58 protein-coding genes, 2 tRNA genes and 1 pseudogene are annotated in these 55,099 nt (G+C 72.8%); 35 read left to right on the top strand and 26 right to left on the bottom strand.

All coding sequences use genetic code 11. The features are described 5' to 3' along the window. Positions 1-155: 155 nt before the first annotated feature. Positions 156-869 carry an alpha/beta hydrolase gene (locus PSD17_RS32555; RefSeq protein WP_339126092.1) on the bottom strand — a complete coding sequence of 238 codons (714 nt, stop codon included), beginning with the start codon at positions 867-869 and terminating at the stop codon, positions 156-158. An 8-nt stretch (positions 870-877) separates the two neighbouring features. Then, positions 878-1,828, bottom strand: coding sequence for a LysR family transcriptional regulator (locus PSD17_RS32550; protein ID WP_339126091.1), 951 nt, complete (start codon positions 1,826-1,828; stop codon positions 878-880). A 97-nt stretch (positions 1,829-1,925) separates the two neighbouring features. Here PSD17_RS32550 and PSD17_RS32545 point away from each other — a divergent pair, with 97 nt between their 5' ends. Then, positions 1,926-3,128 (top strand): MFS transporter, encoded by a 1,203-nt coding sequence (locus tag PSD17_RS32545; RefSeq protein ID WP_339126173.1) that lies wholly within the window; start codon positions 1,926-1,928, stop codon positions 3,126-3,128. Between the two features lie 64 nt (positions 3,129-3,192). Beyond that, the gene (locus tag PSD17_RS32540) at positions 3,193-3,807 is read left to right on the top strand and encodes a hypothetical protein (protein WP_339126090.1); all 615 of its coding nucleotides are present in this window, start codon (positions 3,193-3,195) and stop codon (positions 3,805-3,807) included. Here PSD17_RS32540 and PSD17_RS32535 read toward each other — a convergent pair. Then, entirely contained in the window at positions 3,774-4,130 is a 357-nt protein-coding gene (locus PSD17_RS32535) for a nuclear transport factor 2 family protein (protein WP_013674089.1), read from the bottom strand. The two genes, PSD17_RS32540 and PSD17_RS32535, sit on opposite strands and share 34 nt — an antisense overlap. Before the next feature lie 544 nt (positions 4,131-4,674). On the opposite strand from PSD17_RS32535, the gene PSD17_RS32530 reads away from it, so the two are divergent. Further along, entirely contained in the window at positions 4,675-5,955 is a 1,281-nt protein-coding gene (locus tag PSD17_RS32530; protein WP_339126089.1) for a hypothetical protein, read from the top strand. A gap of 836 nt (positions 5,956-6,791) precedes the next feature. On the opposite strand, the gene PSD17_RS32525 is transcribed toward PSD17_RS32530, so the two are convergent. After that, the gene (locus PSD17_RS32525) at positions 6,792-7,397 is read right to left on the bottom strand and encodes a hypothetical protein (protein ID WP_339126088.1); all 606 of its coding nucleotides are present in this window, start codon (positions 7,395-7,397) and stop codon (positions 6,792-6,794) included. Positions 7,398-7,413: 16 nt separating this feature from the next. Here PSD17_RS32525 and PSD17_RS32520 point away from each other — a divergent pair, with 16 nt between their 5' ends. After that, positions 7,414-7,578 (top strand): hypothetical protein, encoded by a 165-nt coding sequence (locus PSD17_RS32520; protein ID WP_339126086.1) that lies wholly within the window; start codon positions 7,414-7,416, stop codon positions 7,576-7,578. Positions 7,579-7,641: 63 nt separating this feature from the next. On the opposite strand, the gene PSD17_RS32515 is transcribed toward PSD17_RS32520, so the two are convergent. Further along, positions 7,642-7,718: transfer RNA gene (locus PSD17_RS32515), tRNA-Pro, on the bottom strand. A 115-nt stretch (positions 7,719-7,833) separates the two neighbouring features. Between PSD17_RS32515 and PSD17_RS32510 the strand changes: the two genes are divergently transcribed. The 4 genes from PSD17_RS32510 (at position 7,834) to PSD17_RS32495 (ending at position 9,953) form a co-directional block, all read left to right on the top strand. Next, complete coding sequence (locus PSD17_RS32510) at positions 7,834-8,283, top strand: hypothetical protein (RefSeq protein WP_339126085.1); 450 nt, start codon at positions 7,834-7,836, stop codon at positions 8,281-8,283. Positions 8,284-8,626: 343 nt separating this feature from the next. Beyond that, positions 8,627-8,977, top strand: a complete 351-nt coding sequence (locus PSD17_RS32505; RefSeq protein WP_339126084.1) for a hypothetical protein — start codon at positions 8,627-8,629, stop codon at positions 8,975-8,977. A gap of 52 nt (positions 8,978-9,029) precedes the next feature. Then, positions 9,030-9,103, top strand: a tRNA-Gly gene (locus PSD17_RS32500). Positions 9,104-9,374: 271 nt separating this feature from the next. Further along, a complete protein-coding gene (locus PSD17_RS32495) occupies positions 9,375-9,953 on the top strand; it encodes a dihydrofolate reductase family protein (RefSeq protein WP_013674092.1) in 579 nt (192 codons plus the stop codon). A 14-nt stretch (positions 9,954-9,967) separates the two neighbouring features. Here the strand turns inward: PSD17_RS32495 and PSD17_RS32490 are convergent, their stop codons facing one another. The 4 genes from PSD17_RS32490 to PSD17_RS32475 are packed head-to-tail and all read right to left on the bottom strand — an operon-like array spanning position 9,968 to position 13,154. Further along, positions 9,968-10,675: a helix-turn-helix domain-containing protein gene (locus PSD17_RS32490; RefSeq protein ID WP_041760860.1), complete on the bottom strand. Its 708-nt coding sequence runs from the start codon at positions 10,673-10,675 to the stop codon at positions 9,968-9,970. 53 nt (positions 10,676-10,728) lie between these two features. Then, entirely contained in the window at positions 10,729-11,319 is a 591-nt protein-coding gene (locus tag PSD17_RS32485) for a TetR/AcrR family transcriptional regulator (protein ID WP_103382318.1), read from the bottom strand. Positions 11,320-11,349: 30 nt separating this feature from the next. Next, complete coding sequence (locus PSD17_RS32480) at positions 11,350-12,030, bottom strand: ABC transporter ATP-binding protein (protein ID WP_339126083.1); 681 nt, start codon at positions 12,028-12,030, stop codon at positions 11,350-11,352. After that, positions 12,027-13,154, bottom strand: coding sequence for an ABC transporter permease (locus PSD17_RS32475; protein WP_339126082.1), 1,128 nt, complete (start codon positions 13,152-13,154; stop codon positions 12,027-12,029). The genes PSD17_RS32480 and PSD17_RS32475 overlap by 4 nt, the downstream gene beginning before the upstream one ends. A gap of 213 nt (positions 13,155-13,367) precedes the next feature. On the opposite strand from PSD17_RS32475, the gene PSD17_RS32470 reads away from it, so the two are divergent. Further along, positions 13,368-13,733, top strand: a complete 366-nt coding sequence (locus PSD17_RS32470) for a hypothetical protein (RefSeq protein ID WP_233899373.1) — start codon at positions 13,368-13,370, stop codon at positions 13,731-13,733. A 6-nt stretch (positions 13,734-13,739) separates the two neighbouring features. Here the strand turns inward: PSD17_RS32470 and PSD17_RS32465 are convergent, their stop codons facing one another. Next, positions 13,740-14,663 (bottom strand): NADP-dependent oxidoreductase, encoded by a 924-nt coding sequence (locus PSD17_RS32465; protein WP_339126081.1) that lies wholly within the window; start codon positions 14,661-14,663, stop codon positions 13,740-13,742. A 29-nt stretch (positions 14,664-14,692) separates the two neighbouring features. After that, the gene (locus tag PSD17_RS32460; protein WP_013674099.1) at positions 14,693-15,331 is read right to left on the bottom strand and encodes an HD domain-containing protein; all 639 of its coding nucleotides are present in this window, start codon (positions 15,329-15,331) and stop codon (positions 14,693-14,695) included. Positions 15,332-15,527: 196 nt separating this feature from the next. On the opposite strand from PSD17_RS32460, the gene PSD17_RS32455 reads away from it, so the two are divergent. Then, positions 15,528-16,505 carry a GlxA family transcriptional regulator gene (locus PSD17_RS32455; RefSeq protein ID WP_103382322.1) on the top strand — a complete coding sequence of 326 codons (978 nt, stop codon included), beginning with the start codon at positions 15,528-15,530 and terminating at the stop codon, positions 16,503-16,505. Positions 16,506-16,531: 26 nt separating this feature from the next. On the opposite strand, the gene PSD17_RS32450 is transcribed toward PSD17_RS32455, so the two are convergent. After that, positions 16,532-17,248 carry an antibiotic biosynthesis monooxygenase family protein gene (locus PSD17_RS32450; protein ID WP_339126080.1) on the bottom strand — a complete coding sequence of 239 codons (717 nt, stop codon included), beginning with the start codon at positions 17,246-17,248 and terminating at the stop codon, positions 16,532-16,534. 174 nt (positions 17,249-17,422) lie between these two features. Between PSD17_RS32450 and PSD17_RS32445 the strand changes: the two genes are divergently transcribed. Together PSD17_RS32445 and PSD17_RS32440 are read left to right on the top strand one after the other, a co-directional pair. Continuing rightward, positions 17,423-18,553 (top strand): App1 family protein, encoded by a 1,131-nt coding sequence (locus PSD17_RS32445; protein WP_013674102.1) that lies wholly within the window; start codon positions 17,423-17,425, stop codon positions 18,551-18,553. A 131-nt stretch (positions 18,554-18,684) separates the two neighbouring features. Continuing rightward, positions 18,685-19,242 (top strand): HdeD family acid-resistance protein, encoded by a 558-nt coding sequence (locus PSD17_RS32440; RefSeq protein WP_013674103.1) that lies wholly within the window; start codon positions 18,685-18,687, stop codon positions 19,240-19,242. 22 nt (positions 19,243-19,264) lie between these two features. On the opposite strand, the gene PSD17_RS32435 is transcribed toward PSD17_RS32440, so the two are convergent. Both PSD17_RS32435 and PSD17_RS32430 read right to left on the bottom strand, forming a co-directional pair. Continuing rightward, complete coding sequence (locus PSD17_RS32435) at positions 19,265-19,825, bottom strand: signal peptidase II (RefSeq protein ID WP_013674104.1); 561 nt, start codon at positions 19,823-19,825, stop codon at positions 19,265-19,267. 7 nt (positions 19,826-19,832) lie between these two features. Next, entirely contained in the window at positions 19,833-21,089 is a 1,257-nt protein-coding gene (locus PSD17_RS32430; protein WP_339126079.1) for a glycosyltransferase, read from the bottom strand. Positions 21,090-21,199: 110 nt separating this feature from the next. Here PSD17_RS32430 and PSD17_RS32425 point away from each other — a divergent pair, with 110 nt between their 5' ends. After that, complete coding sequence (locus PSD17_RS32425) at positions 21,200-21,595, top strand: hypothetical protein (RefSeq protein ID WP_013674106.1); 396 nt, start codon at positions 21,200-21,202, stop codon at positions 21,593-21,595. Between the two features lie 120 nt (positions 21,596-21,715). Here PSD17_RS32425 and PSD17_RS32420 read toward each other — a convergent pair whose 3' ends face one another. Then, on the bottom strand, positions 21,716-22,087 hold the full coding sequence (locus PSD17_RS32420) for a DoxX family protein (protein WP_339126078.1): 372 nt from the start codon (positions 22,085-22,087) through the stop codon (positions 21,716-21,718). A 130-nt stretch (positions 22,088-22,217) separates the two neighbouring features. Here PSD17_RS32420 and PSD17_RS32415 point away from each other — a divergent pair, with 130 nt between their 5' ends. Then, positions 22,218-22,865, top strand: coding sequence for a LysE family translocator (locus PSD17_RS32415; RefSeq protein WP_339126077.1), 648 nt, complete (start codon positions 22,218-22,220; stop codon positions 22,863-22,865). A gap of 76 nt (positions 22,866-22,941) precedes the next feature. Here the strand turns inward: PSD17_RS32415 and PSD17_RS32410 are convergent, their stop codons facing one another. The 3 genes from PSD17_RS32410 to PSD17_RS32400 form a co-directional block, all read right to left on the bottom strand. Then, positions 22,942-24,273 (bottom strand): ABC1 kinase family protein, encoded by a 1,332-nt coding sequence (locus PSD17_RS32410; protein ID WP_339126076.1) that lies wholly within the window; start codon positions 24,271-24,273, stop codon positions 22,942-22,944. 115 nt (positions 24,274-24,388) lie between these two features. Continuing rightward, positions 24,389-24,928 carry a DUF1697 domain-containing protein gene (locus PSD17_RS32405; protein ID WP_339126075.1) on the bottom strand — a complete coding sequence of 180 codons (540 nt, stop codon included), beginning with the start codon at positions 24,926-24,928 and terminating at the stop codon, positions 24,389-24,391. A 23-nt stretch (positions 24,929-24,951) separates the two neighbouring features. Beyond that, positions 24,952-26,151 (bottom strand): CoA transferase, encoded by a 1,200-nt coding sequence (locus tag PSD17_RS32400; RefSeq protein ID WP_013674110.1) that lies wholly within the window; start codon positions 26,149-26,151, stop codon positions 24,952-24,954. A gap of 196 nt (positions 26,152-26,347) precedes the next feature. Between PSD17_RS32400 and PSD17_RS32395 the strand changes: the two genes are divergently transcribed. The 4 genes from PSD17_RS32395 to PSD17_RS32380 all read left to right on the top strand — a co-directional run bounded on the left by PSD17_RS32395 (position 26,348) and on the right by PSD17_RS32380 (position 29,221). After that, positions 26,348-26,989, top strand: a complete 642-nt coding sequence (locus PSD17_RS32395) for a DedA family protein (protein ID WP_013674111.1) — start codon at positions 26,348-26,350, stop codon at positions 26,987-26,989. 58 nt (positions 26,990-27,047) lie between these two features. Further along, complete coding sequence (locus PSD17_RS32390; RefSeq protein WP_013674112.1) at positions 27,048-27,305, top strand: hypothetical protein; 258 nt, start codon at positions 27,048-27,050, stop codon at positions 27,303-27,305. Positions 27,306-27,431: 126 nt separating this feature from the next. Continuing rightward, positions 27,432-27,872, top strand: coding sequence for a nitroreductase/quinone reductase family protein (locus tag PSD17_RS32385; protein WP_013674113.1), 441 nt, complete (start codon positions 27,432-27,434; stop codon positions 27,870-27,872). Positions 27,873-28,213: 341 nt separating this feature from the next. After that, positions 28,214-29,221 (top strand): cation diffusion facilitator family transporter, encoded by a 1,008-nt coding sequence (locus PSD17_RS32380; RefSeq protein ID WP_013674114.1) that lies wholly within the window; start codon positions 28,214-28,216, stop codon positions 29,219-29,221. Between the two features lie 81 nt (positions 29,222-29,302). Here PSD17_RS32380 and PSD17_RS32375 read toward each other — a convergent pair whose 3' ends face one another. Both PSD17_RS32375 and gltB read right to left on the bottom strand, forming a co-directional pair. Next, a complete protein-coding gene (locus PSD17_RS32375) occupies positions 29,303-30,757 on the bottom strand; it encodes a glutamate synthase subunit beta (protein WP_013674115.1) in 1,455 nt (484 codons plus the stop codon). Beyond that, entirely contained in the window at positions 30,750-35,318 is a 4,569-nt protein-coding gene (gene gltB / locus PSD17_RS32370) for a glutamate synthase large subunit (protein ID WP_339126074.1), read from the bottom strand. The genes PSD17_RS32375 and gltB overlap by 8 nt, the downstream gene beginning before the upstream one ends. Positions 35,319-35,809: 491 nt before the next feature. Between gltB and PSD17_RS32365 the strand changes: the two genes are divergently transcribed. After that, complete coding sequence (locus PSD17_RS32365) at positions 35,810-36,574, top strand: (2Fe-2S)-binding protein (RefSeq protein WP_041759471.1); 765 nt, start codon at positions 35,810-35,812, stop codon at positions 36,572-36,574. On the opposite strand, the gene PSD17_RS32360 is transcribed toward PSD17_RS32365, so the two are convergent. From PSD17_RS32360 to PSD17_RS32350, 3 genes are read right to left on the bottom strand one after another with little or no spacing between them, the layout of a single operon-like run. Continuing rightward, a complete protein-coding gene (locus PSD17_RS32360; protein WP_158703359.1) occupies positions 36,520-36,927 on the bottom strand; it encodes an Asp23/Gls24 family envelope stress response protein in 408 nt (135 codons plus the stop codon). The genes PSD17_RS32365 and PSD17_RS32360 overlap by 55 nt on opposite strands. Further along, positions 36,924-37,580 (bottom strand): Asp23/Gls24 family envelope stress response protein, encoded by a 657-nt coding sequence (locus PSD17_RS32355; protein ID WP_339126073.1) that lies wholly within the window; start codon positions 37,578-37,580, stop codon positions 36,924-36,926. The genes PSD17_RS32360 and PSD17_RS32355 overlap by 4 nt, the downstream gene beginning before the upstream one ends. Continuing rightward, positions 37,571-38,188: an RNA polymerase sigma factor gene (locus PSD17_RS32350; protein WP_339126072.1), complete on the bottom strand. Its 618-nt coding sequence runs from the start codon at positions 38,186-38,188 to the stop codon at positions 37,571-37,573. Before PSD17_RS32350 ends, PSD17_RS32355 begins: the two co-directional genes overlap by 10 nt. A gap of 284 nt (positions 38,189-38,472) precedes the next feature. On the opposite strand from PSD17_RS32350, the gene PSD17_RS32345 reads away from it, so the two are divergent. The 6 genes from PSD17_RS32345 (at position 38,473) to clpX (ending at position 43,948) form a co-directional block, all read left to right on the top strand. After that, on the top strand, positions 38,473-38,646 hold the full coding sequence (locus PSD17_RS32345; RefSeq protein WP_013674121.1) for a CsbD family protein: 174 nt from the start codon (positions 38,473-38,475) through the stop codon (positions 38,644-38,646). 168 nt (positions 38,647-38,814) lie between these two features. Beyond that, a complete protein-coding gene (locus PSD17_RS32340; protein ID WP_049803357.1) occupies positions 38,815-39,159 on the top strand; it encodes a hypothetical protein in 345 nt (114 codons plus the stop codon). A 283-nt stretch (positions 39,160-39,442) separates the two neighbouring features. Then, positions 39,443-40,921 carry a trigger factor gene (gene tig, locus PSD17_RS32335; RefSeq protein ID WP_103383785.1) on the top strand — a complete coding sequence of 493 codons (1,479 nt, stop codon included), beginning with the start codon at positions 39,443-39,445 and terminating at the stop codon, positions 40,919-40,921. 337 nt (positions 40,922-41,258) lie between these two features. Continuing rightward, positions 41,259-41,870, top strand: coding sequence for an ATP-dependent Clp protease proteolytic subunit (locus PSD17_RS32330; RefSeq protein WP_049803358.1), 612 nt, complete (start codon positions 41,259-41,261; stop codon positions 41,868-41,870). Between the two features lie 8 nt (positions 41,871-41,878). Further along, positions 41,879-42,493, top strand: a complete 615-nt coding sequence (locus PSD17_RS32325) for an ATP-dependent Clp protease proteolytic subunit (protein ID WP_041760874.1) — start codon at positions 41,879-41,881, stop codon at positions 42,491-42,493. A 174-nt stretch (positions 42,494-42,667) separates the two neighbouring features. Next, positions 42,668-43,948 (top strand): ATP-dependent Clp protease ATP-binding subunit ClpX, encoded by a 1,281-nt coding sequence (clpX, locus tag PSD17_RS32320; protein ID WP_013674126.1) that lies wholly within the window; start codon positions 42,668-42,670, stop codon positions 43,946-43,948. A 273-nt stretch (positions 43,949-44,221) separates the two neighbouring features. Here clpX and PSD17_RS32315 read toward each other — a convergent pair whose 3' ends face one another. Continuing rightward, positions 44,222-45,427 (bottom strand): CaiB/BaiF CoA transferase family protein, encoded by a 1,206-nt coding sequence (locus PSD17_RS32315; protein ID WP_339126071.1) that lies wholly within the window; start codon positions 45,425-45,427, stop codon positions 44,222-44,224. Between the two features lie 155 nt (positions 45,428-45,582). Here PSD17_RS32315 and PSD17_RS32310 point away from each other — a divergent pair, with 155 nt between their 5' ends. From PSD17_RS32310 to PSD17_RS32285, 6 genes and pseudogenes are all read left to right on the top strand, one after another. Continuing rightward, positions 45,583-46,992 carry an OFA family MFS transporter gene (locus tag PSD17_RS32310; RefSeq protein WP_013674128.1) on the top strand — a complete coding sequence of 470 codons (1,410 nt, stop codon included), beginning with the start codon at positions 45,583-45,585 and terminating at the stop codon, positions 46,990-46,992. Further along, positions 46,989-47,123 (top strand): MFS transporter small subunit, encoded by a 135-nt coding sequence (locus tag PSD17_RS32305; RefSeq protein ID WP_013674129.1) that lies wholly within the window; start codon positions 46,989-46,991, stop codon positions 47,121-47,123. The genes PSD17_RS32310 and PSD17_RS32305 overlap by 4 nt, the downstream gene beginning before the upstream one ends. A gap of 81 nt (positions 47,124-47,204) precedes the next feature. Further along, a complete protein-coding gene (locus tag PSD17_RS32300; RefSeq protein ID WP_234027785.1) occupies positions 47,205-47,456 on the top strand; it encodes a hypothetical protein in 252 nt (83 codons plus the stop codon). Then, a pseudogene (locus PSD17_RS32295) lies at positions 47,396-47,557 on the top strand (MFS transporter); the annotation flags it as partial. The gene PSD17_RS32300 and the pseudogene PSD17_RS32295, both read left to right, overlap by 61 nt. A gap of 79 nt (positions 47,558-47,636) precedes the next feature. Continuing rightward, positions 47,637-47,816: a hypothetical protein gene (locus tag PSD17_RS32290; protein WP_234027786.1), complete on the top strand. Its 180-nt coding sequence runs from the start codon at positions 47,637-47,639 to the stop codon at positions 47,814-47,816. Between the two features lie 28 nt (positions 47,817-47,844). Further along, positions 47,845-48,153 (top strand): DUF6457 domain-containing protein, encoded by a 309-nt coding sequence (locus PSD17_RS32285; protein ID WP_339126070.1) that lies wholly within the window; start codon positions 47,845-47,847, stop codon positions 48,151-48,153. Between the two features lie 17 nt (positions 48,154-48,170). On the opposite strand, the gene PSD17_RS32280 is transcribed toward PSD17_RS32285, so the two are convergent. Beyond that, positions 48,171-48,641, bottom strand: coding sequence for a PPOX class F420-dependent oxidoreductase (locus PSD17_RS32280; RefSeq protein ID WP_339126069.1), 471 nt, complete (start codon positions 48,639-48,641; stop codon positions 48,171-48,173). A 39-nt stretch (positions 48,642-48,680) separates the two neighbouring features. Here PSD17_RS32280 and PSD17_RS32275 point away from each other — a divergent pair, with 39 nt between their 5' ends. From PSD17_RS32275 to PSD17_RS32260, 4 genes are read left to right on the top strand one after another with little or no spacing between them, the layout of a single operon-like run. After that, positions 48,681-49,397: a hypothetical protein gene (locus tag PSD17_RS32275; protein ID WP_013674131.1), complete on the top strand. Its 717-nt coding sequence runs from the start codon at positions 48,681-48,683 to the stop codon at positions 49,395-49,397. A gap of 42 nt (positions 49,398-49,439) precedes the next feature. Beyond that, the gene (locus PSD17_RS32270; protein ID WP_339126068.1) at positions 49,440-52,064 is read left to right on the top strand and encodes a valine--tRNA ligase; all 2,625 of its coding nucleotides are present in this window, start codon (positions 49,440-49,442) and stop codon (positions 52,062-52,064) included. Further along, positions 52,061-53,566 carry a bifunctional folylpolyglutamate synthase/dihydrofolate synthase gene (locus PSD17_RS32265; protein ID WP_013674133.1) on the top strand — a complete coding sequence of 502 codons (1,506 nt, stop codon included), beginning with the start codon at positions 52,061-52,063 and terminating at the stop codon, positions 53,564-53,566. Before PSD17_RS32270 ends, PSD17_RS32265 begins: the two co-directional genes overlap by 4 nt. Further along, on the top strand, positions 53,563-53,973 hold the full coding sequence (locus PSD17_RS32260; protein ID WP_013674134.1) for a DUF4233 domain-containing protein: 411 nt from the start codon (positions 53,563-53,565) through the stop codon (positions 53,971-53,973). Before PSD17_RS32265 ends, PSD17_RS32260 begins: the two co-directional genes overlap by 4 nt. Before the next feature lie 13 nt (positions 53,974-53,986). Here the strand turns inward: PSD17_RS32260 and PSD17_RS32255 are convergent, their stop codons facing one another. Beyond that, positions 53,987-54,940 (bottom strand): lysyl oxidase family protein, encoded by a 954-nt coding sequence (locus tag PSD17_RS32255; RefSeq protein ID WP_013674135.1) that lies wholly within the window; start codon positions 54,938-54,940, stop codon positions 53,987-53,989. Positions 54,941-55,099: the final 159 nt, after the last annotated feature.

Here is a 55,099-nt window from a genome sequence, read left to right as displayed (position 1 = left end):
CTCGGGTTCGGTGGCCGCACGGCAGCCGACCGGTCCCCGGGAGGGACGAGGCGCGGGCTGCTCGTGCAGCCCGCGGACGTGCGTCTATCCGGCTGCGACGAGCAGCCGCCACCAGGTGAGTCGGGTGGAACGCACGGCCCGAGCATAGCCGGTCGTCAGAGCGCGGCCAGGACGTCCGCGGTCTCGACGGGATGGGTGATCATGCAGTCGTGCGGGCCCGCGAGCGCGACGTGGTCCCACGCGGGATCGGCCTTCGTCCGCTCCGCGATCGCGGTGAAGAGGTCCACCCGTGGCTTGACCGTGCAGTACACGTAGGTCACCGGGACGCCGGAGGCCTCGACGGCGCGGCTCATCGCGGCCGCGTCGGTGAACGTCGCGAGCGGCTGCGGGCTCGCCCGCCTGCGGACCCAGTCGCGGTCGGCCGGGCGGACCAGGCCCCAGCGGTCGAGCGACTCCTCGTCGAGCGGGATGCCCCCGGCCTCCTCGTCGGCCCGGTCCAGGAAGTAGCCGCCGGCGGGCCCCAGCAGGTCGATCACCGAGCGGCCGTCCTCGGGGACCAGGGCGTCGAGATAGACGACGCGGCGGAACGGCTCGGGACGCCTGTCGACGACGCTGCCCACCACGACACCGGCGTAGCTGTGGCCGACCAGCACCACGTCCGTGAGCTCCTCGGCGTCGACCACGGCGAGGACGTCGTCGACGTGCGTGGCGAGCCCGATCCCGTCCGGCGTCGTGAGGTGCGCCCGCTCGCCCATCCCGGTCAGCGACGGCGCGTACACCTCGTGGCCCCGCGCCCGCAGCAGCCGGGCCGTCCGCCGCCACGACCACCCGCCGTGGAACGAACCCGCGACCAGGATGAACGTCGACACGACCGTGATCATAGATCCGGCCGTCGGGCCCACCGCGGCAGCCATTCGTCGCCGCGGGCCCGGGACCCGTGGCGGTCGCGCAGGAACGCGAGCAGCGACGCGAGCACCGGATGCGCGTTGTCGCGCCGCCACACGACCGACAGCGGGAACACCGGGACCGGGTCGACGACGGGGATGCGCCGCAGGTCGTAGCTCGCGGGCCAGAGGTAGCGCGAGCCGGGGCCGACCAGTGTCGCCAGCGTCGGCGACGCGGCGATCTCCGTCAGCTGCACCTCGGCGCTGAACAGCGGGCCGCCGAGATCGATCGTCAGCCCGAACGTCTCCGCGAGCTCGGCGTAGTACGTGCTCGCCTCCCCGCCGGGCGCGAGCCCCGGCATCCAGACCGGATGGGCGGCGAGCTCGGCGAGCGTCACCGCCCGCGCGTCGGCCAGTGCGTGCGCCGGACCGACGAGGAGCTCGTGCGGCTCGAGCACGACGCGTGCCGCCTCCAGCGGAGTGCCCGCGAGCCGGTCGGGGCCGTCGACCAGCGCCCGGAACGTGGCGTCGACGGTCCCAGTGGTCACCGCGTCGAGGGCCGGCCCTACGGCGACGTCGGGCAGGGTCACGACGTCGAGCACCACGCTCGGATCCTGCTGGTAGAACGCGTGCAGCAGGGTCGCCGGCGCCGTCCGCCGGTTGAGGACGTCGACGCGCAGCGCCCGCCGTCCGGGCGCCACCGACGCGAGCGCGCGCTGCTGCGCGGCCAGCAGCTCGCGGGCGTGCGGGAGGAACGCCCGGCCGTCGACGCTGAGCCGGGCGCCGCGCGGGGTCCGGGTGAACAACCGGACGCCGAGGGCGCGCTCCAGGGCGGCGACGCGCTTGGAGACGGCCTGCTGGGTCACGCGCAGCTCGTCGCCCGCGCTCTGGAACTGCCCGGTGTCGGCCACCGCGACGAACGTCCGCACGGCCTCGAGATCCACGCCCCGACGGTAGGAGACAACCAGCGGTTGTGGCGCACGGGCGGGCCCGTTGTTCGACGCCGGGCGCCACGTCCTGGTTGCATCCGCCGCCGTGGGGCTGGGACGTCGGTTCGGGTGGCTGTGGGCGGCCTACGCCGTGAGCACCTACGGGACGGCGCTGGGGTTCGGCGCGTTCGCGTTCGTCGCGATCACCGTGCTCGGGGCGAGCGCGGCGCAGGTCTCGCTGCTGTCCGCGTGCGGGCTCGCGGTCGGCGCGGTGCTCGCCGTGCCGCTCGGACCATGGGTGGAGTTCCGCCGCAAGCGTCCGGTGATGATCGTGACCGACCTCGTCCGCTGCGCCGCGATGGCATCGGTCCCGGTGGCGTACTGGCTCGGCGTCCTCGGCTTCGGTCAGCTCGTCGTCGTCGCGGTCGTCGTGGCGACGGCGAAGATCGCGTTCACCGCAGCGAGCGGCGCCTTCCTCCCGACGGTCGTCGCGCCTGCTCGCCTGCTCGCCGCCCACAGCCGGTTCGAGTCGACGCAGTGGTCCGCGACGGTCGTCGGCCCCATGGTCGGCGGCGCCGCGATGGGCCTGCTCGGGCCCGTCACGACGATCGTCGCCGACGCCGCCGGCTATCTGCTCTCGGCGGTGGGTGTCGCGGCGATCGGCGGGACCGAGGAGCGGCCGCCGCGCCCGGACCGGCTACGGGCCGGAGACCTCGTCGAGGGGTGGCGGTACCTCTGGCGGCACCCGACGTTGCGGCCGCTGTTCCTCGACGTGCTGGCCGTCAACGGGCTGATCATGGCGTGCGAACCGCTGCTGACGTTCCTGATGCTCGGCCCGCTGGGCTTCCCGACGTGGCAGTACGGACTGGCCTTCGCGCTGCCCTGCCTCGGCGGAATCGTGGGCTCGCGGCTGGCCCCGCGGATCGTCGCCCGCTGGGGCCGGCAGCGGGTGCTGCGCGTGTTCGGCGTCGCGCGGGTGTGCTGGCCCGTCGGGCTGGTGGCCGTCGGACCGGGTCTCCCGGGCCTGCTGACGGTGATGGTCGTCGAGTTCGGGCTGATCCTGTGCATCGGCGTGTTCAACCCCGCGATGGCCACCGAGCGGCTGCAGGCCACCGACCCCGGCAGCCGGGCGCGGATGCTGGCGGCCTGGTCGACGACGAGCAGCGCGACCATCGCGCTCCTGACGACGCTCTGGGGCCTGCTCGCCGGGCTGACCGGTCCCCGCCTCGCGATCGGCGCCGCGGGGGTACTGCTGCTGGCGACGCCGTGGCTGACGTCGGCCGGCCGCCCGGCAGCCACGCCCGAGCCGGCCTGACGCGGCGGCCCGCTCGTCAGGTCACCGTCAGCGGATCGTCAGCGGCCGGCCCGACGCTTCCCGCATGACACAGAACCGTCCCCCCGACGCCCCGCCCGCGGCGTTCCCCTGGCGGCGTCTCGGCATCTGGACCCTCGGCTTCCTCGCCTTCCCGCTCGCCGGGATCCTCGGCGGGGTCGTCGGGCCCGTCGACGACCCCGCCTCCGCCCTGGTCGGCGGCGCAGTGACCGGCCTCGTCCTCGGCGCCGGGCAGAGCGCGGCGAGCCTCGGCCTGCTCCGGCCGGTGCGCTGGATCCCGGCGACGACCGTCGGCATGGCCGCGGGGCTCGTGCTGGGCGCCGCGGCCGTCGGCTACCGGACCACCCTCGCCGACCTGGCGCTGATGGGCCTGCTCACCGGGATCCCCCTCGGCGTGGCCCAGGCGGCGGCGCTGCCCGCCGACCTGCGGCACCGGATCGGCTGGGCGATCCTCGTGCCGCTGCTGTGGGCGCTGGGCTGGACCGTGACGACGCTCGTCGGTGTCGACGTCGAGTCCGGCTACACGATCTTCGGCTCCACCGGCGCCGTCACCGTGACCGTCCTCGCGGGGCTCGCCCTGCTTCCGCTGCTGCGCCGCGGGACCCGTCCGACCGGCGCCGCCGCAGCTCAGCCGACCGCCACCGTGCCCTGGTGGAAGTAGACCCGCCACGGACCGCCGTCGCGGCGCCGCCACAGCGAGCTGCGCAGCGCCGTCCGGCCGGGCCGACGCGTCCGGTAGGTCAGCAGGACGACGTCCGCCGCCAGCCGGGTGGCGACCATCGTGTCGGTGAGCGGCCGGCGACCACCGCCCCCGGCCATCACCTGCAGGGCCGCCGCCCGGTCCCACACCCGGCCCGACGCACCGAACTCGTGGAACTGCGGGTCGAGCAGCTCCGCGGCGCGCCGCGGGTCGGTGCGGACGGCCGGGTCCAGCAGGCGCAGCTCGCACTCGATGACGTCGCGCAGATCGGTGTCCTCGGCCATGCCTCGATGGTGGGCCGCGGCCCGCGGACCGGCAACGGAGTTACGCCCCGCGACGGTGCCACGAAGTCGGGGTGGCGGGATTTGAACCCACGGCCCCTCGCTCCCAAACCGAGGGCACATGGTCCGGCACCGTCCGTGACCAGCCGGTCCGAGTCCAGCAAGATCGCTCCGGGACCGCCGATGTCCACCGCTGTTGCTGTCACCGATCGCTGTCAGTCGGCTGGGCTGTTTGGCAGGGCTCTGTCGTCGACGCCACCGCCTCGTACGTCGTCCTCGTCTCGCGTGGGCAGGACGCATGAGCACCCCTCGCCGGGCCGCCGTCGTCGACCGCAACGGGCCGCGCCGGGCGGCGCCGGCCGCCCGCCGCGGGCCGGAGGCAGGAGCGGCGGGCAGGCCGGGCGCCGCCCGAGGCGCGGCCGGTGCCAGGCCGCACCCGGCGGCCCGGCCTGGGCTTGTCCCATGTGCCATATCTGTCCGCAGTGAGGACGAGAACGACCTCACGGTTGCGTCGCTGTGGCAGCCGTCGTTCCCGAGCCCGGAGCTGGTGCAGCACGCGGCCGACCTGATCCCGCACATCACGGCCGGCGCGGTGGGGGAGGCCGGCGTCCTCACCGAAGGACCGCGCTGGGAGATCGTCGTCAGCCCGGGCGTCTTCCGGGTCCGGACGCGCGACTACGCCCGTGCCGAGCGCCGACACGAGCGGGAGGTCGAGCGGCACCGCAAGCACGTCGACGTGGCTGCGACCTGGGAGGGTGACATGCCGAACCCGCTGACCCGGGGCGCCATCACCGCCTGGACGCGACGCTCGCGCGCCCGGCTCGTTGAGCGCCTGTCTGATCTCGACTACACGCGCCTTTACGGCCGGTTCCACATCTGCGCCGACTGCCGCGAGGAGTTCGTCGACGACCTCGACCACTGCCCGCGCTGCCGCTCGGGGCGCTACGACACCGAGGATCGTCGGGGTCGGCTCCCGGCCATGCTGACGCTGACCTACCCCGGCGACTGGCTGACGGTCGCCCCGACGTCCGACGCCGCGATGGGCCACTTCCAGGCGCTCTGCAAGCGCTACGCGCGGGCCTGGGGTGAGCCACTGCGCGGGCCGTGGAAGAAGGAGTTCCAGGGCCGAGGGGCGGTCCACTTCCACATCTCGACGACCCCGCCGATGGGCACGACGCCCGTCACCGACCCGGAGACCGGCCAACCGGTCCGAGTCGACTTCAAGCGCTGGCTGTCGATCGTGTGGGCCGAGATCGTCGGCCACCCCGACCCGGAGGAGCATCGCAAGCACCTGCTCGCCGGGACCGGGGTCGACTACGGCCAGGGGCTCAAGCTCACCGACCCACGCCGCATGGCCGTCTACTTCGCCAAGTACGGCGCCGCCGCGACCGGCAAGGAGTACCAGCATCGGGTGCCGCGGGAGTGGGTCGACACTGTGCTCGTGTGCAGCTCGTGCGGCGTCGAGCACGACCAGGCCCTCGACGAGTGCCCCGGCTGCGGCTGCCCGGACGCGGACGTCGTCGAGCGGGGGAGTGCCGGACGGTTCTGGGGCTACCGCGGCCTCAACCGTGCGCTGGCGATACGGCAGGTGACGCCGGACGTCGGCATCGCGGCCGGCCGGATCGCACGGCGCTGGTACCGGGCTAAGGGCCTGACGAAGCAAGTCACCGTGCAGCGGGTCGAGCAGGCGACGGGCCGCGTCACCTACCGGCGCTCGACGGTCCGGAAGCGGCTATTCGCCCACGGTCGGGGGTTCGTGTGCGTGAATGACGGAGCCGCCTTCGCATCCCAACTCGCTCGGTACTTGGGCGGTCCTTCTCCCCACTGATTCTTCGCCCAACCTGAGCTTGCCGACGTCGCGGCGCCCGTGCGCAAGATCAGGGGTGGGGGTGGGGGCCTCGGTGGAGCGCCCTACTGGACGAACGACCGAGGCCCCCACCCCCACCCCTGATACGGTTCGACTACGTCGCAAGGCAGTTCCTCGGCAGACGTATTAAGCCGATACCTGCATTCCGGTCATATAGTGGACGATGTCTTGCATAAGTTCCACTTGTGAATGTCCGCTGACGCCGGCTGCAACTGAGTTCAGGGGCATGCTAAATGCGCATCCGAGCCGTGGGTTGTATATCGTCATCTTGTCAACTGTGGTTCCAGACGCGTAGTACATGGCGGAGTAGGTCAATACTTGGCGAATATCCGAGCCACGGAATGGTCGATTCACTGTCTTGACTTCGATTAGGTGTGATCCAGAAATAATGTCGGCGACTGCTGCGCCTACTACGCCACAGCCAGGAACGCTTGGCGAGAATTGTGCTGGCGAGAAGGCATCCGCAAAGTGGCGGATTGCCTTACTCAGGGCGGCAGCTTGGTGCCATTCGAACGCCTGCAGTGATTCGGATGCGGCGGATCCTCTAGGCAGGCCCGTAATCATCCTGCGAGCCTCTGCCTCAAGCTGCGGTGGCGGCACTGGCGTGGGTTGGAATCCAGCGGCCGCGAGTCGAAATCCGACCTCGGCGATCAGTGGGTTTCGATCGGCTGGGCCGAAAATGTTTACGGCCTCACCCGCGGGATGCAGATTCGTGTTAGCCCAGCGAACAAACTGTTCGAGGGTCGGCGCCACCTGCCGCCAGATTGACGCTTGTCGGGAGAATGTTGATACTGTGATCATACGGGTATCCGCCACCCGTTGTTCTGTGCCTTGCTCCCCGCCCACTCATGAACGATCTTCTCGTAGTCGCCTAGACTAGATTTGACGGAGTTTCTCCAGTGCCTTCCTTCGTCGTCGAGCGAGTAGGAAGACATCAGGAAGGCTCTCTTTAGCCACGGATGCATCGTGCTAAACGTGTGCTTGATATCACTCAACCAGTATCGCCGCTGCCAATTGGCAAGGATCATCATGATGTCGCGCTGAATCGGAATGGACTGAGAGTTGGTGAACCCGTGCGTCGACTGGAAGAGCTCAATCAATAGGTGCTCATTCTCCAGGGAGTAGCGCGAGGCCAATGCTCGCACCATGTAGGAGAGATTGAGGTCGATCTTTGCGATGTAGCTCTTGTCCTGAATCAGGGCACGAATGCGGGCGTGAACTGATGTGGTGAAGTCGATGTCATCGATGTCGTCTAGAGCGCTACGGGTCGCTAACATGACCTGCGGCATTACTGGGGCTAGTGTCTCAAGATTGTCGAGCAGGGAGTAGATCGCCTGCTGCCTCGGGACTGGGTCCATGAAGCGAAGAGCGCCGATGAGGCGACGCGTGAGCGCGGTGTGCACTCTCCGCCACTCGTGCGTGAGCCTGCTCCTGGCGCTCGGCGTCAGCCCGCGCGTGGTGATGGAGATCGTCGGTCACTCGGCCATCGAGATGACCATGAACGTCTACGCCCACGTCTCGCTGGACAACCAGCGGACCGCACTCGACCTGCTCAGCAACCAGCTCGTGGAGGCCGGCAAATGAGCCCTACTGCTGTCATCAACCGCTGTCAGCCCGACGGCAAGATCACGAGCACCTGGCCTGACCTGGTCGGGGTGGCGGGATTTGAACCCACGGCCCCTCGCTCCCAAAGCGAGTGCGCTACCAAGCTGCGCCACACCCCGTGTCTGACCTGGGAAAACACCCCTATCGGACACGTAACGCTAGCACGGACGGCAGTCGTCTCCCGGCGCCCCCACGGGTGGGGCCGGGTGGTGGCGTCGAGGGCCGGTTTCGTCGGTGGGGGTCGCTACGTTCCGCGGCGTGCTCCCGCATCTCGACGAGGACGGCCTGACCGACTCCGGTCGGTGGCGCGAGCTCGGCGTCACGCACTGGCACCTCACCGTCGGCGAGGTCACCACGGGGGACCCGGCGCGGTACCGGATCGAGCGCTGGCGCGAGCTCGTCGGAGCCCGGTACGAGGGGACGACCGACGACCCCCGTGCGGCGCTGCGGTGGATCACGGACCAGCGGATCGACGCCGTGAAGCGGGCCACGCACCCGGATGCGTGTCTCGCCCGCGCGGGCTGGGACAGCGAGGCGCGCTGGCTCGCTGCGCTGGAGGTCACGTGGATGATGCTGACCCGCACCCTCGGGCCCGCGGGCGGAGGCATCTCGGTGAGCGACGGGCGGTCGATCGAGATATACGCAGATGCGATGACCCCGCGGTCGTGCGGGAAGGATCACTAGCGCCGCGTCGGCTCGGTCGTGCCACGCGGCTACGCGGCGTACGCCCGCGTCCTGCATCCCGTCCCGGCGCCCGGTCCGTCGTTCGACGGTGCGCCGCTGCGCTGGGCCGACGTCTGCCGCGCGACCGGGCGCCGGCTGCACGCACTGGCCCAGTGGAGCGCGATCGCCGTGCCGCGGGCGTCCCGATCACCTACGACGCACGCTGGCGCGACATCGCGCCGGACGCCGGCAACCTCGGCCGGGCGGCCCTCGACACCCTGCTCGGGCTGCTCGGCGCCCCGGGACGCCGAGCTTCTTCGCGCTCTGGGAGGGGTTCGGCTGGATCCACGGCAGCCCGGCGGTCGTGGTCGTCGGCAGTGACGAGGAGGTTCCGCCGGAGCTGCCCCGCGAGGTCCTCGACGGTCCGCGGCTGCGGCTGCCGCACCGGGACCACATCGTCTTCTCCGGGCCGCTGCGGGACGCCGTGCGGATCGGGCACACCTACTCGTGGGGCGAGTTCGCGACGCAGTCGCCGACCCTGTTCTGGGCCGCCGACCGCTCCTGGTGCGTGGCGTCGGAGATCGACTTCGACTCGACGCTGGTCGGCGGATCCGCCGAGCTCGTGGCCGCGGTCCCTGGGCTGCCGGGACCTCGAGGCCCTGCCGGTGGGACCCACGACTCGCTGCGCCTCGACGGCGACGCAGTGAACCTCTGACTGTGGCGCGGACGGGGTCCGCTAGGCTGAAGGGGGCCGGGCGACCGGCCACGCGGGCGTAGCTCAATGGTAGAGCCCCAGTCTTCCAAACTGGCTACGCGGGTTCGATTCCCGTCGCCCGCTCCAGGCCTGCCGGCGCACGCGCCGCAGGCGCGGCCGCTCGGGAAATATCGCTCGCCACGAGTGCCCGTCCGGTGACCCGGTCCGACAGGAGTCCGCGGTCGCGCCCCCGAAGACCGGTCACGTCGCGCCCGCGGGTGGCCGGACTCCCTGGCCGGACGGGCGCGCTCGTCGGCTTGTCGGTTCTGTCCAAGACCGGCGGACAGCGGCGACATAACGTACGCGGACCGAGGACGTCGACGGCCGCACGCCGTCGGACCGGAAGGAGACCCCCAGGATGCGCGACCTCGTCTACACCGCGTTCATGTCGCTCGACGGCGTCGTGGACTCGCCGGGCGGTGGACCGGGGGAGGAGCACCGCAGCGGAGGCTGGGTGTTCAAGGACGTCGAGTTCCTGCCCGAGGCGTTCGCGCTCAAGGGCGAGGAGCTCGCGGAGACCACGGCCCTGATGTTCGGCCGGCGCAGCTACGAGGCCTTCGCCCCGACGTGGCGCGACTCGCAGGACCACGCGGCCTACAAGGACCTGCCGAAGTACGTGGTCTCCTCGACGATCTCGCAGGACTCTCTCGTCGACGGCTGGGGCGAGACCACGATCCTGCGCTCGACCACCGACGTCGCAGAGCTGAAGAAGGGCGAGGGCGGGGCGATCTTCATCCACGGCAGCGCCGAGCTGGCCCGCGGGCTCTCGGACGCGGGGCTGATCGACCGCTACAACCTGCTGGTGTTCCCGGTGCTGCTCGGCGCCGGCAAGAGTCTGTTCAGCGACGCCGACCGCGAGCGGCAGAGGCTGCGGCTGCGCGACTCGCAGGGTTATCCCAACGGCGTCGTGAAGCTGCTCTACGACGTGGCCGGCTGAAGGCCGGCCGCCGCTCACGAGAACGAGCCGAGGTCCAGCGCGAGGGCCCCGGCGCCGCCGTCCTGCAGCTGGGTGGCCGTCCGCCCGACGTAGCGGCGCAGCGCACGCGCCAGGTGCGGCTGGTCGAAGTAGCCGAGCGAGGCGACGACGTCGGTGGCCGCCTTCCCCGCGGCCAGCAGGTGGGCCGCCTCGCGTGCGCGCTCCATCTGACGCACCGCACCCCGGGTGAGCCCGGTCGCCGCCCGGAACCGCCGTTCCAGCGTGCGGTCCGACACGGCGGGGCGGCCGCCGCGCAGCACCTCGCCGACGATCGGGTCGCGAACCACCGCGCCGTCCCTGACGAGGCGCGCGACCAGGGCCTCCGCGTCGTCCGGGGCCGGCCGTTCCCAGCGGCGTGACCCGCAGAGCCGGAACGACGTCCGCGTCGCGTCGGCGAGCTCCACCCCGCCGTCGACGAGCGATGCGACCGGGAGGTCCCGCAGCGACGTGCCGATCGCGAACTCGATGCCCACGAAGCTCGCGCCCTCGGGGACCGGCGCGCTGCCGGTCGCGGTCTCCGGACCGGTCACCCCGGCATGGGCCCGGCCGTCGCACTCCCAGAAGACCAGCCCCCATCGGGGCGCCGCGACCGAGGTCATCTCGCCGACCTGATCGCTGGTGCACGTCCACACCGCGTCGACCCACGGCGAGTCCGACGTGCGCGTGGTGAACCGCAGCCCCATGCCCGCATTCTCGCGGCCTCGCCGGTCGGCGGGGAGCCCGTGGCCCGGCGCGGTCACGACCGCGTGGCGACCTCGCGGGCCCGGAGGTAGGGGCGCAGCAGACGACCGAGGAGCGCCAGCGCCGCGGCGGCGTCGTGCGGGGCGAGGTCCTGGGAAGCGCGCAGGACCGCGGCGTTGATCAGCTCGGCCATCCGCTCGGGGTCCGCCTCGTCGAGCCCGCGCAGCGCGTCGATGAGGGGCTCGCGGAGCTGGGTGTGGAGCTGCGCGCTGTGGGCGTGCAGCACGGCCGGGTCGATCAGGGTGCGCAGGGCCTTCGCGATCGCCTGCTCGGGCCCGGTGAAGAGCTCGACGTTCGCCTCGACGTAGGCCCAGACCCGCTCCGCGGGGGTGCCGGCGGCGGCCACGCGATCGAGCACGTGCCGGGTCCACGCGGGAAAGACCTCGGCGACGACGGCCTCGAGCAGCGCCTCGCGAGAGGGGAAGTACTGGTAGACGCTGGGCCTGGCGAGACCGATCCGCGCGCCGACGGCGGCCAGCGACGGCGCCTGCCCGGTCTCGGCCAGCAGCGCACGTGCCGCATCGAGGATCGCCCGCCGCTGCCGCTCGCGGTGCTCGGCAACGGTGGGAGCCTGGATGCGGGGCACGTCATCCTCCTCCCGGGTGGAACCACTCGGTCACGCCATGGCAGGCCGCTCCTCGGTCAGCCTGCCGTCGATCATCTCGAACACCCGGTCGCAGTGCCGCAGCACGTCGTGATCGTGCGTGACGACAACAGTAGCCATGTGGTGCTCGTGGGTCTCCTGGGCGAGCAGGGCGAGTACCTCGTGGCTGCGCCGGCGGTCCAGTGCCGACGTCGGCTCGTCCACGAGCAGCACACCGGGCCGGGTGACGAGCGCCCGGGCCACCCCGACGCGCTGGCGTTCCCCGCCGGAGAGCTGATGCGGCCTGCGGCCGCTCTTGTGGTCCATGCCGACCTCGGCGAGCAGCTCGACCGGGTCCCGCGGGTTCTCGATCCGGCCGAACGTCAGTGGCAGCCGCACCTGGTCGACGGCGGTCAGCGCGGGCAGCAGGTTGTTGCTCTGGAAGACGTAGCCGATGCGGGTGCGGCGGATTCGCGCCCGCATTCGTTCCGGCCCGGCGAGGTCGACGCCGTCGACGACGACCCGGCCCGCGTCGGGCACCGTGAGCCCGCCCGCGACCGCGAGCAGGCTCGACTTGCCCGCCCCGGACGGTCCGACGACCGCGACGATCTCGCCCGGCTCGACGTGCAACGACACGTCGTCGAGCGCGACGGTCTCGTCCTCGCCGTCGCCGTGGCGCAGGGTGACACGTTCCAGCAGAAGTCCGGTGGTCATCGGTTGCCTCCCAGGGCGGTGAGCGGGTCGACCCTGGTGACGCGCAGCACCGCGACGGCCGCTCCGACCATGCCGAGCGCCACCAGGAGGAGTGCTGCGACACCGACGGCGCCGAGGTCGAGCGCGAAGGGCATGGGGGTCGCCGAGAGCCCGGCCCCCGCCGCGACGCCGGCGGCGACACCGACGACGGTCGAGACCACGAGCAGGACCGCCGACTGCAGCAGGCTGTCGCGCAGCACGTAGCCCGTCGCGGCGCCCATCGCGCGCAGGACCGCGATCTCGGGCTTGCGCTGGATGACCAGGACGGTGAAGAAGGCGCCCACGACCAGTGCCGAGATCGCGTACAGGAACACCTGGATCATCCCGCGGGTCGCCGTCTCGGCGGTGTAGCCGGGCGAGGCGCCGAAGGACTCCTCCAGGGTCATCGACGCCGTCCCGGCCGCCTCGTCGCCCGCGGCGAGGTCCGTGCCCGGCGCGGTGCGCAGGGCCACGGCGGTGATCTCGTCGTAGGCGTGCGCGGGAACCGGGTCGCCGGGGCCGGCCCCGGCCCGGATCTCCTGCCACGTGCGCAGCGGCACGTAGCCGACGTCGACGTGGCCGAAGGTGTGCTGGCCGTCCAGGACGCCGACGACGGTCAGCTCGGTCCCGATGCGGTCGAGGGTGACGGTGTCACCGAGCCGCAGGCCCGCGTCGATCGCGGTCGCGCTCACCACGATCTCGTGCGGAGCCGAGCCGAGCCGGGCGCCCTGAGCCGGGTCAGGATCGACGAACGAGCCCGGCTGCACCCCGAACAGCGCGAGATCGATCTCCGTGCCCCGGTCGGACTTGGCGTTGACCAGTGTGTTCCCCAGCGGTGCAGCGTCCGTGACGCCGTCGCGCTCCGCCCACCGGGCGACGGCCGCGGAGTCGACGACGCTGCGTGAGAACGCCGAGTCGGTCGGGACACCGCGTTCGAAGGCCAGGGACGTGACCGGCAGCTTCTGCAGGCCGGAGACGCCGTCGTTCACCAGCCCCACCGACAGGCCGGACAGCAGCACCATCAGCACCGCTATCAGCGCGACGACCGCGCCCATCAGGGCGAAACGGCCGCGGGCGAAGGCGAGCTCTCGCAGGGTCAGGAACATCGGTCACGTCGCAGCACTCTTGTCGACACCATGTCGGCAACGTTACCGACATGGTGTCGGCATCTTCTCGGGAGGGGTCCGTGGGGGCCGTCGCGTAAGTTCCCGACAGGGCGTTGGTATCCTACCGGACGAGTCCGAAAAGTCCGATCTCGGGCGCAGGGGGCGCCGGCTCGGCGCACCGGCGGGCCCTGGTTACATCGACCGTGAGAGTGAGTGAGTGCCGTGGAGTTCCTCAGGCTCGTGTTGCTGTTCCTGCACTTCATCGGTCTGGCGGTGCTGCTCGGTGCCTTCGTCGCGCAGCTGCGGGAGCCGGCGGTGGAGGGCCGCCGCCGTCCCGCGACCGGGATGCTGCACGGCGCGCTCACCCAGCTCGTCACGGGCGTCGCGCTCGTCGGACTGCGGGAGGGTGCGCTCGACCTCCCCGTCGACAACACCAAGATCGCCGTCAAGCTCGGCGTGGTGGTGGTGCTGCTGGCCCTCGTCATCGTCGGGCGCCGCAAGACCCTCGGCCCGGCGGCATTCTGGGCGATCGGCGGGTTGGCCGTGCTCAACGTCGGCATCGCGGTCTTCTGGGTCTGACGACCCTCACGAGCTGTCGCCGGCGACCTCGATGATCGTCTTGCCGCGGCGCCGACGGCGGGCGAAGGCGTCGGGTGCCTCCGCGAGCGGGCGGACGTCGCCGACGACGGGTCGCAGCCGCCCGTCACGGACCCGCAGGGCCAGGTCCGCGAGCTGCGCCCGGTCGGGTTCGACCACGAAGAAGACCGCACGGCCGCCCTCGGGGTGCGCCGTGGGCGGTTCCGCGATCGTCACGAGCGTGCCACCGGGGCGCACGAGCGCGGTCGACCGCGCGAGGATCTCGCCACCGATCACGTCGAGCACGACGTCGACCTGACCGGCGTCCTCCAGCGCGTCGGCGTCCAGGTCGAGGAACGCGTGGGCGCCGAGCTCGCGCGCCGGCTCGCGGTCGGCGGCCCGGCCGGTCCCGATCACCCGGGCGCCGGCCTCCCGCGCGAGCTGGACGGCGATGGACCCGACGCCGCCGGCCGCGCCGTGGATCAGCACGGTCTGCCCGGCGGTGAGTCCGCCGTGGACGAAGAGTGCCTGCCACGCGGTCAGGCCCGAGATCGGCAGCGCGGCCGCCACCGTGTGGTCGATGTCGGCGGGGAGCGGGGCGAGGTTGCGGGCCTCCACGGCGGTGTACTCGGCCAGGGTGCCGTTGCGCGCCCAGTCGGTCAGCCCGAACACCCGTTGCCCGACGGTGAGGCCGGTGGTGCCGTAGCCGAGCTCGACGACGACGCCGGACAGTTCGTGTCCCGGGACGCTGGGCGTGCGGTCGCGACCGGCGCGGTCGGTCCAGGTGGCGGGCCAGTCGAGCTCGCCGGGGGTGAAGCCGGCGGCGTGGACCCGCACGACGACGTCGTTCTCGGCGGCGTGCGGGTGCGGCAGCTCGGCGAGGGTGAGGCCGTCGACACCGGCGGTCCGGTCGCGAACCGTGATGGCGTGCATGTCGATCTTCCTTTCGGGGACGGGCCGGATCAGCTCGGCCAGGGCGAGCCGAGGATGCGCTCGACGGTGGTGGTCCGGGTGAAGCCCGGGACGAAGTGCTCGAGGACGTCGGAGTTCACGGTGCCGTTCGTGGTCTCCGGACGGTGCTCGAGCCCCTCGGCGTAGGCGCGGAGGAACTCGTTCTTGAAGTCCCCCCGGGGGTGGACGGCGAGGATCTCCGCCACGTCGTCGGAGGGGAGCTCGTCGAGGCCGACGCCGAGAACGTCGGTGAGGACGCCCAGGTAGGTGGTGGCGACCTCCGGCCCCATGCGCGGGGGGATTCCCGGCGTCGTGTGCAGTGCGATCGCGGTCCACACGGTCTCGGCAGCCGCGGGGGAGAAGCCGTGGGCGCGCAGGAACGCGCGGGCGTGGTCGGCGCCGTCGACCTCGAACCGCTGCTCCACGTCGGAGAACGGCCTGGTGAGACCCGTGTCGTGGAACAGGGCGGCGACATACAGCAGCTCGGGGTCGGGTTCGACGCCGAGCCGCCTGGCGTGCAGTCCGCCGAAGAGGAACACGCGACGGGAATGGTGGTAGACGAGCGGGCTGGTGGTCTCCCGCACGAGGCGGGTCGCCTCGTCGGCCGCTTCCGTCCCGGGCACGGCCACGCCCGCGATGACCTCCGACATGACGTGCTTCCTCCGCTGATGGTCGTCGACAGCTCCTGCGCACTCGATGCTGCCGATCGACCCGCCCCCGGCGCCGCTCTCGTCGGGCCAGGAACCCCTCGGATCCGGACAGCGGGCGGCGGCGGGACCCGCCGCGGCGGACGTCGCGTGCCGGGATCATTTGCCTCGCGGGGGTCGGCCGCTGTGAGATCCGGCCGTGCACCCCTCGGCCCCACGACGCATCGCGTTCCTCGTGTACGAGGGGGTGACGCTGCTGGACGTCGCGGGGCCGGCCGAGGTGTTCACGGAGGCGAACCGGTTCGGCGCGGACTACCGGATCGTGCTGGTGTCACCGACCGGCGAGGACGTCAGGTCGAACCTCGGTGTCACGGTCGCGGTCGACGGGGCCGTCGCCGACGAGCCGGCCCCGGACACGTACCTCGTCGCCGGGTCGGGGCTGCACGTCCGGACGTCCGTGCCTCCGGAGCTCGCCGACGCCGCCCGGGTGCCCGCGGCCGGTGCCCGCCGCGTCGGGTCGATCTGCACGGGCGCGTTCATCCTCGCCGCCGCGGGCCTGCTCGACGGCAAGCGCGCGACCACCCACTGGAAGGTGACGCACGAGCTCGCCACCCGGTACCCGACGTGCCGCGTCGAACCCGACGCGATCCATGTCCGCGACGGCTCCACCTACACCTCGGCGGGGGTGACGGCCGGGATCGACCTGGCGCTGGCGCTCGTCGAGGAGGACCACGGCGCCGACCTCGCCCGTGACGTCGCCCGCGCCCTGGTGGTCTACATGCAGCGGTCGGGCGGGCAGTCGCAGTTCTCCGCCCCGCTGCAGGGACCGCCGCCGCGGTCGCCCGACCTGCGCACGGTCACCGACCTGGTCACGGCGAACCCGCAGGGCCGGCACTCCCTCGGTGACCTCGCGGGGCACCTCAACGTCAGCACCCGGCAGCTGTCGAGGCTCTTCCACGACGAGCTGGCCACGACGCCGGCCCGGTACGTGGAGAGCATCCGGTTCGACATGGCGAGGGCGCTCCTCGACCAGGGGCACACCGCGACCCAGGCCGCGGCCCGCGCAGGTTTCCCCAGCTACGAGAGCATGCGGCGGGCCTTCGCCAGGAAGCTCTCGATCAGCCCGGCGGCCTACCAGCGCCGGTTCGGCACGGCTCGTGGCGTCGACGCGGAGTAGCGTGCCGGGCCGGCCCGCGCCCCGCCTCAGAGCGTGGCGCCCTCGCGCAGCCAGCCCCGCGCGGAACCGTCGGCGTTGAGTGCCCGGCGCTCGCCCGGCTCGTGGTGAATCTGGACGCCGACCTCGTTGGTCACGGTGCCCAGCGTGGCCAGCTCGGCCATCTCGGGCCCGGCCAGCCACTTCTCCAGCTGCGCCGGCGTGGCCCAGTGGGTGTTGAGCTGGTAGCGCACCGGCGCCTGCTGCGGGAACTCCTCGACGGGGCCGATGAACTGGAACGGCTGCGCCTCGAACGTGCCGGGCAGGGTCTCGTAGGGCATCGTCCCGTAGCCGGGCAGTGCGGCCGTGAGCGTCGTGACGAGCGCGTCGACGCGCTCCTGCGGCAGTGCGTCGGCCGGCACCAGGCTGGTCTCGAGGAACAGCGGGCCGGTCAGCTCCTCGCCCTCGGCGGGACGCCGCCACTTGCGGATGTAGAAGGCGTCGAACCAGGTGTCGTAGGCGCCCTTCATGACGGGCCCGTGGTCGGGGCTGCGGTACCAGGCGTCCATGAGGTCCGGCGTCTCCCACTTGCCCGAGAAGTACATCCACGGGGAACGGGCGATCGGGCCGCCGATGACGGCCAGGAAGCCGGGCTGCGACGCGACGACGGGCCCCATGCGCTCCTGCGTCGCCCAGAAGTCGGCCTCGTTGCCCGCGCGCAGGGTCATGCAGGCTTCCATGGTGGTCACGGTCTGCGGGATCGGCATGTCGGTTCCTCCGGCATGTGGTGCGACGTGTGCGCAACCTGACTGTGGTCCGGGGCACGCTATTGCGTATTTTCCACTGTCGTCAAGTATTCGTCAGGGTTACCGGTGGAGCGGGTCGCCGCCCGTCGGCGGGTCGGAGTGGCGGTCCGACCGTCCTCGCGACACGCTTGGCGCGTGACGCGCACCCGGGTGAGGGCCGCCCTCGTCGGCCTGGCCGCCGCGGCGGACGGCGTGGTGGGCCGGGTCGTCCTGGTCGTCGTGCGGGTCCGCGGGCGGCGCCGGCCGCTGGTCCTGCCGTTCATCGGCCACGGGTCGGTCGAGCGGGTGCGGTTCGGCGCGCGCGTGGTGATGGGGCATCCCGACGCCGGCATCGTCGACGAGGCCGTGCCCGGTCCGCGGTCGCGCCGGCAGGTGCTGCGCGCGAGCCTGAGCCGGTTCTTCACCGTGGAGATCCCGCGCGCGCAGGTGGCGATCCGCACGCCCGGCGGGGTCGCCCGGGTCCGGGCGGACGACGAGGGCTACGTCGACGCCGTCGTCGACCGTCCCGGGCTGGAGCCCGGCTGGCAGGAGGCCGACCTGACCCTGGCGGACGGCGCGACCGCGACCGCGCAGGTCCTGGTCGTCGACCCGCGTGCCGACGTCGGGCTGGTCAGCGACGTCGACGACACGATCCTCGAGACGGGCCTGACGCGCGGGCTGGAGTTCCTCCGGGCGACGCTGCTGACCGAGACCGCGGACCGCGCCCCGCTGCCCGGGGCGGCCGCGCTCTACCGGGCGCTCGTGTCGTCACCGGAGGTGTGCAGGCCGGTCTTCTACGTCTCGACCAGCCCGTGGAACCTGCACGGCACGCTGCTGGAGTTCATCGGGCTGCGCGCGTTCCCGCTCGGCCCGCTGCTGCTCACCGACTGGGGTCCGGGGCGCGGCACGCTGTTCCGGATCGGTGCCCGTGAGCACAAGACCTCGCTGATCACCCGGATCCTCGACGAGCACCCGGCGCTCGCGCTGGTCCTCGTCGGCGACACCGGCCAGCTCGACCCCGAAATCTACGCGGACCTGGCCCAGGCGCACCCGGACCGGATCCGGGCGGTCTACGTGCGCCGCCCGCCGGGGCGCAACCCGCGGCGCGACGCACAGGTCCGCGCGCTGGCGCGGGAGGTCAGCGCACGCGGTGTGCCGATGCTGGCGGTGGACGACAGCACGCAGATCGCCGAGCACGCCGCGTCGATCGGGCTGCTCGATCCGGCCGCGGTCCCGGCGATCCGGAGCGCGACGACGCAGGGCCGGCTCCCCGCCGCGACCCGCTGATGCCATGACGCCGGCGCGGCCGGAGCCCGTCTGCCGGGTGCGGTGTCCTCGTGGGAGCTCCGACGGGCCTTCCCTTGTGGACGAGTCCCGGGCATGCTCGGGACTCGGCCCGAGCGGAGGTGCGTGCGCACATGGACGACCCCTCTACCCGCCACCGCGGCTGGGAGATCGCGCTCGCCGTGGTGCTCGTCGTGGGTGGGGCGTTCCTGCTGAGCAACGCCGTCGCCGCCACCCTGCTGTCGATCGTCCTCATCGGATGGACGATCCTCGCCGCCGGCGTGCTGCTGATCGTGCGGGGCGTGCTGCGCCGGGAGTCGTCGGCGGTGTTCTGGTCGGCCCTGCTCGGCGGCGCCGTCCTCGCCGTGCTCGGCATCGTCGTGCTGCGCAACCCCGTTGTCGGGGCGGCGACGTTCACCCTGCTCGCCGGGGCGATGTTCCTCGTCGTGGGCGCGGTGCGGATCGTGCTCGCCGTCCAGCTGAAGGAACACCGGATCGTGCTCGGCCTCGTCGGGGTCGTGTCGCTGGTCATGGGGCTGGTCGTGCTGCTGAACTTCGCGGTCGCGACGCTCACCCTGCTCGGCATCCTGCTGGGCATCCAGATGATCGGCGAGGGCGTCGTCCTGCTCGTCGCGGGCCGCCGGGGGCTGCGGCCCGGGCGCGCCGCAGCCACGCCCACAGCCAGGTCCTGACCCTGGGACCCGCTCGACGCGCTCAGCCCTCGCCGCGACTGCGGTGCTCGGCGTCGTCGCCGTCGGGCGCCGTGGCGTCCTGCGAGACCGCCGCGGCGGACGGCTCCGGGCGGGCGGGGCCGGGGAAGATCACCGAGATCGCGATGCAGACGACACCGAGGGTGATGTAGGTGTCCGGGAGGTTGAACGTCGCGAACCAGCCGGTGTGGAAGTAGTCGGCCACGGCGCCCTCGACGGCGCGGTTGACCAGGTTCGTCGCCGCGCCCGCGACCACGGCCGCGAGCCCGATCAGCCCGAGCAGGCTGACGTCGGCCGCCGCGACCCAGGCATAGCCGGCGATGGCCAGCGTGATCGCGCCGGTCACGAGGATCACGACCCAGGTCGGCAGCGACGAGCCGAGGCTGAACGAGACCCCGGTGTTGTAGAACAGCCGCAGCTGCAGGACCCCGAGGTCGATGATGCTGCCGTCGCCGAGCGCGGCCTCGATCGCGATCTTCACCAGCCACGCGACGCCCGCGAGGGCGACGGCGAGGATGACGAGAAGGGTTCGTCGCCGCGCGGCCGACCGCGCTCGTTGCGCCACGTGCCCATCATGCCCGGCCGCCGATCCGCTCCAGCACGGCGACCGCGCACGCGGGCCCGTCCTCGTCGGCGATGCGCGCGCCGACGGCGGCGGCCGCGGCGGCGGGCCCGGGCTGCAGTGCGGCCCGCAGGGCCTCGGTCAGCGCCGCGGCGGTCAGCTTCTCGCGGGCGATCGGCGGCGGTCCGGCGCCCAGCGCCGCGACGCGACGGCCCCAGAAGAACTGGTCGGAGAAGAAGGGGACGACGACGCTCGGGCGCCCCGCCCGCAGCCCGGCCGCGGTGGTGCCGGCGCCACCGTGGTGCACGACGGCCGCGACCCGCTCGAACAGCCAGCGGTGCGGGACGTCCCCCACGACGAGCACGTCGTCGGACGGGTGACCCGGGGCGAGCCCGGCCCAGCCGGCGGCCAGCACCATCCGGGTGCGGGCCCGGCGGGCCGCGGCGAGGGCGATGTCCACGAGCTGCCCGGCGTCGCGGTCGGGCATGCTGCCGAACCCGATGTACACGGGCGCCGGGCCGGCGTCGAGGAACGCGGCGAGCTCACGCGGCGGGACGTGATGCGGATCGGGCGGCGCTATCCAGTAGCCGGTGACGTGCACGTCCGGCGGCCAGTCCGGCGGCACGGGGACGACGACCCGCGAGAAGCCGTACAGCGTCGGCGGTCGGGTACCCGGAGGCCAGTGCGACGGCGGGCCCGGCGGCAGCGGGGGCGAGCCCTGTGCCCGGCGCTGCGCGGCGATCGTCGGGAGGAAGGCCTTCCACAGCAGCCGGTCGGCCAGCGCCCACGTGGCGTGCCTCAGCGCCGCGGGGACGTCGCGCACGCCGGGGGAGCCCGTCGGGCCGAAGGCGCGCGTCGGGGTCTGCGGCTGCAGGTGCGCGGCGACGGCCGGGACGCCGTAGAGGTCGGCGACGTTCGGCCCGATCGCGGCGAGCGTCGCGTACACGACGAGGTCGGCGTCGCGACAGGCGTCGACGGCGGCGGGGTAGGCCTCGTCGAGCGCGGGGCCGACGATGGCGGCCATCCGCCGGGTGAGGGCGACGGGGTTGCGTGTGGCGAGCATCCGCTTCCCCTCGGGGCTCGCGAGGACGGCGCGCGGGTTGCCGGGCAACGTCGCGAACTCGAGGCCCGCGGCTCCGACGGTGCTGGCGAACTCGTCGTGCGTGGCGAACCGGACACCGTGCCCCGCGCGCCGAAGCCGGACCCCGAGCACGACGAACGGCTCCACGTCCCCGCGCGAGCCCACCGCCAGCAGTGTGATCCGCATGACATGATCCTCCCGGATCCCCTGCCGCCGCCGGGATCACGGTCCTGGTCCGGTTGCGCCGCAGCGCGTCTCCGGGCAAGCATGACCGAAATTCCGGGAAGGCGGTCGGTGTGGGGCGGGCGAGGGCACGGACGCTGTGCGCGACGCTCGCCGTCGCGCTCCTGACGCTCACCGGCTGCACGTACACCGTGTCGGGGCAGGCCGTCGCCGAGCGGGCCGACGCGCCCCTCACCCCGCCGCTGGAGGGCACCACGTGGTCGGGCACCGACTCCGACGGCCGCTTCTACGTCTTCCGGTTCAAGGCCGGGTCGCGGCTGGCGTACACGAGCCCGACCGGCACCTTCGACAAGGCGGGGGACACCTGGCGCCAGTCGGGCGCCTCGGTCACGTTGACGTTCAACAGCGGCTACGCCGTCTACAAGGGATCGATCGTGGGCGAGGACATGGGCGGTCGGGCGTCGAACGTCGTCGGCAAGAAATGGGAGTGGTCGGTCCGCAGGCAGTGACGGCGCACCGGCGTACCGGCGGACCGTACGGGTGTCGTCGCGCTCAACGGCGCAGACCACGCACGAAGGCCGCGAGCCGGTGCCGCCGCGCGACGGCGACGACGACCATCAGCGCGCCGATCAGGATCGGCGTGACGACGTCGTCGCGCCGATCAGGATCGGCGTGACGACGTCGGCCGGGTTGTGCAGCACGAAGACCTGCGTGATCATCGCCCCGATCATGAGGGCGACGAGCCCGGTGGCGGCCGCCGCCGCGATCGGTGCGAGCAGGAGCCCGACGCCGCCGGCGAGTTCCAGGACGCCGACGACGTAGCGCAGCCACTGGCCGCTGCCCATGGCCTCGAACATCGCGACGGCGTACTCCTGGCCGAACAGCTTCGGCGCCGCGGAGCCGACGACGAGGAAGAGTCCGACGACGATCTGCACCGTCCACGGTGCACGGTTGGCGACGCGGCCGGTGGTGGCGGCGGGGGCGATGGCGGTGGCGGTCATGAGGTCCTCCCGGGGATGCGGTGGCGGTCGCCGGTGTTGACGACGCGGCGGTCCGGATCTCATCGCCGGACGGCCACTTTCTCCGGATCGGCCATCGGCGACCGGAACGGGCCGGGGTCGACTGGGGCTCATGGTGATCGGTGCGGCGGCGGCCGCGGGCATCGCGACGGTGGCACTCGGACTCGTCCTCACCCCTGGCCCGAACATGCTCTACCTGGTCTCGCGCAGCATCACGCAGGGCAGGCGCGCGGGGCTGGTGTCGCTGCTCGGGGTCGCGGCGGGTTTCGGCGTCTATCTGGCCGCGGCGTCGGCGGGGATCGCCTCGGTGTTCGCGGCGGTCCCCGCGGCCTACCTCGCGCTCAAGATCGCCGGCGCCGGCTACCTGCTGTACCTGGCCGTGCGGACGCTGCGGGCGGGTGGGCGCGGCGTGTTCGAGGCCCGCGACCTGCCCGTCGACCCGCCGTGGCGGCTGTTCACGGCGGGTCTGACGACGAACCTGCTCAACCCCAAGATCGCCGTGCTCTACGTCGCGCTGCTGCCGCAGTTCGTCGACCCGGCCGGCGCGCCGGTCTGGGAGCAGAGCCTGGCACTGGGCGCGGTGCAGATCGTCGTCGCACTGACGGTGAACGCGCTGATCGTGTGCTCGGCGGCGACGCTCGCCCGGGTTCTCGGGCGGCGCCCGTCCTGGGTCCGGGTGCAGCGCTGGGTCATGGGCGGGGTGCTCGGTGCCCTGGCGGTGCGCCTGCTCGCCGAGCGGGCGCCCGCCCCGGCCCAATGACCTCCACGCGCGGAACGGCGACGCACGGTCCCGGCACCCCGGCCGGGCTCGGAACTCCGGGCTCGGAACTCCGGGCTCAGAACTCCGGGAGCCACGCCTCGGCCAGCGCCCGGGCCGCGACGGTGCAGTCGAGCTGGGCGAGGATGTTGGTCCAGCCGGAGAGCACCCGGACGATCAGCATGTGCTGCGGGGGCAGGGCCAGCGAGCGACCGGTCTCCCAGAACGCGCGTCCGCGCACGTCCATCACGCGTGAGCCCTGCTGGGCCATCCAGTCGCGGTGGAACCGGAAGGTCCGCGAGCGCAGCGGGTCGGCGAGCGCACCGATGTAGCGCAGCACGTCCTCGGCGGGCACGTCCCCGCCGACGAAGCCCTCCGCCAGCATCAGCCGCATCATCTTGGCGGGTTCGGCGTCGGCGACGTGGCGCAGGATGCGGGCCAGCACGGGCGGGAACCCGTCGGGAAGCTCCGCGACCGCACCGAAGTCGATCATCGCGAGCCGGCCGTCGGCGAGCACCATGAAGTTGCCCGGGTGCGGGTCGGCGTGCAGCAGCCCGACGCGCAGCGGGGAGGAGAACATCGTCTCGATGATCGTGTGCGCCCAGCTGTCGCGCAGGGCCTGCTCGGCGGCGTCGCCGGCGGGCCGTGCGGTCATCGCGCCCAGCGACACCCCGTCGAGCCATTCCGAGACGATCACCTTCGGGGCCGAGGCGACGACGGCCGGCACGTGCAGGCGCGGGTCGCCGGCGTAGGCGGCGGCGAAGCGGCGCTGGTGGTCGGCCTCGGCCCGGTAGTCGAGCTCGTCGAGCATGCGCCTGCGCAGCTCCCGGACGAGCGCCTTGGCGTCGAGCGCGGGGACGATCAGCGCGAACAGCGACGAGAACCGCTCGAGCGTGCGCAGGTCGGCGTCGAGTGCCTGGTCGGCGCCCGGGTACTGGATCTTGACGGCGACCTCGCGGCCGTCGGCCCACACGGCGTGGTGGACCTGGCCGACGCTCGCGGCGGCGGCGGGCTCGTCGTCGAACGAGCGGAAGCGGCGCCGCCAGTCCCGACCCAGCTGCTCGGCGAGCACGCGGTGCACGGTCCGCGCCGGCATCGTCGGGCCGCAGGACTGCAGCTTGGCCAGCGCCTGCCGGTAGGGCTCGGCGATCTCGGCGGGGATCATCGAGTCGTAGACGGACAGCGCCTGGCCGACCTTCATCGCGCCCCCCTTGAGCTGGCCGAGCACGGCGAAGAGCTGCTCGGCGTTGCGCTCCATGGCACTGGCCGACACCTGCTCCGCGTCGGCGCCGGCGAGGCGCCTGCCCCAGCCCGCGACGGCCCGGCCGCCGAAGGCCAGGGGGAGCGCGGCGATCCTGGCCGAGCGGGCCACGCTGCCGCGGGGGATCTCGGAGTACGCCGTGTTGGTCATGAGGAGAATCGTGCCGACGAGCGGGCGCCGAGTCGTGGGGGATGACCCCGAAGTCGTGGTGTGGTTACCCTCCCCCTCGCGGGGGAGCCCACCATCGGGCCAACCCCCCGCCGGGTCAGTCGGCGAGCATCACGGCCAGTTTGGTGACGGTGTTCCAGTTGCGCCCGGTGACCGTCACACCCCATCTCCTGGCCATCGGCGTCGCGATGTCCGGCGCCTTGAGCACGCCGTCGGGACACCACTGGTAGACGACCCGGTCGCCGATGCGCACCCGGTCGGGGTCGAGCTCGACGGGGTCGAACGCCGCCAGCGCGGCCGGGTCCGGGTCGGCGGAGAGGAAGAGCGCCATCATCCGCGAGCCGTTGTCCGCGACGTCGGCGAGCGGGTGCGCGGCGATCACGGCGTCGAGCTCCGGGCCGGTGCGCACGACGACCCCGATGCGCATCCCGAACTCCGCCTCGAGCGCCTGCTCGATCGCCTCGGCGAGCGCCGCGGGCGTCGTCGCGGAGGCGCGCAGGACGGCGTTGCCGCTCTGCAGCAGGGTGCGCACGTCGTCGAAACCCATGCCCGACAACAGCTCCCGGAGCCGAGCCATCGGCACCTTGCGCTTCGGGCCCAGGTTGACCCCGCGCAGCAGCACCGCGTAGCTCGGCATCCGCGCAGCCTAGTCGGGCGGGCTCAGACGACGCCGCGGTCGTGCAGCGCCCCGATCTCCCCCGACGCCAGGCCCAGCCGCTCGGCCAGCACCTCGTCGGTGTCGCGGCCGAGAACGGGAGAGGCCCCCGCCGGGCCGTGGGAGCCGTTCCAGCGCAACGGGGTGCGCGCCGCGATCACCGCGCCCGCGCCGGGGACCACCTCGTCGGACAGCACGGGGTAGGTGCCCTTGCGGTGCGCGGCGACGACGTCGGTCATCCCGCGGTAGGCACTCCAGAGCACGCGTGCCTCGTCGAGCTCGCGGCTGGCCTGCTCGAGGCTGCGGGCGGCGAACCACGGACGCAGGATCGCCGCGATCGTCTCCCGGAGACGGTAGCGGTCGGTCTCCTGGGTGAGGTCGGCGTCGAGCGCGGCCTCGAGCGCGGAGAACACCGCGCCGGTCCCCGTCACGGTGCAGAGTGCCTTCCACTGGCCCTCGGTCAGCGCGACGACCATGACGCGCTCGCCGTCCTTGCACAGGAAGTCGACGCCGAAGCTGCCGTACACGTGGTTGCCGTGGCGCGGGCGGTCCCGTCCGTTGGTCGCGACCTCCGACAGCCAGCCCATGTCGGCGACGCCGGTGAGCGCGACGTCGGCGAGCGCGATCTCGATGTAGGCCCCGCGACCGGTCCGGTCACGGTCGCGCAGCGCGGCCAGCACGCCGGTCGCGACGGTCATGCCGGTGATCAGGTCCCACGCGGGCAGCACGTGGTTGACCGGCGCGCCGCCCTCCTCGGGGCCGGTGATCTCCGGCAGCCCGACCTCGGCGTTGACGGTGTAGTCGACGGCGGGCCTCCCGTCGGGATGCCCCTGCACGCGGACGTGGATCAGGTCGGACCGGCGTGCGGTGAGCACCTCGTTGGACATCCACCGCCTGCCGACGACGTTGTCGACGAGGACGCCGCGGTCCGGCCCCGGCGCGGTGATCAGCGCGACGACGAGCTCACGGCCCTCGTCGGAACGCTGGTCGATGGCGACGCTGCGCTTGCCGCGGTTGAGCGCGGCCCAGTAGTAGCTGTCGCCGCTGGGGGCGACGGGCCAGCGCTTGTGGTCGTTCGCCCCGCCCAGGGGGTCGATCCGCACGACGTCGGCTCCCAGACGCGAGAGGGCCAATCCCGCCGTGGGGCCCGCGACGAAGCTCGCGCACTCCACGACCTGCAGCCCCTCGAGCGGACGGACGGTCATCGCACCTCCACGTGTGGGCCCGGCCGGGCGACCGGCACCCCTGCGAGCCTTCCACGCCGGAGCCCGAAGGGGGGATTGCCCCACCCCCGGATCGGGTGGGTCGCCCCACTGTCCCGGCGCCCGTGCTGCAGAAGAGTCATGCTGGAGGCCGTGCAGCAGCGGCACGGACGATCCGGACGCCGGGAGGGCCCGCGGGATGACCGTCGCGACGATGTGCGCCGTCGTGCTGCACAGCCCGTGGCTGCCGCTGGCGCTCGTCGTCCTGGTCGCCCTCGACGGGCCCTTCCCACCCCTGCCGAGCGAGACCGTGCTGATGACGGCCTACGCCACCGCGTTCGCGTCCGGGAACCTGCTGATGGTCGGTGAGCTCGCGGTCTCCGCGCTGCTCGGCTGCCTGCTCGGCGACCTCCTCGTGCACACGCTCGGCCGGTCGAGCACCCGGCTGGTCCGCCGGGTCGACCGCGCCGGTCCCGTCGCGTCCTGGGTGTCGGCGACGATGCTGGCCCGCCCGGTGGTCGCGCTCGTGGCGGCCCGGTTCATGCCCAGCGGCCGGCTGCTGAGCACGGCGATCGCCGGTCGCGTCGGCGTCCCGGTGCGGCGTTTCGTCCCCGGCTCGGTCACCAGCTCGACGCTGTGGGGCACCTACATGATGACCGCGGGGCTGCTGCTGGGCCCGGTCGTCGGCAACGACCCGCTGGTCGGGCTCGCGGTCGGGGCCGGGATGGCCGTCGTGACCGCGAGCGCGTTCGGACTTGCGTGCCGGGTCCGGCTGGCCCGCCGGGCGGCCGTGGCGCGGGCCGGGACTCCCGTGGGACAGCGGGATCCGGCGGCGGTCTGAACCGGTCCCGCCGACCGCGGACCTGACGCGGGGCGCGACGACCGGAATACTGCCGATCATGTCGACGATGACCTGGGTGGCCGAGGTGGGCGAGGACAACGCCCGCTGGCTCGCCACCGAGAGCCGCACCGCCCGGCTCGCCCGCGAGTACCGACCCAGGGACATCGGGGAGGGGCGCATCGAGTTCAGCGTCCGCGCCCTCGGTGCCTCCCGCGAGCTCGGTGAGGAGGAGGACGGCTTCATCACCGAGGACGGCGAGGGTCTGCGCATCTGGATCGGGGACGACGCGTTCGACCTGGAGCTCGTCGAGTCCTGAGCCGCCTGCGACCGAACGACCACGAGAACACCCGCTACTGAACGAGAGCACTGCTCTTGACGTGACGTCGCGGGTGCGGTTCACTGTTCCTATCGGAGAGCAGTGCTCTCGAACCGAGGAGGAACCGTGACCGCCACCCGCTACGTCGCACCCGGCCGCAGCACCGCCCTGTTCAATGCCGCCGTCGCCGGCCTGACCCGGATGGGTGTCAGTGTCTGGGGGAGCCGGGTCCTGGCCGTCCGCGGCCGCACGAGCGGCCAGTGGCGGACGACCCCGGTCAACCTGCTCACCGTCGACGGTGAGCGCTACCTCGTCGCGCCGCGCGGCGTCACGCAGTGGGTCCGCAACATCCGCGTCGCCGGCGAGGCAGAGCTGCGGGTCGGCCGCCGCGTCGAGCGGATCCGGGTCACCGAACTGGCGGACGACGAGAAGCCCGCCGTCCTGCGGGCCTACCTGAAGCGGTGGAAGTTCGAGATCGGGGTGTTCTTCGACGGCGTCGACGCGAGCGCGGACGACGAGACGCTGCTCGGGATCGCGCCCGGCTACCCGGTGTTCCGCATCGGCTGAGCCTCACGGGGCATCCGTGCGGCTCGCGGGGGAGCAGGAGACCAACCGGGACCGGTGGAGGCTCCCCGTTCCACCGGCCCCGGTCAATCCGGACAACGCGCGGCGGCCGGATGAGTTTCGGTCCCTGCGCGACGGCCGTCGAGCGGGCGGCCTGCATCGACGACCGGCCGGACACGCCGGGCCGAACGACGCGCCGCGTGTCGGGCCGCGGCGGGAGCCGTCGGCCGAACAGGACGAACCGACCGGCGCGCGTCACCCCGTGGCGGACAACCGGTTCGACACGGCCACGTTCGCCGCGAGCCGACCGGCGGGGGCTCCCCGCGCGTCCTAGGCTCGCGTCCGTGGCAGAGGCCGAAGCGGGGAGAGAAGGCGGCGAGAGCACGCTCACCGTGCTCGTCGCGCTGGGCGCCAACGCCGCGATCGGCGTCCTCAAGCTGATCGCCGGCCTGCTGACCGGGTCGGCCGCGATGCTCGCCGAGGCCGCGCACTCGGCGGCCGACACCGCCACCGAGGGCCTGCTGCTGACGGCACTGCGCCGCTCCAGCCGCGCCGCCGACCGCCGCCACCCCTTCGGCTACGGCAAGGAGCGCTTCTTCTGGGCGCTGATCGCCGCGGTGTCGATCTTCGTGTCCGGCGCGGTGTTCGCGATCTACGAGGGCATCCGCACGATCGTCGGCGAGGAGGCCGAGCAGACCGCGGTGCTCGTCGCCTACGTCGTGCTCGCGATCTCGTTCGTGCTGGAGGGCATCTCCTGGACGCAGGCCGTCCGGCAGCTGCGCCGGGAGGCGGCCGCCGACGAGCTCTCGCCCATGGAGTGGCTGCGCCGCACCGATGACCCGACGGTCAAGACGGTGTTCTTCGAGGACTCCGCCGCGCTCATCGGGCTCCTGCTCGCCTTTGCCGGCGTCGGGCTGCACCAGCTCACCGGCTCCGCGCTCTACGACGGGCTCGCCTCGCTGCTGATCGGTGTGCTGCTCACCGGGGTCGCCTACGTGCTGGGGCGGACCAACAAGGGCCTGCTGATCGGGCGGCAGGCCGACCCGCGGCTGGTGCGCGCGCTGCGCGACGACCTCGGCGCCCGGCCGGAGGTCGACGCCGTCGTCGACCTGCTGACGATGATGCTGGGCACCGACCAGGTGCTGCTGTGCGCCCGACTGGACTTCGACGACGCCCTGGGTGCCGCCGATCTCGAGCGGACGTGCGTGGCCATCGACGCCGACCTGCGCGAGCGGTTCCCGGACCTCGCCGAGATCTTCCTGGAACCGGTGCCGCGCAGCGATCCGACGATGCGCGAGCGGGTCCTGTCGCGTTACGGCGAGTCGACGGGCCTGGGCCGCCCGACCCCCTGACCCCGGGGACGACGCCCCCGGGTTCGAGCCGGCCTTTCGTGAGTGGCGATGGTCGCCATGGCGACCATCGCCACTCACGGATCAGGCGATCTGGCGGTCCGTCGGGTTGATCGGCCGGGGGAGGACCTCACGGCCCGTCAGGTAGCGGTCGACGCCCGCGGCGGCCGAGCGACCCTCCGCGATGGCCCACACGATCAACGACTGCCCGCGCCCGATGTCGCCCGCGCTGAAGACGCCGTCGACGCTGGTCATGTACTGGTCGTCGCGCGCGACGTTGCCGCGCTCGTCGAGGTCGACGCCCAGGTCGCCGAGCAGCTTGCCCTTCTCGGGCCCGACGAAGCCCATCGCCAGGAGCACCAGGTCGGCCCGCAGCTCGCGCTCGGTGCCCTCGACCGGGACGAACCGGCCCGACTCGTCGCGGGTGACCTCCACCAGCCGCAGCGCGCGGACGTTGCCGTCCTCGTCGCCGACGAACTCGGTGGTGTTGACCGAGAACAGCCGGTCGCCGCCCTCCTCGTGCGCCGACGAGACGCGGTAGATCATCGGGTAGGTCGGCCAGGGCATGCCCTCGGTCCGGTGCTCCGGAGGCGTCGGCATGATCTCGAGCTGCGTGACCGAGGCCGCGCCCTGACGGTGCGACGTGCCGAGGCAGTCGGCACCCGTGTCACCGCCGCCGATGATCACGACGTGCTTGCCCTCCGCCGTGACCGGCGGCGCGTCGATGTCGCCCTGCTGCACGTGGTTGGCCCACGGCAGGAACTCCATCGCCTGGTAGATGCCCGCGAGCTCGCGACCGGCGACCGGGATGTCGCGCCACGCGGTCGCGCCGCCCGCGAGCACGACGGCGTCGAACTCGGCTCGCAGCTGCGAGACCGTGATGTCCACGCCGACGTCGACCGAGGCCCGGAAGAGCGTCCCCTCCTCCTGCATCTGGCGCAGCCGCCGGTCGAGACGGGACTTCTCCATCTTGAACTCGGGGATGCCGTAGCGCAGCAGACCGCCGATGCGGTCGGCCCGTTCGAACACGACGACCTCGTGCCCGACGCGGGTGAGCTGCTGGGCGGCGGCCAGGCCCGCAGGCCCGGAGCCGACGACGGCCACCTTCTTGCCGGTACGGCGCTCCGGCGGCTGCGGGGTGACCCAGCCCTCGTCCCAGGCGCGGTCGATGATCTCGACCTCGACCTGCTTGATGGTCACCGGGTCCTGGTTGATCCCGAGCACGCACGCGGCCTCGCACGGGGCGGGGCACAGCGTCCCGGTGAACTCCGGGAAGTTGTTGGTGGCGTGCAGCCGCTCGATTGCCTCGCGCCAGTCGTGCCGCCAGACCAGGTCGTTCCAGTCCGGGATGAGGTTGCCCAGCGGGCAGCCCTGGTGGCAGAACGGGATGCCGCAGTTCATGCAGCGGCCGGCCTGCTTCTCCAGGTTCTCCCGGGGGAAGTCCTCGTAGACCTCGCGCCAGTCGAGCAGGCGCAGGTCGACCGGACGACGGGGCGGGGTCTCCCGCGGCGTCGTCAGGAATCCCTTCGGGTCAGCCACGGGACGCCTCCATGATGGCCTCGTCGACGTTGCGGCCGTCGCGCTCCGCGGCGGCCCGGGCCTGCAGGACCCGCTTGAAGTCCTGCGGCATGATCTTGCCGAACCGCTCGACGGCGACGTCCCAGTCGGTCAGCAGGGCGTGCGCCACCGGCGAGTCGGTCTCGGCGTGGTGGCGCGAGACGACGTCGCGGAGGAACTCGCGATCGGCGTCGTCGAGCGGGTCGATGTCGACCATCTCGGGGTTGACGCGGTGCCGCGGCAGGTCGAGCACGTAGGCGGTGCCACCGGACATGCCGGCCGCGAAGTTGCGGCCGATCCGGCCCAGCACGACGACCTTGCCGCCCGTCATGTACTCGCAGCCGTGGTCGCCCACGCCCTCGACGACGGCCAGCGCCCCGGAGTTGCGGACGCAGAAGCGCTCGCCCACGATCCCGCGCACGAAGATCTCCCCGGACGTGGCTCCGTAGAGGATCACGTTGCCCGCGATGACGTTCTCCTCGGCGGCGAAGGGCGCCGACGGGTCGGGGCGCAGGATCAGCCGCCCGCCCGAGAGGCCCTTGCCGAAGAAGTCGTTGGTGTCCCCGACGAGGCGCATCGTGATGCCGCGCGGCACGAACGCGCCGAACGACTGGCCCGCCGACCCCGTGAACGTGATGTCGATGGTGTCGTCGGGCAGGCCCTCGCCGCCCCACCGCTTGGTCAGCTCGTAGCCGAGCATCGTGCCGACGGTCCGGTTGACGTTGCGCACCGGCAGGTCGAGCCGGACCTTGTCGCCGGAGGCGAGCGCGCCCTCGGCCAGCTGGATCATGGTGTTGTCCAGCGCCTTGTCGAGGCCGTGGTCCTGGCTGCGGGTGCGGTGCCGCGAGCCGCCCGGGGCGACCTTGGGCATCTCGAAGATCGGCCGCAGGTCCAGGCCCTGGGTCTTCCAGTGCCGGACGGCGTCGTCGGTGTCGAGCATCTCGGCGTGCCCGACGGCCTCCTCCAGCGACCGGAAGCCGAGCGCGGCGAGGTATTCGCGCACCTCCTCCGCGACGAACCGCATGAAGTTGACGACGTACTCGGGCCGCCCGTCGAACCGCTCGCGCAGCACCGGGTTCTGCGTCGCGACGCCCACCGGACAGGTGTCGAGGTGGCAGACCCGCATCATGATGCAGCCCGACACGACGAGCGGGGCCGTCGCGAAACCGAACTCCTCGGCGCCCAGCAGCGCGGCGATGACGACGTCGCGACCGGTCTTCATCTGGCCGTCGGCCTGCACGACGATGCGGTCGCGCAGGTTGTTGGCGATGAGCGTCTGCTGGGTCTCGGCCAGGCCGAGCTCCCAGGGACCGCCCGCGTGCTTGATCGAGCTCAGCGGCGACGCGCCGGTGCCGCCGTCGTGGCCCGAGATGAGCACGACGTCGGAGTAGGCCTTGGCCACGCCCGCCGCGACCGTGCCGACGCCGACCTGGCTGACCAGCTTCACGTGGATGCGGGCCGTCGGGTTGGCGTTCTTCAGGTCATGGATGAGCTGCTTGATGTCCTCGATCGAGTAGATGTCGTGGTGCGGCGGCGGCGAGATCAGCCCGACGCCCGGGGTCGAGTACCGGGTCTTGGCGATCCAGGGGTAGACCTTGCTGCCGGGCAGCTGGCCGCCCTCACCGGGCTTGGCGCCCTGGGCGATCTTGATCTGGATGTCGTCGGAGTTGACCAGGTACTCGCTGGTGACGCCGAAGCGGCCCGACGCCACCTGCTTCACCGCGCTGCGCCGGCTGTCGCCGTTCGCGTCCGGGGTGAAGCGGTCCGGGTCCTCGCCGCCCTCGCCGGTGTTCGACTTGCCGCCGAGGCGGTTCATCGCGATCGCCAGCGTCTGGTGCATCTCCTGGGAGATCGAGCCGTAGGAGATGGCGCCGGTGGCGAACCGGGTGACGATCGACTCGACGGGCTCGACCTCGTCGATCGGCACCGGCGGGCGCACGCCCTCCTTGAGCTTGAACAGGCCGCGCAGCGTCATCAGCCGGCCGGCCTGGTCGTCGACCGCGCGGGTGTACTCCTTGAAGATGTCGTAGCGGCCCTGGCGGGTCGAGTGCTGCAGCTTGAACACCGTCTGCGGGTTGAACAGGTGCAGCTCGCCCTCGCGGCGCCACTGGTACTCGCCGCCCACGTCGAGCGTGCGGTGGGTGGCGCGGACGTCGTCGGCCGGGAAGGCCTTGCGGTGCAGCCGCAGGACCTCCTCGGCGAGCACGTCGAAGCCGACGCCGCCCAGCCGCGACGTGGTGCCGGTGAAGCACGTGTCGATGACCTCGCGGCCCAGCCCGATCGCCTCGAAGATCTGGGCGCCCGTGTAGGACGCGACCGTCGAGACACCGATCTTGGACATGGTCTTGCGGACGCCCTTGCCGAGCGCCTTGACCAGGTTCTTCGCCGCGGTCTTCGCGTCGATCCCGGGGATGTCGCCCCGGTCGGCGAGGTCCTCGACGGTGGCCATGGCGAGGTACGGGTTGACCGCGGCCGCGCCGTAGCCGATCAGCAACGCCACGTGGTGCACCTCGCGGGCGTCACCGGCCTCGACGACCAGCCCCACGCGCGTGCGGGTCCGCTCGCGCACGAGGTGGTGGTGCACCGCGCCGGTGAGCAGTAGCGACGGGATCGGCGCGTACTCGGCGGAGACCCCGCGCTGCGACAGCACGATCAGCCGCGCGCCGCCGGCGATGGCCTCCGACACCTCGGCCTTGATCTCCTCGAGGCGCTCGGACAGACCCGCGCCGCCCTTGGCCGCCTCGAACAGGCCGCGCACGGTGTAGGAGGCGAAGCCGGGGTACTCCCCGTCGTCGTTGATGTGCACGATGCGGGCCAGCTCGTCGTTGCCCAGCACCGGGAACGGCAGCACGATCGTCCGGCAGCTCGCCGGGCCGGCCTGCAGCAGGTTCTGCTCGGGCCCGAGCTGGCTCTGCAGCGAGGTCACCAGCTCCTCGCGGATCGCGTCCAGCGGCGGGTTGGTGACCTGGGCGAACAGCTGGATGAAGTAGTCGTAGAGCTGGCGCGGCCGCTCGGAGATGCCGGCGATCGGCGCGTCGTTGCCCATCGAGCCGATCGGCTCGGCGCCGGTCGCGGCCATGGGTCGCAACAGGACCGCGAGCTCCTCCTCGGTGTAGCCGAAGGACTGCTGGCGGTGTTGCAGCGCCGAGTGCGCGATCTGCTCGCGCTCGCGGTCGGGCAGCTCCTCGAGCCGGATGAGGCCCGAGTGCAGCCACTCCTCGTACGGGTGCTCGGCGGCGAGCGCGCCCTTGATCTCGTCGTCGTCGACGATCTTGCCCGCGGCCGTGTCGACGAGGAACATGCGGCCCGGCTCCAGCCGGCCCTTGCGCACCACCGTCGACGGGTCGACGTCGAGGACGCCGACCTCGGACGCCAGCACGACCAGCCCGTCCTCGGTGACCCAGTAGCGGGCCGGGCGCAGGCCGTTGCGGTCGAGCACGGCGCCGATGACGGTGCCGTCGGTGAACGCGACGAGTGCCGGTCCGTCCCACGGCTCCATCAGCGTCGAGTGGTACTCGTAGAACGCGCGACGGGCCGGGTCCATCTCGGCGTGGTTCTCCCACGCCTCCGGGATCATCATCAGCACCGCGTGCGGCAGGCTGCGGCCCGCCAGGTGCAGCAGCTCGAGGACCTCGTCGAACGTCGCCGAGTCCGACGCGTCCGGCGTGACGACGGGCGTGAGCCGCCCCAGGTCGCCGGGGATGACGTCGGAGGCCAGCAGCGCCTCGCGCGCGGCCATCCAGTTCCGGTTGCCGCGCAGGGTGTTGATCTCGCCGTTGTGCGCGACGTAGCGGTACGGGTGCGCGAGCGGCCACGCCGGGAACGTGTTCGTCGAGAAGCGGGAGTGGACCACGGCCAGCGCCGAGGTGACCCGCTCGTCGGCCAGGTCGGGGTAGAACGCCTCGACCTGCGGCTCGGCCAGCATGCCCTTGTAGACGATCGTGCGCGGCGACAGGCTGGGGAAGTAGGCACCCGTGCTGTGCTCGGCGCGCTTGCGCAGGCAGAACGTACGGCGCTCCAGCTCGATGCCGGTCGGCGCCTCGGCCACCGACGGCTCGGCCCCCGCGACGAACAGCTGGCGGAAGCTCGGCATCGCGGCGCGGGCCGTGGGGCCCAGGTCGGCCTTGTCCGGGTCGACCGGCAGCTCGCGCCACCCGAGGACGCGCAGGTTCTCCTCGGCGGCCAGCGCGTCGATGCGCGCGACGGCGGCGTCGGCCGCCGCCCGGTCGGCCGGCAGGAACGCGGTGCCGACGGCGTAGGCGCCGGGCTGCGGCAGCTCGAAGTCGACCACGGCCCGGAAGAACTCGTCCGGGACCTGGATGAGGATGCCCGCACCGTCACCGGTGTTGGCCTCCGCGCCGCGGGCGCCGCGGTGCTCCAACCGCAGCAGGGCCGTCAGACCCTTCCGGACGATGCCGTGATCACGGCGACCCTTGAGATCGGCGACGAGCGCGACACCACACGCGTCGTGCTCGAAGTCGGGGGCGTAGAGGCCGCCCGACCCGCCCTGAGGGGCACCAGTCTGTTCGCTGGTCGCAGCCAACAGCTCCTCCTGTCGTCTCGGTGCACCCCGACGATCGCATCGGGACGACGTGGACCTAATGGTTCCAAACAGAGTATCCGACACGCCCGCCAGGACGCGGGTGCTCGTCCGTTCAGGTGCACCAGCCGGGAAACTCGAATGAGTACCCGTCGTTACACGGACGCGCGGCGGCAGGACGACCTCGTCCGTACCGGGGTCGTCTGCGCACCGCACAACGCGACCGCGCGCGGCACCGGGTGCGGTCATCCGTCCAAAGCGTCGCATGTGGTGGCCGCGTTTCGCTACTCACGACCGCCGTGAGCACGATGACGGGCCGGACGACCTGCGAAGATCGTCCCGTTCCCGGGTCCCGACCAGGCCGGGAGACCCCGCGGAGGTTGCGTCGTGTGGCCCGATGTGCCGCGGTTATCACTCGATCGGCCCAGTCCTACGCACGCTCGGCGACGGCCCCGGCGGCCCGGCTCGCCCGGGTGGGGCGGGAGAATGCCGCCATGGTGGGAGTGACCGGGGCGGCCGGAGTCGTCGACGTGCGGGCGGCCCTGGCCGACGTGGCCGGGTTCAACGAGTTCTTCCGCGTCGACACCAACCCGGCCGAGGCGGTCGACCCCACCTGGCGCCCGCTGAGCGACCTCTACACCGACCCGGGCCCGCTGGCCGCCCGGATCGCGCACGTGGCCCGCGTCCTCGGCGGCGACGGCGGTCCCGTCGACGACCGGATCGCCGCGTCGATCACGCTGCAGGGGATGGCGGCCCGGGTGCTCTCCGCTCCGCTCGCCGTCGTGATCCTGCACGACGTGCTGCCCGCCTTCACCGCTCGCGACGTGCACTGGCGGGTGTCGGCGACCGGCCCGTGGCCGCTGTGGGTCGGCGACCCGGGCGTGCTCGCGGGACCGGGGCTCGGCGAGGCCGAGCTCGCCGGCCGCCTTGCCGACCTCCTCGTCGAGGAGCACCTCGCCCCGCTCGTCGAGGCGGTGCGCGCGCAGGTCCGGGTCTCGGCGCGGACGTTGTGGGGCAACGCCGCGTCGTCGGTCGCGGCGGGCAAACGCCTCGTCGGCCTCGACCGGCCGGCGGCGGCGGCGCGGGCGGCGCGGATCGCCCAGGTCGTGCTCGACCACCCGGCGCTCGCGGCGACGGGCGAGCGTCGCGCGGCCGTCGCGCCCGACGTCGGGTGGACCTTCCGCCGCCGGTCCTGCTGCCTGTACTACCGCGCGCCCGGCGGCGGGACCTGCGGCGACTGCGTGCTGGCCGCGCGCTGAGGGGCTGCCCCGTCGAGGAGCACGTCCACGACGGTGACGCGCACCAGCGTCTCGAGACCCGTGTACTGCGCGACCGCCGCCGACACCTCGCGCTGCACCGCGCGGGCCAGGTCGCGGCAGTTGAACCCGAGCCGGGTGACGACGTCGATGCTCACCTCGGCCTGCGTCCCGTCGACCCGGGCGGCGACGACCGGGGCCCGCGTCGTGCCCAGCACCGCCCCCGCGAGCCCGAGCAGCGTCCCGGCCAGGTCGGTGCGCAGTGCGACGACGCCGGGCACGCCCGCGGCCGCCTCGGCCGCGACCCTGGCGACGACGCCGTCGCCGACGTGGAACGTCGTCCGCGGCCCGGTCACCGGCTCTCCCGCCCGGCGGGCGACGACGGCTGCGGGAGGTCGAACACGTCGACGACCTCGATGTCCACCCTGGCCACCGGCACCCCCAGCGCCTGCTCACCCGCCGCCAGCACCATCTGCCGCACCCGCGCCGTCGCCGACGCCAGCTCGATGCCGAACCGTGCGGTCACGGTCATGCTCACCTCGGCGGGCGGAACGGGGCGCCCCGCGTCGCCCGCGGGCCGGGAGATCCGGCAGCTGCGCGCGCGCATCCCGTCCATCGCGTCGACGACGCCGCGCAGCACCGCCGCCGCCGCGGTCGCGTCGAGTGCGGCCGGTCCGTAGGGGGAGTCGAGGACCAGCAGGTCGCGCGGACGCAGCTCGGCCAGCACAGCGCCCACGACGCGGTCGACGACCGTCGGCGGCGGGACCAGCGGCTGCGCCGCGAGCCGGCTGACCATCGCCTCCAGGCCCCGGGCGTCGGCGACCGCGGCACCGCAGTGCGGGCACTCGCGCTCGTGGGCGTCGAGGGTGCCGGCCTCGGCGTGGTCCCACACGGTCGCGGCGTCGCGGCCGCAGGCGAGCGGCTCGACGACGTCGCCCTGCGCGGGGAGGTGCGCACCGGCGTCGTCCTGAGCGACACGGCCCCGGCCGTCGTGGGGGCTCACCGCCACGGGCGCATCACCTCCGCCAGCGTCTTGCGGGCGCGGTGGATGCGGCCGCGCACCGTCGCCTCACCCGTGCCCGTGATCTGCGCGATCTCGGTGTATCCGAGGCCCTCGAGCTCGCGCAACACGAAGCACACGCGCTGGTCGTGGGGCAGCGCGGCGAGCGCGTCGCCCAGCGCGGCCATCCCGGCGTCGAGCTCGGCCTGCCGTTCCGGTGACCGCGGCCGGGACCTGCCGACGATCCCCGCCGCGTCGTCCCCGCCCGCCGCTCCCGGGTCGGCCACCGGCACGGGCGGACGTGTCCGGCGCAGCATCCCCGTGCAGCGGTTGGCCACGATCCGGTAGGTCCACGTCGAGAAGGAGGCGTCGCCACGGAACGAGCCGATCCGCCGCCACGCGTCGAGCAGCGAGTCCTGCAACGCGTCCTCGGCGTCGGAGCGGTTCCCCAGCACGCGCACGGCGAGCCGGTACAGCGCGGTCTGGTGCCGGCGGGCCAGCGCCTCGAACGCCCGCACGTCGCCCTCCTGGGCGCGCACGACCAGGGTGTGCTCGTCGAGATCGGCGAGGCGGGCACCGACCGCGGGTCGGGGCTGCTCGACGGCCTCGCGGGGCACGGGTGCCGGACCCGCAGAGGGCACGGGGGTGCGCACGTCACCGGCATCGCGCAACGCCGCCACCGTTCCCCCCGGGTCCCGCCGCTCGTGCCCGTCCATCCTGCCCTCTGTGACGACGCCCACACTACCGGCGTCCGGCCCGGTGTCGGGGTCCGTCACCCGGTGCGCGCGTCGCGGGCGCCGCCGCCGTCCGTGTAGCCCGGTCGCACCACGGGTACGCGGTCGACGAGGGGCCCGGCGGCGTCCGGCGACACCGGCACCGGGACCCACCGAGGAGGCCGAACATGGGCATGGGTGACAAGATCGACAACAAGGCTCAGGAGATGGCCGGCAAGGCCAAGGAGGGCACCGGCAAGGCCACCGAGGACCGTGACCTGGAGGCCGAGGGCAAGAAGGACCAGGTCGTCGGCAACCTGAAGCAGGCGGGCGAGAAGGTCAAGGACGCGTTCAAGAAGTAACGGCTGCGCCTGACCGGCGTGGGGGCCCCGGACATCGGTCCGGGGCCCCTCGTTGTGTCCGGCGCGTGTCCGGCCGCGTGTCCGGCCGCGTCCCGGGTCCTGTGCAGAGCCGCGTGTCGCATCCTGTGCGGGGCACCGCGCCGGGTCCGGCGCACTACCGTGGGCGGCGTGCCCGTCGAGGACTCCCGGCCAGGTCCAGGGACCGCCGCGGCCCGTGAGGTGGTCGAGGCCGTCGCGGCGGCGGTGCTCGCCCATCCCGACGTCGTGCGCCTCGACGGCGGCCCGTTCGGTGCCGTGGCGTCGTACCTGCCCGGGCGGCGCCGGGTGCTGGGGGTGCGGGTCGGCGGCCCGGGCGAGGCCACCGAGGTCGCCGTCGTCGTCCGCAGGGGTTCGCCGCTCGCCGTCGTCGCCGACGAGGTGGCCGACCGGGTCCGCGCGGTGCTGGGCCCGGTGCCGGTGGACGTGACGTTCGCCGACGTCGTGCCCGGGGCCGGCGCCGCGCCGAGCCCCTGACGGGTCCCGGAGAGGCCTCCGGCCGACCGCTCGGCGCATCCGGCGCGAGCCGTCCGCCGCACGTCGTGACGGGCAGGGATCGGTGGCTGCGGCGACTCGCCTAGACTCGGCCGAACCGTTGACGTCGTCGCGCCGGCGTCACGACCGCCTCCACGCGGTCCGCACCACAGCGCGCCCCGTGTGACCAGTACGGACGCCACCTCGGCCCGCCGGAACAGGACCCGCACGGCGCGCACCGCGCGAACCGACACGACATCCGGCAGCCGGCCCGAGGAGTACCACCGTGAAGAGCACCGTCGAGCACCTCAGCCCGACGCGCGTCCGTTTCAACGTCGAGGTGCCGTTCGACGAGCTCAAGCCCGACTTCGACCGCGCGTACAAGAAGATCGCCCAGCAGGTCCGCATCCCCGGCTTCCGCCCTGGCAAGGCGCCGGCCCGCATCCTCGAGGCCCGGCTGGGCCGCGGCGTCGTCCTCGACGAGGTCGTCAACGGCGCGATCCCCGGCAAGTACAGCGAGGCGGTGACGGCCTCGGAGAAGGTCACGCCGATCGGCCGCCCCGACATCGAGGTCACCGAGATCGCCGACGGCGACAAGCTCGCCTTCACCGCCGAGGTCGACGTCCGCCCCGAGATCGCCCTGCCCGACCTCGACGGCATCGCCGTCCAGGTCGACGACGTGGCGGTCACCGACGAGCAGGTCACCGAGCAGCTCGACTCGCTGCGCGCGCGCTTCGGCACCCTCAAGGGCGTCGAGCGGCCCGCCGCCGAGGGCGACTTCGTGCAGATCGACCTCTCCGCGTCGGTCGACGGCAAGGAGATCGAGGAGGCCGCGACCACCGGGTTCTCCTACCAGGTGGGCCAGGGCGGCCTGATCGACGGCATCGACGAGGCCATCACCGGTCTGTCCGAGGGGGAGTCGAAGACCTTCACCTCGACGCTGGTCGCCGGCGACTACGCCGACAAGGACGCCGAGGTGACGGTGACCGTCACCGCGGTGAAGGAGCGCGACCTCCCGGAGGCCGACGACGAGTTCGCCCAGCTCGCCAGCGAGTTCGACACGCTCGACGAGCTGACGGCCGACCTCAAGGAGCGCCTCGGCCGGGTCCGCCGCATGGAGCAGGTCTCCCAGGCGCGCGACAAGGTGCTCGACGCGATCGTCGAGGCCACCGAGGTCCCGCTGCCGGAGACGGTCGTGGCGGCCGAGGTCGAGTCGTCGCTGCACGACGCGGTCCACGCCTTCGACCACGACGACGACAAGTTCGCCGAGTTCCTCACCTCGCAGGGCAAGACCCGCGAGGAGTTCGACGCCGAGGTCCGCGCCGACGCCGAGAAGTCGGTCAAGGTCCGGCTGATCCTCGACGCGCTGGCCGACGCCGAGGAGGTCTCGGTCAACGACCAGGAGCTCACCGAGCGCATCGTCTACCAGGCCCAGCAGTACGGGATGTCTCCCGACGAGTTCGTCCAGCGCATCCAGCAGTCCGGCCAGCTCGGCGCGATCTACTCCGACGTGCGGCGCAGCAAGGCGCTGATCGTCGCCGTCCGGGCCGCCACCGTCACCGACGAGGCCGGCACCGCCGTCGACCTGAGCGACCTGCTCGGCCCGGCCGACGAGGCCGCCGAGGCGGTCGAGGGCGACGTGGTCGAGGGCGACGTGGTGGAGGACGCCGACGCCGACGCCGACGCCGATGTCGCCGACGCCGCGCCGGAGGCCTCCGACGAGGCGACCGACGACACCGCCAAGGGCGCGTCGACCAGCGCCTGACGGTCTACGTCCGGGCGCCCCGTGCGCCCACAGCGAACAACCCGCCCGATCGCGGACGCCGGTCCCGGCGTCCGCGTAGGGTCGGCGCCACGGATCACCTCCCGGGGCCCGCTCCGGGAGGGACGGGTACGCGAGCCGGTACGTGACAGAAGGCAGGAATGACGTGAGCGAGCCAGCAGGCTCAGCACCGAACGATCGTCGAGGAGGGCTCGTGAGCGAGCTTGCGAGCTCACCGTCGAACACAGCAGCGGGCGCGAACGCGACCGACGAGCGACAGCGAGGAGGGCTCGTGAGCCAGCAGGACAGTGGCCCGCGTTCCGCGGGCCTGCCGGCGGAGATGCGGCGCGGTGCGCCGACGTCGATGACGTTGTCGGACTCCGTGTACGAGCGGCTGCTCCAGCAGCGGATCATCGTCCTCGGCCAGCAGGTCGACGACGACATCGCCAACCGGATCGCCGCCCAGATGCTGCTGCTGTCGGCGGAGGACCCGACGGCCGACATCGCTCTCTACATCAACTCCCCGGGTGGTTCGGTGACGGCCGGCATGGCCATCTTCGACACCATGGAGTTCATCGAGTGCGACGTGGCCACCTACGCGATGGGCCTGGCCGCCTCGATGGGGCAGTTCCTGCTCTCGGCGGGCACCCGGGGGAAGCGCTACGCGCTGCCGCACTGCCAGATCCTCATGCACCAGCCGTCGGCGGGTGTCGGCGGCACCGAGTCCGACATCGCGATCCAGGCCGAGCTGTTCCGCCGGCACAAGCGCGAGATGGCCGAGCTGATCGCGGGCCACACGGGCCAGACCGTCGAGAAGATCACCGCCGACTTCGACCGCGACCGCTGGTTCTCGGCCCAGGAGGCGCTGGAGTACGGCTTCGTCGACCACGTGATCTCGCGGGCCGGGCAGCTGCCCGACGCCGCATCGAACGGGAACGGGAGTGCCCAGTGAGTTTCGAGATGCCGAGCTCCCGCTACGTGCTGCCCTCGTTCGTCGAGCGCACGAGCTACGGGGTCAAGGAGTCCAACCCGTACAACAAGCTCTTCGAGGAGCGCATCATCTTCCTCGGCGTGCAGATCGACGACGCGTCGGCCAACGACGTCATGGCGCAGCTGCTGTGCCTGGAGTCCGCGGACCCCGACCGTGAGATCAGCATGTACATCAACTCGCCGGGCGGGTCGTTCACCTCGCTGATGGCGATCTACGACACGATGCAGTTCATCCGGCCCGACATCCAGACCGTCTGCCTCGGGCAGGCGGCGTCGGCGGCCGCGGTGCTGCTCGCCGCCGGTACCCCGGGCCGCCGCCTCGCGGTGCAGAACGCCCGGATCCTGATCCACCAGCCGGCCACCGAGGGCTTCTACGGCCAGGTGTCCGACCTGGAGATCCAGGCCGCGGAGATCACGCGGATGCGGCGCCTGCTGGAGACGACGCTGGCCAAGCACAGCGGCCGCACCCCCGAGCAGGTGCACGACGACATCGAGCGCGACCGGATCCTCACCGCCGACGAGGCCAAGGAGTACGGCATCGTCGACGAGATCATCCAGAGCCGGAAGCTGTCGGCAGTCGGCTGACCGGTTGTCGGCCCGGCGGGGCCGGCGGCGGGGTCGGCACGGCCCCGATACGACCGTCTGCCGAGCCGTTTCCCGATCGGAGCGTTTCGACGCTCCCCGGGAGGCGCGCTCGGCAGGTACCGTCACGAGCGGGCGCACCGCCGGGTGTGCCGGATGGGACTGGGGTCTGCACTCATGGCACGCATCGGTGACGGCGGTGACCTGCTCAAGTGCTCCTTCTGCGGGAAGAGCCAGAAGCAGGTCAAGAAGCTGATCGCGGGTCCAGGCGTCTACATCTGCGACGAGTGCATCGATCTCTGCAACGAGATCATCGAGGAAGAGCTGGCCGAGGCCGGTGAGGTCAAGCTCGACGAGCTGCCCAAGCCTGCCGAGATCCACGACTTCCTCGACCAGTACGTCGTGGGGCAGTCGGCCACCAAGCGGACCCTCTCGGTCGCGGTCTACAACCACTACAAGCGGATCCAGGCGGGCGACAAGTCGCGCGGGTCCGACGGCGACGGCGTCGAGCTCGCCAAGTCGAACATCCTCATGTTGGGTCCCACCGGCTGCGGCAAGACCTACCTCGCCCAGACGCTGGCCAAGTTGCTCAACGTCCCCTTCGCCATCGCCGACGCCACCGCGCTGACCGAGGCGGGGTACGTGGGCGAGGACGTCGAGAACATCCTGCTCAAGCTGATCCAGGCCGCCGACTACGACGTCAAGCGCGCCGAGACCGGCATCATCTACATCGACGAGGTCGACAAGATCGCCCGCAAGTCGGAGAACCCGTCGATCACGCGCGACGTCTCCGGCGAGGGTGTGCAGCAGGCGCTGCTGAAGATCCTCGAGGGCACCACCGCGAGCGTCCCGCCGCAGGGCGGCCGCAAGCATCCGCACCAGGAGTTCATCCAGATCGACACGACGAACGTCCTGTTCATCGTGGCGGGTGCGTTCGCGGGCCTGGAGAAGATCATCGGTGACCGGGTCGGCCGTCGCGGGCTGGGTTTCGGGGCGGAGATCCGCTCCAAGACCGACCTGGAGTCGTCGGAGAGCTTCGCCGACACCATGCCCGAGGACCTCATCAAGTTCGGGCTGATCCCGGAGTTCATCGGCCGGCTCCCGGTCGTGGCCTCGGTGACCTCGCTCGACAAGGAGGCCCTGGTCAAGATCCTGACCGAGCCGCGCAACGCGCTGGTGAAGCAGTACCGCAAGCTGTTCGAGATGGACGGCGTGGAGCTGGAGTTCACCGACGACGCGCTCGAGGCCGTCGCCGACCAGGCGATCCTGCGCGGCACGGGCGCCCGCGGCCTGCGGGCGATCATGGAGGAGGTCCTCCTCCCCGTCATGTACGACATCCCGAGCCGTGACGACGTCGCCAAGGTCGTCGTCACCGAGGACACCGTGCGCAGCAACGTCAACCCGACCATCGTGCCCCGGCAGCCTCCGCGCCGGGAGCGTCGCGACCGTTCGGCCTGACGCTCACGCACCGCACAACGCCGGCCTCCTGCCGAGGGGGCCGGCGTTCTGCTGTCCCGCACCGGGACGCCCTGCCTCCCACCCGCGCGCAACTTCCTCGCTGTCCGCCACCGGATTCGGTGCGGAGAGGTTGCGCTCGTCGTGCTGGGCGCAACCTCTCTGCTGTGCGTGGGCGGATTCGGAGCAGGGGGGTTGCGCTCGGGAGGCCGCGGGCGGAACCTCTCGCCCGTCGCCCGGCGGGACCTGGCCCGAGACCGCGGCGCCGACCGCGGGTCAGGGGAGCAGGGCGTCGAGATCGGCATCGGCGTAGCCCAGCTCGGCGAGGACCTCGCGGGTGTGCGCGCCCAGGGCGGGGACCTCGCCGTCGGGGGCCGGCCAGGCCGAGGAGTCGACGGGCGGCAGGGCCATCGGCACCGGGGCGCCGCCGGGCACCGTGACCTGACGCCAGCGGTCGCGGGCGACGAGCTGCGGGTGTGCGGGCAGGTCGGCGACCAGCCCGACCCTGGTCCAGGCGATGTCGGCCTCGTCGAGCAACTCGCCCGCGCGCTCGGCGGTGATCGTCGCGAGCCGGCGGTCGATCTCGTGGTGCAGCGCGTCGCGGTGGGCGACGCGGTCGCGGACCGTCACGAAGCGGGGATCGGCGGCGAGCGCGGCGTCGCCGAGGACGACGGCGCACAGTCGCGCCCACTCCCGCTCGTTCTGGATCGCCAGGTGCACCGAGACGCCGTCGCCGCACGGGAAGGGCCCGTAGGGCGCGATCGACGGGTGGTGCCCACCGGTGCGCGGGGGAGGGGTGCCGGTGCCCAGCGCATAGAGCATCGGCTGGTGCATCCACTCGGTGAGCGCCTCGAGCAGCGAGATCCGCAGCGTCGCGCCCTCGCCGGTGCGCTCGCGGTGCAGCAGCGCGGCGAGGACCGCGGCGTGGACCTGCACGCCCGCGGCGATGTCGGCGACGGAGATGCCGGCCCTGGCGGTGACGGGCCCGTCACCGGTGAGCTCGAGCAGTCCTGCCTCGGACTGCATGAGCGCGTCGTAGGCCTTGCGCCCCGCGGCGGGCCCGCCGTCGCCGTATCCGGTGAGCTCGCAGGTCACGAGCCGGGGGAGCCTGGCGCGCAGGGTGTCCCCGTCGAGACCGAGCCGGGCGGTGGCCCCGGGCCCGAGGTTGGCGAGCACCACGTCGGCGGTCTCGACGAGCCGGTGCGCCGCGGCGAGCCCGGTGGGCGTCTTCAGGTCCAGCACCACGGAGCGCTTGCCGCGGTTGATCCAGGCGAAGTACGACGACACGTCGCCGCACGCGGTGTCGTAGTCGCGCGCGAAGTCGCCCCCTGGCCGCTCGACCTTGACGACGTCCGCGCCGAGGTCGGCGAGCAGCCGCCCGGCGTAGGGGACGGACACGGCGTGGTCGAACGTCACGACGCGGACGCCGTCGAGGGGACGCGGGCCGGTGCGGGGGCGCAGGTCGTCGGAGGGGAGCGTCATGGGCCGAGCCAAGCACGCGGCGCCCGGGGGGTCGTGGCCGGACCCGGCGCGCGGGCCGAACAGGATGTTTCGGGCAGCAGGCGCTTCCGCGCTGCGGTCGTCCCGCTGCTCACATACGTTCGGCCGAATCGGTCCCGTTCGAGGGAGATGTGCCGATGACGACGTCGCAGGGCCACGCTGCCGGTTTCCTCACGCGAGAGCGGATCATCGCGCGTCCCGGCTGGAGCCGCTGGCTCATCCCGCCCGCGGCGCTGGCGGTGCACCTGTCGATCGGGCAGGCCTACGCGTGGAGCGTGTTCAAGACGCCGCTGGAGAAGGGCCTGAACATCTCCGGTGTCGCGAGCTCGCTGCCGTTCCAGCTGGGCATCGTGATGCTCGGGCTGTCGGCGGCGGTGTTCGGCACGCGCGTCGACCGCAACGGCCCCCGCTGGGCGATGCTGGTGTCGTCGGCATGCTTCGTGACGGGCTTCCTGATCGCGGCGCTGGGGGTGTGGACGCGGCAGTACTGGCTGGTCGTCCTGGGCTACGGCGGGGTGGGCGGGATCGGGCTGGGGATCGGCTACATCTCGCCGGTCTCGACGCTGATCAAGTGGTTCCCCGACCGCCCGGGGATGGCCACCGGCATCGCGATCATGGGCTTCGGCGGCGGCGCGCTGATCGCGGCGCCGTGGTCGGCGTCGATGCTCTCGGCGTTCGGGGCGACGGGGAACACGCCCGACCCGGACGGCATCGCGCTGACCTTCCTGATCATGGGGCTGGCGTACGCGGTGTTCATGTCGGCCGGCTGGCTGCTCATCCGCGTCCCGGCCGACGACTGGCGCCCGGCCGGCTGGGACCCGGCGACCCGCAAGACGGGCAAGCTGATCACGACCGGCGGGGTGTCGGCCGCCAATGCGATCAAGACGCCGCAGTTCTGGCTGCTGTGGGTCGTGCTGTGCTTCAACGTGACCGCGGGCATCGGCATCCTGGAGAAGGCCGCCCCGATCTTCAGCGACTTCTTCGCCGGCTCGAACCCGGCGGCGTCGTTCGCGGCCGCGGCGGCGGGCTTCGCGGCGTTGCTGTCGCTCGCGAACATGTTGGGCCGCTTCGTGTGGTCGTCGGCGTCGGACGTCATCGGGCGCAAGAACATCTACCGGATGTACCTGGGCGTCGGCGCGGTCCTCTACCTCGTCATCGAGCTGACGACCAACGCGAACAAGGTGCTGTTCCTGATCTGCGCGATGCTGATCCTCTCGTTCTACGGGGCGGGGTTCGCGACGGCCCCGGCCTACCTGCGCGACCTGTTCGGCACCTACGAGGTCGGCGCCATCCACGGCCGGCTGCTCACGGCGTGGTCGGTGGCGGGTGTGCTCGGCCCGATGATCGTCAACGCGATCGCGGACGCCCACCGTGACGAGGCGGGCCCGGCGCGGTACACGACGTCGTTCATCATCATGATCGTCCTGCTCGTCGTCGGCTTCGTGGCCAACGAGCTGATCAAGCCGGTCGATCCGCGCTGGCACGAGAAGGACGGCACGGCACCCGAGGTCGGGGCCGGTGCGGACACGGGGGAGGTGAACCGATGACGGGTCCGCGGGATCAGGAGCGCCCGGTCCCGCCGGTGCTGGTCGTGCTGGCGTGGCTGTGGGTGGCGGTGCCGTTCGCCTACGGGCTGTGGCAGTTGCTGATCAAGCTCCCAGCGCTGTTCGGCGGGTGAGGAATCGTCCGACCGTCTGATTGGTGCCTGTTCGGCTGTATCGGACGTTCGGACGTCCCGGCTAGCGTTCCGATGGGCCGGGTGGCGACGGCGAGCATGATCGGCACCATCATCGAGTTCTACGACTTCTTCAGCTACGGCACCGCCGCCGCGCTGGTGTTCAACAAGGTCTACTTCCCCGAGCTCGGTGCCGCGCAGGGGACCGCCCTCGCGGTGTCGCGTTCGTCGCGCGGCCGTTCGGCTCGGTCCAGTTCGGGCACTCCGGCGACCGGATCGGCCGCAGACGCACCCTCGTGTCGACGCTGCTGCTCATGGGCATCTCCACGCTCCTGATCGGGGCGCTGCCTGGCGCGGGCACGCTCGGCGTGTCGGCGCCGGTGCTGCTGGTGGTGCTCCGCGTCGCGCAGGGGCTCGCCGTCGGCGGCGAGTGGGCGGGCGCGACCCTGCTGACGGCGGAGAACCCCCCATCCGGCAAGCGCGGCGGCTACGCGGCGTTCCCCCAGGCTCGCGGGGGTGCTCGGCGGCGCCGTCACGCCGCTGCTCGCCACGCTGCTCGTGCCGCAGTTCGGCGGCTTCGCCGTGGGGCTCTACCTGGCGTTCGTGGCGGTCGTCAGCACGGTGGCCTCGCTACTGGTGCACGAGACGCGCCATGCCGACCTCGCGGCCGAGCCGGTGGGTGCGGCCCGCGTGTGAGCCCGCCGCCGCCGGGTACGTTGCCGGCGTGAGCGACGATTCGAGAGCCATGTCCGAGTGGGTCACCGCTGTGCGCCGTGAGCTGGGGTTGGAGGACACCCTCGACGCCGACGCCCTCGTCGACCAGGTGCTCGACCTGACCGCCGACGTCGCGCACGGCGTCAGCAGGCCCGCCGCGCCGGTCACCGCGTTCCTCCTCGGCATCGCCGCGGGCCGCGCCGACGACCTGGCCGTCTCCGTGAACGACTTCGCCGGCATCGTCTCGCGGCTGGCCGAGGGCTGGGGCGCCGACGCCGAACGCGCCGTCCCCGCCAACGACCAGGCGCAGCGGGGCTGAGCCGGGCAGCCGGGCGCTCAGTCCGCGACGGCCATGTGGGCGATGACCTTCGTCGGGCGGATGCGCACGACGAGCTCGCCGGGCACCCCGTTGCGCCGGCCGTACTCGGCGGCCCGCTCGGCGCCCATGTAGCGCGCACCGAGCGCGGTCGCCGTGCGGACCAGCTCCGCGGGGTCCTCCGAGAGTTCGGCGACGCCCTGGACCTGCACGAACGCGAACGGCGGCGCGGACACGTCGACCACGAGCGACACCCGCGGGTCGCGCGCGAGTGCCCGGCCCTTCGAGGTGGTGGCCCCGGTGTTGAACACGAGCGCGCCGTCCTCGACGAGGAACCAGACCGGCGCGGCGAGCGCCCGCCCGTCGGCGGCGGTCCAGGCGAGCACGCCGGTCCGCGTGCCCGCGGACAGGAACTCGACCACCTCGGGGGTCAGGACGGCGGGGGTCAGGACGGCGGGGGTCAGGACGGCGGGCGCGTCCGGGCTGCTCATGCCCGCCCGAACCGCCCGCGTCCGGGATAGATTCCCGGCGTGCGAACCGTCTCCGGGCTCGGGCGCCGGGTACAGACCCTGTTCGGGGACTCGGCGGCGGTCGCCCCGAGCGGCTCGACGCCGTCGCTGCGGCGCCTCGCCGCGGCGCCGGGACGGCCGCTGGTCGGCACCGAGCCGGGTGTCCAGGTCCGCGACGGCGTCCGGCTCGACCAGGTCGACGGCACGACGTGCGGCAGCGCGGTGCTGGTCGCGCTCGCCGCGTGGGCGGCGCCCGACGAGCTGCGCAGGCTCGATCCCGGTGGGCCGGACCCGGTCGTCGGCGGCGTCCGGCAGGGCTTCGGCGCCCGCTACGACGCGCGGCAGAAGCAGGTCCACCGCGAGACCAACCGGGTGTGGCCGCAGGCGCTGGGCACGACGCCGTGGGCGATGGTCCGCTGGCTCGCCCGCAACGTCCCGGCGGCCGGCCGGTACCGCGTACGCCTTGTCGACGACAGCTCGGCGCAGGACATCGGGCCGCTCGTCGCCGAGGTCACCGCCGCGCTGGCCGCGGGCAGGCCCGTTCCGCTGCTGGTCGGCACCGTCGTGCCCCGGCACTACTGCCTGGCGCTCGCGGCCCGCGGCGACGGCGGCTGGAACGTCTACGAACCGACGTCCGGGCAGGTCAGAGCGCTGGACCCGGCCCTGGTCGGGCACCGTGCGCTCGCCCCGGTGCTGGGCTTCGACCACCTGCACGCGGTCCTGCTGCCGGCGGCGTGAGCCGCCGCGAAGCGGATGCGCCGGGCTCGTAGACTTGACAGCGTGACCGAGACCCTCCCACCGCGCACGTCCGACCTACCCGCCAAGTGGAACCCGGGCGAGGTAGAGGGCGGCATGTACCAGCGGTGGGTCGAGCGCGGCTACTTCGAGGCCGATCCGTCGTCGGACCGGCCGCCGTACTGCATCGCGATCCCGCCGCCCAACGTCACGGGCAGCCTGCACCTGGGCCACGCGATGGACCACACGCTCATCGACATCCTGACCCGGCGGCGCCGGATGCAGGGGTACGACACGCTGTGGCTGCCCGGCATGGACCACGCCGGCATCGCCACGCAGAGCGTCGTCGAGCGCAGGCTGGCCGATGCGGGCGAGCCGACCCGTCGTGAGCTGGGCCGCGAGGAGTTCGTCCGGCGCGTCTGGGAGTGGAAGGCCGAGTCGGGCGGCGCGATCCTCGGCCAGATGAAGCGGCTGGGCGACGGCGTCGACTGGTCGCGCGAGCGCTTCACCCTCGACGAGGGGCTGTCGCGCGCGGTCCAGACCGTCTTCAAGCGGATGTTCGACGACGGCCTGATCTACCGGGCCGAGCGGCTGGTCAACTGGTCGCCCGCGCTGCAGAGCGCGATCAGCGACATCGAGGTCGACCACAAGGAGGTCGAGGGCGAGCTCGTCTCCTTGCGCTACGGCGACGGGGACGCCGAGATCGTCGTCGCCACCACGCGGGTCGAGACGATGCTGGGCGACACCGGGGTCGCCGTCCACCCGGACGACGAGCGCTACGCCCACCTCGTCGGCAGGACCGTCCGGATGCCGATCACCGGCCGCGACATCCCGGTCGTCGCCGACCCGTACGTCGACCCGGAGTTCGGGTCCGGCGCGGTCAAGATCACCCCGGCGCACGACCCCAACGACTTCGAGATGGGCAGGCGCCACGGCCTGCCGATGCCGACGATCATGGACGAGTCCGGCCGCATCACGGGCACGGGCACGCGGTTCGACGGCATGGACCGGTTCGCCGCGCGCGAGGCCGTCCGCGAGGAGCTGCGGGCGCAGGGCCGGATCGTCGCCGAGAAGCGGCCCTACGTCCACAGCGTCGGGCACGACTCGCGCACGGGCGTCGTCATCGAGCCGCGGTTGTCGCTGCAGTGGTTCGTCCGGGTCGAGGCGCTGGCCAAGGCGGCCGGCGACGCGGTGCGCAACGGCGACACCACGATCCACCCGGCCGACATGTCCGCCCGGTTCTTCGACTGGGTCGACAACATGCACGACTGGTGCATCTCCCGGCAGCTGTGGTGGGGCCACCGCATCCCGGTCTGGTACGGGCCCGACGGCGAGACCGTGTGCGTCGGCCCCGACGAGGAGCCCCCCACGGGCGAGGGCTGGGCCCGCGACGAGGACGTCCTCGACACCTGGTTCTCCTCGGGCCTGTGGCCGTTCTCCACGCTCGGCTGGCCGGACAAGACCGAGGACCTCGAGCGCTACTACCCGACGTCCGCGCTGGTCACCGGCTACGACATCCTGTTCTTCTGGGTCGTCCGGATGATGATGTTCGGCACCTACGCGATGGGCGCCACCCCGTTCCGGCACGTCTACCTGCACGGCCTGATCCGCGACGAGCACGGCCGCAAGATGTCGAAGTCCAAGGGCAACGTCATCGACCCGCTCGAGCTGATCGACGCCTACGGCGCCGACGCGCTGCGGTTCACCATCGCCCGCGGGTCCAACCCGGGCACCGACATGTCGCTGTCCGACGAGTGGGTCGCCGCGTCGCGCAACTTCACCACGAAGCTGTGGAACGCCACCCGGTTCGCGATCGCCAACGGCGCGGACGCGGCCGCGGGCCTGCCCGCGACGGAGTCGCTGACCGACGCCGACCGGTGGATCCTCGGCCGGCTGCACCAGGTCCGCCAGCAGACCGACGCGCTGCTGGAGGACTTCCAGTTCGCCAAGGCCACCGAGGGCCTGTTCCACTTCACGTGGGACGAGCTGTGCGACTGGTACATCGAGCTGGCCAAGCCGCAGCTGGCCGACCCGGCGAGCACCACCGCCGCGAACACCCGGGCGGTCCTGGGGCACGTCCTCGACGCGCTGCTGCGGCTGCTGCACCCGATCGTCCCGTTCGTCACCGAGGCGCTGTGGACGGGCCTGACCGGCGGCGAGTCCGTCGTCGTCGCGGCGTGGCCGACCGAGGCGGGCCTGGCCGCCGACCCCGCGGCCACCGAGCGGGTCCTCGCCGTGCAGCGGCTGATCACCGAGGTCCGCCGCTTCCGTACCGAGCAGGGCCTGCCCGACCGGCGCTCGGTCGCCGCGAAGCTCGGTGGCCTCGAGGCCGCCGGCCTGGCCGGCCACGAGCGGGCGGTCCGGTTCCTCACCCGCCTCGACGAGCCGGGCGACGACTTCGCCCCGACGGCGACCGTGGAGATCGGCAACACCCACGTCGAGATCGACACGTCGGGCGCGATCGACGTCGCCGCCGAGCGGGCCCGGCTGGGTCGCGACCTCGCCGCGGCGCAGAAGGAGCTCGACGCCGCCGAGAAGAAGCTCGGGAACCCCAAGTTCACCGAGAAGGCCCCGGCGAACGTCGTCGACGGCATCCGGGCGCGCCGGGAGGCGGCCGCGGCCGACATCGCCCGCGTCACCGCGCGGCTCGAGGCACTGCCGTCCTCGTGAGCGACCACGAGCACGACCCGGACCTCCCTGAGGGCGAGGGCGTCGTCCCGACGCCCGAGGAGTCGGCGCAGGACGTGGTGATCTCGCACGTCCTCGACGCCATCCGCGGCTCCGACACCCCCGACGTCGTCCCGGCCGAGTCCTCGGTCGCGGGCTTCGCGGAGTTCCTCGCCGTGGAGGCGGTGCTCGACAGGCGCTGGCCCGAGACGGTCATGGAACCGTCGCTCGACCGGATCTCCGCGCTGGTCGACGCGCTGGGCGACCCGCAGGACGGCTATCCCGTCGTGCACGTCACCGGCACCAACGGCAAGACGTCGGTCGCCCGCATGGTCGACGCGCTGCTGTCGGAGATCGGGCTGCGCACCGGCCGCTACACCAGCCCGCACCTGCAGCGCGCCACCGAGCGGATCAACCTCGACAACCGGCCCGTCTCGGCCGAGCGCTACGTCGCCGCCTACGAGGAGGTGGCGCCGTTCGTCGAGCTCGTCGACGCCAACCGCGCCCCGGAGGCGCCGGCGCTGTCGAAGTTCGAGGTGCTCACCGCGATGGCGTTCGCCGCGTTCGCCGACGCGCCCGTCGAGGCCGCCGTCGTGGAGGTCGGCCTGGGTGGGCGCTGGGACGCGACGAACGTCGTCGAGGGGAAGGTCGCCGTGATCACCCCGATCGGTCTCGACCACGCCGAGTACCTGGGCGACGACATCCTCGGCATCGCCAGGGAGAAGGCCGGCATCATCAAGCCGGGCGCGGTCGCGGTGCTCGCGACGCAGGAGCGCGACGTCGCGGCCGTCCTGCTGGAACGGGCCGTCGAGGTGGGGGCGCAGGTCGCGCGCGAGGGCGCCGAGTTCGGGGTGCGCGAACGCGAGATCGCCGTCGGCGGGCAGCGGCTGGAGCTGCAGGGCCTGTCGGGCAGCTACGACGACATCTTCCTGCCGCTGCACGGCGAGCACCAGGCGTCCAACGCGGCCATCGCGCTCGCCGCCGCCGAGGCCCTGGTCGGAGCGGGTCCGGCGCAGCCGCTGGACCCCGACGTCGTGCGCGCCGCGTTCGCCTCGGTGCACACCCCCGGGCGGCTCGAGCGGATGCGCAGCGATCCCGCCGCGCCGACCGTGCTGCTCGACGCGGCGCACAACCCGCACGGCGCCCGCGCGCTCGCCGCGTCCCTGCTGTCGGAGTTCCGGTTCACGCGGCTCGTCGGGGTCGTCGGCGTCATGCGGGACAAGGACGCCCGCGGGCTGCTCGCCGAGCTGGAGCCCGCGCTGCACGAGATCGTCGTGACCGCGGCCGAGACGCCGCGGGCCATGGACGCCGACGAACTGGCCACGCTCGCCGTCGAGGTCTTCGGCGCCGAGCGCGTCAGCGTCGAACCCGTTCTGGCGCAGGCCATCGAGCAGGCCGTCGAGCTGGCGGAGGAGGGCGGCGACTCCGGGGTCGGGGTCGTCGTCACCGGGTCGGTCGTCGTCGCCGGACAGGCTCGCGCGCTGTTCGGGAGGGAACCGGAATGAGCGCGTCCGACCCGGCGTCGACCCCGCCCGACGTGCCGCCGCCCGCCGTCGACCCGATGAAGGGCATCCGCGGCGTCTTCGCCGCGACGCTGATCCTCGAGGCGATCGTCGTCCTGCTGGCGATGCTGGTGCTGCCCAAGTTCGGCGACGGCGCCACCCCGGCCGGTGTGATCTCGATGCTGGCGCTCGCGCTGGCGATGATCGTCGGATCGGGACTGCAGCGTCGGCCGTGGGGCCTGGCCTACGCGCTGGTGCTGCAGGTCGCGGTGTTCGCCTGCATCGTCTTCGTGCCCGCGCTGTGGGTCATCGGGATCGTGTTCGCGGCCGTATGGGGCGGGCTGCTGCTGCTGCGCCGCGACGTCGCACGGAAGATGGCCCGCGGCGAGCTGCCCTCGCAGCGACGCTGAGCGCCCGCGGCTCTCAGGACGCGTCGGTCGCCGTGCACGTGGCGTGGCCGGGGCAGCTGCGCAGCAGGTGCACCACCGGGGGAGCCGTGATCGTCCTCGGCGCCGGCCCGCCGCCCGGCCAGGTCAGCGAGATCGCGATGGACGACGAGTCGTTGTCGTAGTCCTTCTCCTGGATCTGCTTGTCCGGGTTCACGGTGTTGACCAGGGTGTACGTGCCCGACGGCACGGTGGTGACGTCGAGCCACTGGAAGTCGACGGTGTAGTCGTAGTTGTCGCCGCTGCCCACCGAGATTCCCTCGGCGACGTCGAGCGCGTTCGGGTCGTGCATCTTGCAGTCGTTGTGCGCCAACGCGTTGCCCAGCACGTCCTGCGGCGAGCCGTCGTCGGTGGGGGCGTAGCCCAGCTGGTAGGCGTCGTTGCTCGTGTAACGGTCGCCGAGGCAGAAGCCCGTCTTGCGGTCGGTGACCAGCGTCGTGCCGTCGGGGCCGACCAGCCGGAACCGGTCGAAGTCGAGCAGGTGCCAGTGCTGGTGCATGACCGCCGGCTCGTAGTACATCGACGCCCCGGGCAGCGCCTGCTGCGCCGCGGCGAACGAGGCGGGCAGCGTGGCGTCGTACCCCGGCTGCACCGCCTGCCGGACGGCCATCGTCGGCGTCGCGGTCGAGTCCCGGTGCCCGTAGAGCAGCAGCGGGCCGTCGCCGACGTTCTCCTCCGACGAGGTGAACCGCAGCCTGACCTGCCGGATCGGGCCCGACCGCACACAGGCCGCGTGCGGGTTCTGCGCGTCGGCGACCGGGCAGACGTCCCAGGCCGTGCAGCTGCCGGGCGCGACGCTCGTGGCCGGCGCGCAGCCGACGGGTGCCTGGATCAGGTCGGGCAGCAGCGGCGGGTCGAGGTCCTGACAGGCGCCGAGGAGCACGGCGGCGATCCCGATCGACAGCATCAGGCCGATCGCCCTGGTGCGCATGCGCCGCGACGGCCTCCTCTCGGGGTCTCGCCGCGTGCTCACCGCGCTGCGCCTCCGGCCGGGTCGGACGGCGGCGCCGGGTCGCACCGCACACCGGTGTCCAACGACGGTGCGCCGCCGAGGTGTCAGGGCCGAACAGGTGACGGGGGCGTGGCGGGG

Source organism: Pseudonocardia sp. D17 (assembly GCF_036984265.1).
GTDB classification, from domain to species: domain Bacteria; phylum Actinomycetota; class Actinomycetes; order Mycobacteriales; family Pseudonocardiaceae; genus Pseudonocardia; species Pseudonocardia benzenivorans.
This window is presented reverse-complemented; position numbering and strand designations above follow the sequence as displayed.

What these genes read in the sequence shown, in the direction of transcription:
- PSD17_RS32540 (WP_339126090.1), top strand. Translation starts at nt 3,193, where the DNA reads ATGACACAGAACCGTCCCCCCGACGCCCCGCCCGCGGCGTTCCCCTGG.
- PSD17_RS32535 (WP_013674089.1), bottom strand. Translation starts at nt 4,130, where the DNA reads ATGGCCGAGGACACCGATCTGCGCGACGTCATCGAGTGCGAGCTGCGC.
- PSD17_RS32495 (WP_013674092.1), top strand. Translation starts at nt 9,375, where the DNA reads ATGCGCGACCTCGTCTACACCGCGTTCATGTCGCTCGACGGCGTCGTG.
- PSD17_RS32490 (WP_041760860.1), bottom strand. Translation starts at nt 10,675, where the DNA reads ATGGGGCTGCGGTTCACCACGCGCACGTCGGACTCGCCGTGGGTCGAC.
- PSD17_RS32480 (WP_339126083.1), bottom strand. Translation starts at nt 12,030, where the DNA reads ATGACCACCGGACTTCTGCTGGAACGTGTCACCCTGCGCCACGGCGAC.
- PSD17_RS32475 (WP_339126082.1), bottom strand. Translation starts at nt 13,154, where the DNA reads ATGTTCCTGACCCTGCGAGAGCTCGCCTTCGCCCGCGGCCGTTTCGCC.
- PSD17_RS32465 (WP_339126081.1), bottom strand. Translation starts at nt 14,663, where the DNA reads ATGCACGCCATCACGGTTCGCGACCGGACCGCCGGTGTCGACGGCCTC.
- PSD17_RS32460 (WP_013674099.1), bottom strand. Translation starts at nt 15,331, where the DNA reads ATGTCGGAGGTCATCGCGGGCGTGGCCGTGCCCGGGACGGAAGCGGCC.
- PSD17_RS32450 (WP_339126080.1), bottom strand. Translation starts at nt 17,248, where the DNA reads ATGCCGATCCCGCAGACCGTGACCACCATGGAAGCCTGCATGACCCTG.
- PSD17_RS32440 (WP_013674103.1), top strand. Translation starts at nt 18,685, where the DNA reads ATGGACGACCCCTCTACCCGCCACCGCGGCTGGGAGATCGCGCTCGCC.
- PSD17_RS32430 (WP_339126079.1), bottom strand. Translation starts at nt 21,089, where the DNA reads ATGCGGATCACACTGCTGGCGGTGGGCTCGCGCGGGGACGTGGAGCCG.
- PSD17_RS32420 (WP_339126078.1), bottom strand. Translation starts at nt 22,087, where the DNA reads ATGACCGCCACCGCCATCGCCCCCGCCGCCACCACCGGCCGCGTCGCC.
- PSD17_RS32415 (WP_339126077.1), top strand. Translation starts at nt 22,218, where the DNA reads ATGGTGATCGGTGCGGCGGCGGCCGCGGGCATCGCGACGGTGGCACTC.
- PSD17_RS32410 (WP_339126076.1), bottom strand. Translation starts at nt 24,273, where the DNA reads ATGACCAACACGGCGTACTCCGAGATCCCCCGCGGCAGCGTGGCCCGC.
- PSD17_RS32405 (WP_339126075.1), bottom strand. Translation starts at nt 24,928, where the DNA reads ATGCCGAGCTACGCGGTGCTGCTGCGCGGGGTCAACCTGGGCCCGAAG.
- PSD17_RS32400 (WP_013674110.1), bottom strand. Translation starts at nt 26,151, where the DNA reads ATGACCGTCCGTCCGCTCGAGGGGCTGCAGGTCGTGGAGTGCGCGAGC.
- PSD17_RS32395 (WP_013674111.1), top strand. Translation starts at nt 26,348, where the DNA reads ATGACCGTCGCGACGATGTGCGCCGTCGTGCTGCACAGCCCGTGGCTG.
- PSD17_RS32390 (WP_013674112.1), top strand. Translation starts at nt 27,048, where the DNA reads ATGTCGACGATGACCTGGGTGGCCGAGGTGGGCGAGGACAACGCCCGC.
- PSD17_RS32365 (WP_041759471.1), top strand. Translation starts at nt 35,810, where the DNA reads ATGGTGGGAGTGACCGGGGCGGCCGGAGTCGTCGACGTGCGGGCGGCC.
- PSD17_RS32345 (WP_013674121.1), top strand. Translation starts at nt 38,473, where the DNA reads ATGGGCATGGGTGACAAGATCGACAACAAGGCTCAGGAGATGGCCGGC.
- PSD17_RS32330 (WP_049803358.1), top strand. Translation starts at nt 41,259, where the DNA reads ATGCGGCGCGGTGCGCCGACGTCGATGACGTTGTCGGACTCCGTGTAC.
- PSD17_RS32325 (WP_041760874.1), top strand. Translation starts at nt 41,879, where the DNA reads ATGCCGAGCTCCCGCTACGTGCTGCCCTCGTTCGTCGAGCGCACGAGC.
- clpX (WP_013674126.1), top strand. Translation starts at nt 42,668, where the DNA reads ATGGCACGCATCGGTGACGGCGGTGACCTGCTCAAGTGCTCCTTCTGC.
- PSD17_RS32315 (WP_339126071.1), bottom strand. Translation starts at nt 45,427, where the DNA reads ATGACGCTCCCCTCCGACGACCTGCGCCCCCGCACCGGCCCGCGTCCC.
- PSD17_RS32310 (WP_013674128.1), top strand. Translation starts at nt 45,583, where the DNA reads ATGACGACGTCGCAGGGCCACGCTGCCGGTTTCCTCACGCGAGAGCGG.
- PSD17_RS32305 (WP_013674129.1), top strand. Translation starts at nt 46,989, where the DNA reads ATGACGGGTCCGCGGGATCAGGAGCGCCCGGTCCCGCCGGTGCTGGTC.
- PSD17_RS32280 (WP_339126069.1), bottom strand. Translation starts at nt 48,641, where the DNA reads ATGAGCAGCCCGGACGCGCCCGCCGTCCTGACCCCCGCCGTCCTGACC.
- PSD17_RS32260 (WP_013674134.1), top strand. Translation starts at nt 53,563, where the DNA reads ATGAGCGCGTCCGACCCGGCGTCGACCCCGCCCGACGTGCCGCCGCCC.
- PSD17_RS32255 (WP_013674135.1), bottom strand. Translation starts at nt 54,940, where the DNA reads ATGCGCACCAGGGCGATCGGCCTGATGCTGTCGATCGGGATCGCCGCC.